The following is a 56674-nucleotide window of genomic DNA, read 5'->3' as shown; positions in this document are numbered from 1 at the left end:
ATAAAAAATTCATATTAAGCAACTGCCCCTTTTTTACCGCTTCTGTGAAATCCTATAATAAGCAGGACTTTTGGCAGAGGGATTGAGGATGGCTCTGACTCAAGGCGGACGGGCAAATAGGTCTGGGAATATTTTAGAAGCAAATGTAGAAGCAATCTTGCATGGACATAATTATTTCCAAGTAGGGAACTATGTCCAAAAAGAATTTATACTAAATGCGACTTTATTGCCAAAACGTTATGGGAAAGAAGTTTATATTGGAACTGGAATTTATCATACCTATCTGAAGGTTGATTTTTATGTTGTTGGCTCATCTATAATGCCATCTGGTTTAATTTTCGAGTGCAAATGGCAAGAAAGCCCCGGTTCGGTTGATGAAAAGTTTCCTTACTTGAACATGAACATCCAGAACTATTACCCTGCACCAACTATCGTGGTTTTAGGCGGTGAAGGTATGCGAGAAGGCGCAAGCAAATGGTTGAAAGCAAGAGTTAATGATAACCATAATTTATTAGCAGTTTATAGCTTAGATAGATTCATTGCTTGGGCAAATAACCATCTTTAAAAGATGTAATTAATAGTTCGTCAATCATACCTCTATTTTTTATATTCGAGTTAATTGAACGCGCTGCTTTAATTTTATAGGCTTCAAAATTGATATCAGTATAAATTTTTTTAATAAATTCACTATCAGAATTGCATACCATAACTTTGACACCACGACTTGCTAACTCTGCACAAGTATCTCTTAAAAGTTCTTGGCTTTTTTGACTAAAACAATTTTGACTATAACCAGTGAAATAGCTAGTATCACTGATAGGATGGTAGGGCGGATCAAAAAATACAAAGTCATCACTGCTAGTCGCATGATTTAGGACTTCTGTAAAATCTGCTTGTTTAATTTCTGCATGGAAAAGCGCTTCGGAGGCTGCTTTTAGTAAAACCTCAGCACAAATATTGGGATTGTCATATCTGCCTAATGGCACATTGAATTTTCCTTGTGAATTGACTCGATAAAGACCATTAAAACAAGTCTTATTAAGATAAATTAGACGAGCAGCTTTTTCTATATCAGTACCACTATAGTTGTTTCTGACACTATAGTAATAATCTTTATCATGTCGGATTTTATGCTCTTTTAATAGAGAAATTAATTCTTCAAGCCGATCTCTAACACAACAATAAGTGTTAATTAATTCGGCATTAATATCAGTTAAAATAGCTGCACTTGGTTGGAGATAGAAAAAAACAGCAGCACCACCTAAAAATGGCTCATAGTAATTTTTATAACTCTTGGGAAAATAAGGAATATATTGCTGTATCAACCGACTTTTACCCCCTGCCCACTTCAAAAATGGACGCGGGCTAGTTTCCTTCGAGACTTGAATTACCATTTATTTACAATTTAACTGAAAATAATTATGACTAAATAAAGCCAATATAACCGACGAACCAAATTTTAGATTAACTGGCTAATTTTCCAGCCGCATATATTACAATTGAGTAGATAAAGCATATCAAAACAAACGTAAGTATATAACAAGGCAGTTTACATTCAGATGTTTGACGGATTTTGGGATAACGTCTTTCGCTACCCCCGGTACTTAATTAGTATCGTCTTAGGCTTGTTTCTGAACACCTTTGCGCCATTAGTGCCATTGTTGAAACGCCCTATCACCTTGATCGCTATCTTGGGTTTATTTGTGAGCAGCCTAGTCTTCCTTACTTTCACCCTACGGGCAATGTTGGGCTTAAGTACAGTCTAGACTAGCGTTATATCAGGGCTATGCCCCACAGACGGCTGTTCTTGGCGTTGCTTTCGCTAAGTACTGTCTACACTGCATCTATTTTTGTCGTACAACCTCTGTGATGAGGCAAAATTTTTATGGCTACAAATCGTCGGGTTTCCCGCGTTGCTGAACTGATCAAACGGGAAGTTAGCCAAATGCTGCTTAACGGAATTAAGGATGACCGTGTGGGTACTGGAATGGTCAGTGTGACTGATGTTGATGTTTCCGGCGATCTCCAACACGCCAAAATCTACGTCAGCATCTATGGTACAGATGAAGCAAAAGTAGAAACAATGGCAGGCTTAAAGTCGGCCACAGGTTACGTCCGCAGCGAACTTGGGGCGCGGGTACGGCTACGTCGTACACCAGAGGTAATATTTCTGGAAGATCGCTCCATAGAACGCGGTAATAAGGTCTTGGCACTACTAAACCAACTTAACCACGATCGCCCGCCAGAAAATCTGGTAGCAGTAGAAGACAGTACTGTTCAAAATGATGAAGAATTCTCCGAATAAGTAACTAAAACAACAATGTAACTTCAGAACAATTAATCTCAGCAAATCCGCCAAACAGTTTACAGACGTGACTAGATCGCGTCTGTTTTAATGTAAACATAACCTAATTCAGCAAGACACTTCTTTTCTTGTGGGCGAAACAAGGTTTAAACATTAGACTTCTTGCATAAATTAAAAAAAGAACCCTACCCCGCCTTTGACTGACGTCAAATTCTCCCCTCTCCGCCTGCGGGGAGGGGTTGGGGGTGGGGTGTTAGGGGACTTTTGCAAGAGACTCCATGAGCGGTGGCGCTCACAAGGAACAATGAAAATACCTCTTTCCCAGTTCCCAGTCCCCATTACCCCTTATCCCCAGAGGGGGCCCCACCATCACCAGTCCCTATTTTTAAGGCAGGTCTATTCTTCCTTGCTAAAACTCCATTCCTTTATGGTTGAAATATTCACCAATTCTGAATTGTGACTCCTGTTTATGTGTGTCCTGATTCCCAATTAGTATTACTCCACCCTTTTACAGATATTTTTCAAAAGAAAACTGATAATGTTAGTGCTGAAATTAACTAATAAATTACGGTCTTACTTAAAAAAAGGTTAACAAATGCTATGGTTAAAACCTTCGTAGTATATTTTAGCCGTTGTGTTTTGCAACAGTTTATACCCTAGTAACTGACAAATATTATTGTGTTGTTTACCCTTAGATGAATACCAGCAGTTATAGACCCAGCTTTTAAGGTGATTATTTGATATGTAAGCCATCACGATATAAACTCTTCCCACCCACCAAATCTTGCCTAAAGACAGTAATGGCAGGACTTTTAGACTTGTGGCATCAAAGTCATACAGTTACATAAGCAGGTTAGGTTAACTACTTGGAATTTTTTTTGTAAAGCGGATTTTCGGTAAATGTCAGGATTATTTGACTTTCTTAACATTTCTTGAGATAATTTCAGGAGATGTAGCGTCAAAATAAAAATAGTTCCGTATAGCAAACTACCAAATTGTAGCCACAAGTCTAATTTCTGTAATGTTTGTTCCTAATTTTTAACGGGAACACTATCGTAAGTGTTAATTTGTGAGTAAAAAACATGAGTGTGAATACGGTGCCTTCTATCAATTACTACTCTCTAGATGTGATTCAAGACGAAGCACGCCGACTGGTGCAAAAGGGAATGGTTAGCCGACAACAGCCAATATATACCCTCTGCCAATACATTCCAGCGAGAGAGTGGGTTTGCGTTGAATGTGAATTAGAGAAATGTGACTTTTTGTTACGCGATCGCATTGGCGACCTAATTGGTCGTGAACAGTGGGACAACGACTAATCAATGTTTGAGATTGGAAGTTTGTTTTTGATGTGTGGATGTCACCATCAAAGATTCAACGCTCAATCTGGGGCATAATCTCTGGTTTTTGATGAGCATTGCCTTATACAGAATCTTGCGTTTTTGATTAATACAGAAGTATTTGAGTCTGAATTTATACAACTTTTCAAGTTAAAGAAGGCATCAAAACCATTTGTTCTGTACATCTGGTGTCAGGGCTTGAGTTTAGTATGTAAATTCTGCGAAGTTCCTACATCGATTCGACAGAAGTGTAGGAACTTCACTTTTGACTCGCAATTTATTACATGGCTTCCCTCAAGTAAGTGATAAACTGCTTGATGTTCAAAGCCAAAATCCATCTAGAAAAGTTTGCTAAGTCGGGCTAACCGACACCAGTTGCGACAACAAAGGGAACCTACGCCAGCAACTGGTTCAACCTCCACAAAATTCAAAATTTGTATAGTATTTTTTCAGAAAAAATCTCGGTAAGCATAAAAAAATCATCTTGATATTTTTGAAGGAAGGTTCAAGCCCCATTCCTTATAGGTGGCTCCCTCTCCTGCCTCCTGCCTCCTTCACTTGACTATTATCCTACTTGCTCTAAATATTGATTAATGTCTTCAATGATGCGAGTAAGTTCAGCTTCAGTAGTCAAGCGAATGTTGACATTGCGAACAGTCAACAAAACTTTGGCTGCGAAGGGCGTTGGCCAGATATTCGGATTACAAAAAACTTCTAAAAATATTTCACCCGTATAATGATATTCCAGGGGAGGCTGGGGAGTGACTCTACCACCGCCAGGAGTGGGTTTAGCGGCGATCGCTTTTAGGCGTTCCATCAGTTGATCCGTCGCTGTCTTTAATTCTCGTGCTGCTTGGGGTGAAAAACTGAAGGAGACTGAACCTTCAATTAAGTTCAATGTTAGAGGAATTGAAGACATATTTTTTTTATTAAAACTTCTTGATAAGTACTTATATTACCGGAAGAAGGGGTCTGAATCCCACTCTGATAGTTCCCGCGATAATTCGGTGAATTAATTTTGGATTTTGGATTTTAGATTGACGAGGATTGACTTACCTAGCTAAGTTAATTAAAATACTACTGAAATTAATGCTAAATATACGCGGTCATTTATAAAGCCATTACTAATACCTATCCAACTTGTAGCTGTTGTTAGTTAAAAATAATCTCAACAAATTGATCCAAAACATAGAGACTATAGAGAGACTTAACTCTTACTGTGTAAGACTTTGATACACTTTATTTGTGTTTATTTGGATTTTGAAGTCTACATTAGAAGTCATAGAACTTGATGTGATAAATTATCTATGACTTACGATAACCGCGCCGAAGTACGAAAGGTTTTAATTATTACCCTATTGCTCAACCTGTTTGTAATGGGATTGAAAGCACTTGTGGGCTACTGGACAGGTTCTTTGAGTTTGCTAGCTGATGCTTTGCATAGTGTGACAGATAGTGCCAACAACGTTTTAGGATTAATTGCGAGTAAATTTTCTTCTCCACAACCCGATCGCGAGCATCCCTATGGACACAGCAAGTTTGAAGCAGTAGGCGCTCTCGGAATTGCCTCATTTTTAGGAATAGCCTGTTTTGAAATTCTGCAAGGAGCAATCGAGCGAATTCTCAAAGGTGGTGGTGAATCGATAAAAATATCGCCACCTGAGTTGTGGTTATTACTAATTGTGCTAGGTGTGAATATTTTTGTGGCCTTTTATGAACGTGCTGTGGGTAAGCGGGTAGGTAGCTCAATTCTGATTGCTGATGCGACACATACCATGAGCGATATTTGGGTGACAATCTCTGTAATTGGTGGCTTGATAGGTGTTTGGCTAGGTTATCAATGGATGGATCTGGTGTTAGCTTTTCCTGTCGCGTTGTTAGTATTTTGGAGTGGCTGGTCAGTTTTAAAAGAGAATTTGCCTTGGCTTGTGGATCAAATGGCGATCGCACCAGAAGCAATTCATGCGATCGCTACTTCTGTTCCAGGTGTAATTAACTGTCATGCGATCGCTTCTCGCGGCGTTCTTGGTCGTCAAGTATTCATTGAAATGCATTTAATAGTGGATGCATCAGACGTAGAAATCGCCCACCACATCACCGAAGAAGTAGAAAGCCGATTAGAAGAACGATTTCGTCCAGTAAGAATTTTAATTCACGTCGAGCCACCAGCATATAAGTCTGAGCAAATTAGCTTTGAAACTGGAACAAAGTAGTCTCAGCAATTCTAAATCACGCCCGATACTATGCTGGTTCCCCTTAAAAAGGCTTGCTTGAATTTCTTCATTAAAAAGGCGAGTTAGGGGAGATCAAGCCTAAACCTAAGTATATTGTGTTATTGGCAACATTTTTTTCCAAGCCAATACCCTACCAAAAGTAATGTTCTATAACCTTAATTTCTTCGTTTAAAAAATATGATCGGGAAAATATAGCAAGGGACTGGGGAAGGTGGGGCCCCTGAAGGGGATAAGGGGTAATGGGGACTGGGTGAAAAGTCTTTTGGTGTCTAAGTTTTATCATCTCTTGATGTCCTAACCACCAAGGCTTGTGCTATTACAAATAACGACCGACAAATAACTGCATCTTTGTATTAATTCTTATAAGAAGCAACCAATTCTGCAACAATCGCAACTAGTTCTCCTGGATCAACTGGTTTAGGCACATGGGTCTGAAAACCCGCTTCCAGAGCACGGCTACGATACTCGCTATCGCCATAAGCAGTTAAGGCGATCGCGGGAAGTTTTCCATAAATATCAGGCTTTAGTGCCCGGATCTTGCGGATGAGAGTGTAGCCATCTTCACCAGGCATAGCAATATCACAAATCAAGATATCTGGTTGCAACTCAGGTAATACTTTCAATGCTACCGCTGCCGATGCAACTGCCATTATGGTGGCTCCATCAGCTTCCAACACAGTAGTAATGTAAAAGCGGCTATCATCATCATCATCAACTACGAGGATGTTTAAGCCAGCAAGGGGAAGGGCAGGTTCCATAACATCTCCATTAATGTTGATCGAATGAAATGTATTTCTAATGAGCTGCTTGTTTTTTTCTCTATCACCATACCATTGGTAATTTTACTGCGATCGCGCCGATTTTTCGATAAAATAACTCAATTTGTCTAGTCACCATCCAATTGATGCTTAATTATTCACTGGCATTTATAATTATTGACTGGATAAAATTATGTTAGTGTTTAAATTTCTTTACATTAAAAAATTAACTTCAACAAATAGTTTAAGTTCACCCAATAATCTTGCTAACTACTGACTGCTTTATTATTAACAGGTTTGGATTTTGATGGAGCTTGAAAAAAGTCAAAAAAATAGACAATGCCGAGTTTTAAAACGAGTCAGGTCGGCATTGTTATTTTTAAATCAATACAGTTCAGATAAGCTCAAAACCTAGATGTAGAGACGCGATTTATCGCGTCTTGAAAGACCAATTATTTACACCAAAGTAATCTGAACCTTAGTAAAGAGTAATGAGCTTTTAGTTAAGTCAACTCAAAACTTGATTACTCCCATTCAATGGTTCCAGGCGGCTTCGAGGTGATGTCATAAACCACCCGATTTACTCCTTTCACCTCATTCACAATTCGAGTAGAAATCACTTCCAGGACATCATAAGGCACTCTCGCCCAATCAGCAGTCATGCCATCTTCACTGGTAACAATCCGCAAAACAATCGGGTAGGCGTAAGTACGTTGATCTCCCATAACGCCAACACTACGAATCGGCAGCAATACAGCAAATGCTTGCCAGAAATCATGATACAGACCGCGTTGGTTAATTTCTTGCCGCACAATCAAATCGGCATCGCGCAAAATGTTTAACCGCTCAGATGTAACTTCCCCCAAAATGCGAATTGCTAAACCAGGCCCAGGAAAAGGTTGCCGTTGGACAATTTCTTCTGGTAAACCAATGGAACGCCCAACTTTGCGGACTTCATCTTTAAATAGTTTCCGTAGTGGTTCCACCAATTTAAATCTTAGGTCTTTGGGCAAACCGCCAACATTATGATGACTCTTAATTTTCACCGCTACCCGTTCACCAGTTTGAGGATCAACGTTGGTATCCGCAGATTCGATCACATCTGGATAAAGAGTGCCTTGAGCCAGATAATCAAAGTGACCGAGGCGCTTGGATGTTTCCTCAAATACACTGATAAATTCGTGTCCGATGCGGCGGCGTTTTTCTTCAGGATCTGTGATCCCAGCAACTTTAGCCAAAAAGCGATCGCGGGCTTTAACATACTCTACAGGAATGTGAAACTGCTCTTGGAATAGCTTTACCAATCGCTCTGGCTCATACTTTCGCATAAAGCCTTGATCGATAAACACACAAGTCAGTTGCTCGCCAATTGCTTTGTATAGCAAGAAAGCCAGGGTAGAAGAATCCACTCCCCCAGACAGTGCTAACAGCACCCGCTTCTCGCCAACTCTGGCGCGAATTTCTCGAATTGCCTCTTCAACAAAAGCTGCTGTTGTCCAAGTAGGTTCGCAATCGCAGATATGGTAGACAAAATTACGGATTAATGCTATGCCACCAAGAGAATGCACCACCTCTGGATGGAACTGAACGCCGTAAAGCTTCCTTTCGTGGTCAGCGATCGCAGCACAGGGAGTATTTTCTGTATGTGCCAGCAATTCAAACCCTGATGGCATTTGGATAACTGAGTCTCCATGACTCATCCACATCGTAGTACCATCTTCAACATTAGTAAGCAAATCTGTGGGATCATCAATATATAATGAGGCTTTGCCGTATTCACCTCGATCGGCCTTTGCCACTTCCCCACCAAGTTGGTTCACCATTAGCTGCATCCCATAGCAAACACCCAAAATGGGTATTCCCAAATTCCAGATTTCTGGGTCACAATGGGGAGCGTTATCACCATAAACCGAACTCGGCCCACCAGAAAGAATGATTCCTTTAGGATTGAGTTGGCGCAATTGTTCAGAAGTAGTGCGATAAGACAAAACTTCAGAGTATACTTGAGTCTCGCGGATGCGACGGGCAATCAGCTCAGAATATTGAGAGCCAAAGTCCAGAATTACAATCAATTGGCGATCAAGTCTCCCAAAATTTTCTAATGTTTGGGGCGCTTGTTCTGTTGGTAGAGTCACCGCTGTGTTCATGACGGGAGTGTTATGTCTGTTAAGGATAGATGCTTTGTGGTCTATGATGATGCTATTATCCAGCCTGGGCAGGTTGATAATGGTATAGAGAATCTTTACAAACGCAAGGTTATATGCGTTTGTCGAGTTTCTGATTTGGAGATGGTATTAAAACGATAAACTTACCCGAGAGTGGTTACTTAGAAGATTATTTATTTGAATTGTTTACGATTATTCATAATAAATTAACATAATTTTCCCATCAACAGACCAGCAGTTTTACTCTTCACGATAATTTTGCGATCGCGATCAAAGAGGATAGAGCCACAGATTGTTACTCTTGTGCTGCTTTCCCTATGGTTTTGGATGTATTCTTGAGAACGTACATCGATAGTTTCGGCGATCGCACTGTAAACTTGATTTACCCAATCACTACCAGTTGCAGTATCTATGGATTTTAGGTGTGTTAGTGCTGCTTCAGCAGTTGCACTGTTAAACACAGCTTGGATATCTGGTAATTTTAAACCTGCGATCGCACAGTGGGCTGCTAAAATTTCCCTGCGTCCATCAGCCAAGTAGTGATGGGTGTGAAAAATTCCTCCTGCCAGTTTCATCAGCTTACCGTGATAGCCAAATAATAAGATTTCTTTTACACCCAGCACATCAGCTTCTATTAACATTGGGCCAAGCCAGTTAGCAGTTTTAACCAATTGTTCAGGATTAATCCCTAGTTTACGCGCCAAATCTAGGCCATTCTCGCCGATACAAAATACTAAACTCTCAAAACGACTGGCTTTATTTTGTAATTCCGCTCGAAAAACTGCAAGCTGATCTGGTGTACTCAAAGGTTGAGAAATGCCAGTTGTGCCTAAAAGGGAAAGTCCTTCAACCACACCAAAGGCAGAATTGGAAGTTCTAACAGCAAGCGATCGCCCTTCAGGTAGAATAATCGTCACCGTGATTTTTTCCCCTGGCGCTAGCATCCGTTGCAAATTCTCTTGCAACAGCCTTTGAGCATAAGCATAAATAGCAGGCTTGTCATCAGCATTAACCTGTCTGCCAATCCCTTCCCCACCTTTAATAGTTATTGCCTCCCCCTCTCCCTTATCCCCCTCATCCCCGTCATCCCCTCTTCTCAACTCTACCAATGCCCAAATCGGTGTATTTTTGGTCAGGTCAAGATTATCACCAGGATCGCTACGAGTTATTGCTAAAGCTGTATTCTCAGATAATCCTGCTACCTGTTCAATGGGGATTTCGGCAATTTGAGCGGGTTCAATCAAATCTATAGATGCTAAAGTTAGAGGTTGGCGATCGTGTAACCAATGTAAAGCTGCAACAGCAGCAGCGCAGGCAAAGACGGGAAGTGTGTATCCAGAACGGGACATTTTTTAAATTCAAAAGTCAAAATAATTCTTCAAAAATAAAGACAGTTTCAGATAGCTTGCTTTCTTCAGGATAACGGCTAATACCAATTCTCCAAAATGAGGCAACAGATATTAATCACCAAAGTCTTACTCCATCTAGGTTTCTTAATTGCGTTAGCGCAGCGTTAGCGAGTCCGCGAGCGTCATTGCGAATTGCGAATTGCGAATTGGTATAAGATAATCAGCAGCAGATATTCTTTGCATCCACACCAACGGCTTTTGGTGTCCGCTTCATCGCTTTGTTAGACCGCTTTACCAGGGTAAATACTGAACTTGACCTTCTAATTCTCCCTCCTGGCTACACTTTACAAGTACAAGAATATCTTCAATGACCCGTCCGACCGATGCATCTAGGCTGATTTCGATAACTCCCGGCATGGTCTGACCTTGTCTAACTCGATCGTATGCATAGCGAGTAATTGTAGAAACGTCATGGGTAAGCAGGATACATCCTTCTTGGGCTGCCCAATCCAGGATAGTTGGATCATCTTTGCCTGATAACCCAACGTCTTGTACACGAACGATGTCGATTTCTGGGCTACGGCGGAATAATCCTCTAACAACGGTATTATCGAAATTTTCATCCGCAAGGAATTTTAACATGCTTCCTGTGCTGCTTTGCGGGCAAGCAAGCGATCGCGTAAGCCTTGTGGGTCAAAATTCCCTTGATTTATTGCCCGAATCTCTTGTGATTGCTGCTGTCGCTGTTGCAAGTAGGCTTCTACTTCCGATTGATGATTGAGGTAGAAGGCGATCGTAGCGTAAACGTCAGCCAAATTCAGCGATGGATAGCGATAAACAATTTCCTCTGCTGTTGCGCCTTGCTTAAAGACAGCAACCACAGTGTCCAATGTGACGCGGGTTTTACCGACGAGAACTACATCATCCTCATTCGATTTTAGAGGAGCAGCTTCAGCCATAATCGATAGTGTCATGAACGCCTTCCAATTCATTGCTTTGACAGGGTAAGCGCATCTCAAATTGGATTGACAAAACGTACATTTAATGTGTTAACGAGGGAATAGGGATTTATAGTTCGGTTGATTTCTACAGGCTAATAGCGATGTCTACGACGGGCTACGCCTACGCCTAATTTATTATCAATAATCGGGGCTTAATGCGATTGTTTAGGTCTTTATTGAGATTATGGTAATTCATCAAAAAGAAGATAACCTTTCTTTGGCTCTCACAGATCACTCTTGGTCAGTTGGCTCAAACCCAGTATTAGTTTGCTGACTACTGCTTCTTGCTGCTTCTAACTTTTGGCAAATCGCTGCTTGAACCTTCTCATCAAAATCGGGATCGTTGGGGCTTGCAACAATCCTACGCGGACGCTGATTAATCCTGTCCAAGTATGCTTGAAAAGCAGCTTGATCTCCACGATGCTTGAGAAAATACTGTTTCAATTCAATATCAGACATTGAATCGTAATTAATTCGGCTCATCAGACAACTCTCCGTTGAGTAAAATTTGGAATTCAATCTCTTCGTCATACCCAGCAAGGATGTATATATTACGAGTCCGATTATCAACGCAAATGAGGTATATGGGCTGAAGCATGATATACGTCAGTTGATAGCTAATACGATACAAACTTGCTACTTGAGCAGCAGTAGGCATTTTAGTTAATTACAGCAAAATTCCGAATTACGAATTAGTAATTAGTCAAACACCTACTTCTAATAATAGAGCTTCCATAGCTTCCCAAGAAATTCCTTGTTGAATATAACGAGGTGCTTCAGGATTGTAAGGACTGGCTACTCGGTCAATGTTGAGGATGTTTGCCTCATCTGGTAGAACTGGTACATCTGCATCAAATGCTGTAGGGCGCATTAAAGAACTGGAAAAGCCTTTGAAAATAGCAATTGTATCTTGCTCATCGGCAATTTCCACCGTTACAATTAGGACTTCTTGGGGGCGTTTAATGGTGTATTGTTCCAGTCGCTTACCAATGGAATTCATTTTTTTAAAAGTAGGGGTACGGTGGCGCAACTATGTTTACTGTGGTGTGGCTGAACGTCCCTGTTTGCCTAGCTTAATCAGAACAAAATAACTTAAGTAAAGCACATAAATTACTAAACTAGTTATGCCGAGAAAACCTAAAAACTCAGCCTTGCTATTAGCATGGAAATATTCTTTGAATAGTAACGGAGCCTCGAACCATACACGACAATAGGGAGTTTTCAGCATATTGGCAGAAAAAGCACAACCCAAAAAAGGGATAAAGGCTAGTGTACCCAAAAAACAATAAACAGTTGTCGCCCAGCGCCAAGAAGTAAAAATCAATTTCAAAGATCCACTGGTTTGATACTCAATTTCATCGTTGATATCCACCCAGAACCACAACGAAATCGGGATCAAAATTTGAGCCATCAACCCAGAGATAAAGCTAACTGGATACTGGGCAATCATTAAGTAAATTGTGATTGCCACCAAGCTTGACACTCGCCAGTATATAGCCAATAAGCGTTGTATGCTTTCCGCTTTTTGTACAAATGCCCAAATTAGAAGAATTAGCGGAATAATTACCAGGAATAATACTGCCAGTCGGTAATCAATCCAGACAAAAGGTCGAAACCAAATATTATAGTCCATATTTTTTCTCAAACAATAGATAAATAAGAAGTCAGGAGTCCGAATAAATCAAGTTGGATTTTATACCACTACCTGATTGTAGACTGCTAAATATTCTTCTTGATAATAGTTTATTGAACCTCGTATGACTAGAAGTCACGAGTATTACAAAAAATTTATAGGGGCGTACATCTGTACGCCCCTACTAACAATTAATTTGTTGTTTAATTTATGAAAATCGTAGCTTATCCCTTTGGAAGAAGCCTATTGATTCAAATAAGGAATTTATTTTTTGTTTCCACGACTAAAATCGGGGGCTTTAAATGAAACGCTTGCGAGTGGAGGACATCGGTGAGTTTCCACGTCCTCTACTCTGGGCGTCTTCTTTAGTCAATGCTGGTTGTTTGCCGATCAAACAACAGAAAATCTAGTTACCTCAATTTCTAGTCGTCGTAAACCCGGCATTCAATGGCATCTGGGTTGTCATCACAATACTGTTCTAAAGAATTTTTTGCCTTGCTTTGGCGTTTGTGCGAAGCTTCGGCTTGTAATTCTTCTACTGCATCCCAAGCAGCAGCACACTCTGGTGAGTTGCTACCGTTAATATCACAGACAGTACGCGCTTGTTCCACTTCTTCTTGGATTTGCTCTTGGATGTCTCTTTTTGCTGTTTCTTGGATGTTGGTCATTTCTTTAATCTCGTTGTGTGTTGTTAATACTAGTATAGAAAATGTTCAGAAATGGCAGTTTTTCGCTTGATTACTAACCATTCTAACCATTTAGCCGATGGTAAGTTAGTTTTTTAGCCTATTGGCCTATTGATTTATAACCAATACAGCAAGCTACCCTATCTATACAATGCATTTACCTTTATTTTTTAAGATTTTGTGGAATTAGTAGCATAGATAAATAATCATACAATATATTTAGATGCCTATATTAGGGAGTGACAACTCCAGCTTCTTGGGATGGAGGAGACAAAGGGCTGGCATCAATTCTTGTAAGATGCAATTCTTCCTAAAATAAAAAGTCAAAATCTACTAGCCTAAAAAGAGAAAGAAGCTCAAAACTCATGGCAGACCAAATGCAGTGGGCAAATGCCCTATCAACCCGTCATTCTCTGGAAGCCGCTGTTACAGATGTGGTAGAACGAGCTGTTTCGTCGTTAACAGCACCTGCGGATCTAGGACTGGTATTCATTTCGTCTGCTTTTACGAGTGAGTATTCCCGACTGTTACCCTTGTTAGCTGAAAAACTTTCTGTGCCCGTGCTAATTGGCTGTAGTGGTGGTGGTGTAATTGGGACGACAGTTAGCGGAGAAACCCAAGAATTGGAAGCTGAACCAGCTATTAGCTTGACTTTAGCACACCTTCCAGGAGTAAAGATTCAAGTTTTTCATATTGTTGCTGAAGAATTACCTGACTTAGACAGTTCGCCAGATGCTTGGCTTGATTTGATCGGTGTGCCACCATCACCGAAACCGCAGTTCATCTTACTGTCTAGTTCTTTCGCTTCTGGAATCAACAATTTGTTGCAAGGGCTGGATTTTGCTTATCCAGGATCGACGATCGTGGGGGGACAGGCTAGTGGTGGAGGTATGGGTGGTCGTGTTGCCCTTTTTTGTAACGATACTAACGGTGAGGAACAGCAAAACTTATATCGTGAGGGCACTGTTGGTATAGCTTTGACTGGCAATATTGTTTTGGAAACGATTGTAGCCCAAGGATGCCGACCGATTGGCAAGCCATTGCAAGTTACAAAAGCCGATCGCAATATCATCCTAGAGTTAGATGATAAAGTGCCTCTAGTGGTGTTGCGAGATTTGATTGCTAGTCTCAGCGAACAAGAACGGATTTTAGCACAGCATTCTCTGTTTGTTGGTGTGGCAATGGATGAATTTAAGCTGGCTTTGCAGCAAGGAGACTTTTTAATTCGTGGTATTCTTGGAGTCGATCCAAATGCTGGGGCGATCGCAATTGGCGATCGCGTCCGTCCCGGTCAAAGGCTGCAATTCCATCTCCGCGATGCCCAAGCCTCTGCTGAAGACCTCGAATTACTCCTCCAAAGTTATCAACACCAACGAGAATCTGAACCCTCGGCTGTAGCGGCTTTGATGTTTTCCTGTGTGGGACGAGGTGAAGGACTCTATGGTAAACCTAACTTCGATTCTGAACTATTTCAGCGCTATCTTAACGATATTCCTGTAGGTGGCTTTTTCTGTGGCGGTGAAATCGGCCCTGTTGGTGGCAGAACCTTTTTACACGCCTACACTTCAGCATTTGGAATTTGTCGCCAAAATCAGTAATGAGTGCTGAGTGCTGAGTGCTGAGTGCTGAGTGATGAGTGATGAGTGTTTAATCTTGTTCTAACTCCTAACTCTTATTCAGCAACAGTGTGCTGTTATTATCAATCATCGTCAAACTTCCAGCAGTGGCGATCACTGAGTTAGACTGTGATGCACTATATGTCTGAATGTAGCGCCGCACTTCTGGGGGAAAATGAGGGTAATCTAACACCGCATCCCCATCGGCAATAGTTGCCCAGAAGTCGCGCAAACTAGGAGCTAATTCTTTTGCTTGTGATAATGGTAAGTTTAATGGAGAGTGAGTTAATAGTTTGATTAAAAAAGGGAAAGAGCGATCGCCCATCCACTGCCTTGATGACTGTTGCAAGTCGGGGAACTCAGGCACTGACTCTACGCGATGGGATAAAATTTGCAACGATTCTTTACCTTGGTTATCTCGATGAAACTGTAGCACTCGGTAAGGATGAGGATAGCTAACTAAAGAGCCAGTGGTAATATCATATACTCCGTCTGAGTAAGCAATATCCTGAACGTGCAAATGCCCGGTAAATACTAGCTTGACTCCGTAGCGTCTCAGCAGCTGCAATAGTTCTGCTGAATTGGACAACATATAGCGATGTGCCAGTGGATGGTTCGATTGATTGGGCAAATGCTCTACCACATTATGATGCACCATCACCAAAACTAAGTCATCACCAGATGCCGCCAGCACCTCTTCTAACCACCGTAGCTGTTTGGCATCCAAACACCCCACTTGTTCTCCCTGGTCATTAAAGGAGTTAGAATTTAGTCCAATCAGCTTAACTCCAGGCAGTAATTGACGAATGTAGTAAATCTGTTGTGGATCTTCGTAGCCAAACTTCGTGTAATAGTAGGGAAAATCTGCAAAAGCAATTGATTGCCGATCGCCCAACAGCACAGGAACGTCATGATTACCAGGAATAACATAAACGGGAAAAGGTAGCTGGGCTAAACATTGTTGTAACCAGGCGTGGTTCTCTGGTTCGCCGTGCTGGGTTAAATCTCCTGGCAACAACAAGAAATCTAAATCAAGTTGTGTTAAATGTTCTAGTACACTTTTAAATGCTGAGATACTTACTTCCACCAGATGAAATCGGCTGGGATGATCCCAGATTGTGTGAGGAAGTGCCAGGTGTAAGTCGCTGACTACCGCAAAGCGAAAATTGAGAGTCATTGATTTATGAAAATGTTAAAAGCAGGGGTTAAAACAAGTCTTTTCCCAAAAGTATAACGCTTGCTTTGTTTCCCTGCGTAGGAGTGCGTCTACTTAACATTTGTATACATGAAGGATTGATTACACATTATGGTGACGATTAACTTCAGGGCTAATCATAACCATTTAATCTCCAAAAATTATCGTAAATTTGATTGCTAAAAATTATTAATTAACCCTCGAATAACTGGGCAATCGCTTCTATCTGCACCTAAACAAACAATTAATCGGTAATAATTCAATAGTGTTAGCGACACGAAATGCGATGTCTACGACGGGCTACGCCTACGCATAGTTCATTGTAGACATCGCTTTGTTTTCTGCTACTCCCCTTTTCGATAAAATAACTGAGCAGATCGGTAAAGAACAGGTTCAGAATCATGGCTCAAGCTAGTATTGGGATTATAGGTGGTAGCGGTCTTTACAAAATGGATGCGCTCAAAGATGTCGAAGAAGTGCGAGTCGAGACTCCTTTTGGTTCACCATCTGATGCTTTGATTCTGGGAACTTTGGATGGTACACGGGTAGCTTTTTTAGCGCGTCATGGCCGCAATCACACGCTTTTACCCTCGGAGTTACCGTTTCGCGCTAATATCTATGCAATGAAGCAATTGGGTGTGAAGTATTTAATTTCAGCTAGTGCTGTGGGTTCCTTGAAGGAAGAAGCGAAACCACTGGATATGGTAGTGCCAGATCAGTTTATCGACAGAACGAAAAATCGGATTTCAACGTTTTTTGGTGAGGGAATTGTGGCTCACATTGCCTTTGGCGATCCGATTTGTCAGAATTTGGCGACTGTGTTGGCAGATGCGATCGCATCTCTCAATTTACCAGAAGTTACTCTCCATCGCGGTGGCACTTATGTGTGCATGGAAGGGCCAGCTTTTTCCACGAAGGCAGAATCGCATCTTTACCGCAGTTGGGGTGCAACAATCATTGGCATGACGAATTTACCAGAGGCGAAGTTGGCAAGGGAAGCGGAAATTGCATACTCAACTTTAGCACTGGTGACAGATTACGATTGTTGGCATCCAGGTCATGACACTGTGACAGTGGAGATAGTAATTGGCAATTTGCTGCGGAATGCGGTGAATGCTCAAAGGGTGATTCAAGAAACTGTGCGGCGCTTGAGTGAAAATCCACCAACCAGTGAGGCGCATTCGGCGTTGCAACATGCGATTTTGACTCAGTTGGATAAAGCACCAGCCGCAACGAAGGAAAAGTTAGGGTTATTGTTGCAGAAGTATTTGTAGTGTTGGTGGTGAATGAGCGATGTTTATGACGAGCTGTTCGGTAACGCACTTTCTCAGATTACAGCAAAAGCGATGTCTACGACGGGCGTAGCTGCGGCACGTAAATATATAAGCTGTCGTCACCAAAATCATGATTTTCATTGACAAAATCGTGATTTTCATTAACAAACTCATGATTTTCATTGACAAACTCATGATTTTCATTGACAAAATCGTGATTTTCATTGACAAACTCATGATTTTCATTAACAAACTCATGATTTTCATTAACAAACTCATGATTTTTGTTATAAAGCTTTGCTTGTTCCTTGTGTCTAGCAAATGATAGTGCGTAGGCGTAACCCGTCGTAGACATCGCACCATTATCACAAATCATACAAGCGATCGCAGTTTCTGAGATGACAGCAAGAGCGATCGCTACGATGGGCTATTCGGTGACGCACCATTATCTGAAATTATAGAAGCGATCGCTTTATCTCAACTTCGGGCGTAGGCGTAGCCCGTCGTAGACATTGCTCATTACTAAAATCTCTTTGCATCAGAGCATCAATACCATATTATACCAATGTGAAAAGGAAATGGGGACAAGGGAACAAGGAGAATGACCAATGACAAATGACAAATGAGAGACAAAACCTCTCTGATATAATACCCATTTATGTTTGATAACGTCTGTCGCTTTTTAGCAGAGTCATTTTCAGCCGATTTCGCCACTTGGTTACTTGGCGAATCTATTGCACTTACCCAACTCAGTCCATCAGAATTATCCCTCGAACCGATTCGAGCAGATGCGTTAATTCTGTTACAGTCAGATGAAATTGTTCTGCATATCGAATTTCAAACCGAAGCAAAAGCCGAAATTCCCTTTCGGATGACTGATTATCGGTTAAGGGTGTATCGCAGATTTCCCCAAAAGCGGATGCATCAAGTTGTAATTTACCTGCAACCTACCACATCCGAATTAGTCCAGCAAACAGCTTTTGTCTTAGAAAATACCCGTCATGAATTCGGCGTTATTCGTCTTTGGGAACAACCCAGCGAGATATTTTTGAATACTCCTGGTTTGTTACCGTTCGCAACCCTCAGTCAAACTGAGGATAAAACGCGAACACTACAACAGGTTGCAGAAGCTATTGAGCAAATAAACGATACCCGAACACAAAGTAATATTGCTGCGTCAACAGCAGTATTAGCTGGGCTAGTATTAAACAAGGAACTGATTAAAAGGTTATTACGGAGTGATCCTATGCGCGAGTCTGTAATTTATCAGGATATTTTGCAGGAAGGAGCTTTATCGATTGTTATGCGACAACTTCGTCGTCAAGTCGGAACTGTTCCACCTGCACAGTTATTGAAAATACAAGCTTTAGACTCAACACAGTTGGATGATTTAGCTGAGGCTTTACTTGATTTTTCGGGTTTAACCGATTTAGAAGCTTGGTTAGCGCAAAATCAAGGTTAGTGATGCTATGCGCGAGTCTGTAATTTATCAGGATATTTTGCAGGAAGGAGCTTTATCGATTGTTATGCGACAACTTCGTCGTCAAGTCGGAACTGTTCCACCTGCACAGTTATTGAAAATACAAGCTTTAGACTCAACACAGTTGGATGATTTAGCTGAGGCTTTACTTGATTTTTCGGGTTTAACAGATTTAGAAGCTTGGTTAGCGCAAAATCAAGGTTAGTGATGCTATGCACGAGTCTGTAATTTATCAGGATATCCAGCAGGAAAAAGCTTTATCGATTGTTATACGACTACTTCGCCGTAAAGTTGGAACTGTTCCACCTGCACAGTTATTGGAAATTCAAGCTTTAGACTCAACACAGTTGGATGATTTAGCAGAGGCTTTACTTGATTTTTCGGGTTTAACCGATTTAGAAGCTTGGTTAGCGCAAAATCAAGGTTAGTAATGTAAGAGCGATCGCACTTCCTCAGATTACAGCAAAAGTGATCGCAGTTTCTGAAATTAAAGCAAGAGCAATCGCTACGACAGGCTATTCGGTGACGCACCATTATCATAAAATTATACAGGCTCACATTATCCCAAGTTGAGGTAATTAGTTATCATTGCGAGCGAAGCATGGCAATCGCAATGGCTGTAAATATTTTTGTTTATCTACTTAGCTATACCAATTTGAAAAATGATTGCGACAGATGGATTCACACCAAGCCAGACGCACCAAGGCAATTCCCAATCCAAAATCTAAAATCCAAAATCTAAAATGGTATCACCTGCGTGTGCCAATATCATCACATAGATGGCGATCGTTCTGGCTCACATTGAGGTTATTTTGCAGATAATCGCCCACCCAAGCACAACCTTTAACCATTAAATCATCCACATCCAAATTGAGATTCCACAGTTTCACCGTGTTATCACCACTGGCAGAGGCAATGGTTTGACCGTCGGGGCTAAATGCCACATCATTAACCGAATCGCTATGACCTTGGAGAGTTTGCAGGAGTTCCCCGTTGCGATTCCACAGCTTCACCGTGTTGTCACTACTGGCAGAGGCAATGGTTTGACCGTCGGGACTAAATGCCACGCCATTAACCGAATCGCTATGACCTTGGAGAGTATGTAACAGTTGTCCCTTGCGATTCCACAGCTTCACCGTGTTATCACCACTGGCAGAGGCAATGGTTTGACCGTCGGGGCTAAATGCCACGTCAAAAACCGAACTGCTATGACCTTGGAGAGTTTGCAGGAGTTGCCCGTTGCGATTCCACAACTTCACCGTCTTGTCACTACTGGCAGAGGCAATGGTTTGACCGTCGGGGCTAAATGCCACGCCATTAACCGAACTGCTATGACCTTGGAGAGTTTGCAGGAGTTGCCCGTTGCGATTCCACAACTTCACCGTCTTGTCACTACTGGCAGAGGCAATGGTTTGACCGTCGGGGCTAAATGCCACGCCCCAAACCGAATTGCTATGACCTTGGAGAGTTTGCAGGAGTTGTCTCTTGCGATTCCACAGCTTCACCGTCTTGTCACTACTGGCAGAGGCAATGGTTTGACCGTCGGGGCTAAATGCCACGCCCCAAACCGAATTGCTATGACCTTGGAGAGTTTGCAGGAGTTGTCTCTTGCGATTCCACAGCTTCACCGTCTTGTCACGACTGGCAGAGGCAATGGTTTGACCGTCGGGGCTAAATGCCACGCCCAAAACCGAACCGCTATGACCTTGGAGAGTTTGCAGGAGTTGCCCGTTGCGATTCCACAGCTTCACCGTGTTGTCATAACTTGCAGAGGCAATGGTTTGACCGTCGGGGCTAAATGCCACGCCCAAAACCGAACCGCTATGACCTTGGAGAGTTTGCAGGAGTTGCCCGTTGCGATTCCACAGCTTCACCGTCTTGTCACGACTGGCAGAGGCAATGGTTTGACCGTCGGGGCTAAATGCCACGCCCAAAACCGAACCGCTATGACCTTGGAGAGTTTGCAGGAGTTGCCCGTTGCGATTCCACAGCTTCACCGTGTTGTCATAACTTGCAGAGGCAATGGTTTGACCGTCGGGGCTAAATGCCACGTCAAAAACCGAATTGCTATGACCTTGGAGAGTTTGTAATAGTTGCCCGTTGCGATTCCACAGCTTCACCGTGTTGTCATCACTGACAGAGGCAATGGTTTGACCGTCGGGGCTAAATGCCACGCCATTAACCGAACTGCTATGACCTTGGAGAGTTTGCAGGAGTTGCCCGTTGCGATTCCACAGCTTCACCGTCTTGTCACGACTGGCAGAGGCAATGGTTTGACCGTCGGGACTAAATGCCACGCCCCAAACCGGATTGCTATGAGCTTGGAGAGTATGTAACAGTTGCCCGTTACGATTCCACAGCTTCACCGTCTTGTCACGACTGGCAGAGGCAATGGTTTGACTGTCGGGACTAAATGCCACACTATTAACCCAATCGCTATGACCTTGGAGAGTTTGCAGGAGTTGCCCGTTGCGATTCCACAACTTCACCGTCTTGTCACTACTGGCAGAGGCAATGGTTTGACCGTCGGGGCTAAATGCCACGCCATTAACCGAACTGCTATGACCTTCTAGCCGATTACGTTCCTTGATTCCATAAAGCACCTGCTGGAGTGTTGCTACTGCCAAAATGTGGGTCTCTGGTTCTACATTTTTATTTAGTGTTTTAAGTCGTTTTCCTACCTTCAAGCCTGCTACTAAAGCATCAAGTTCTAAATTTAATCCCATCAGTTTCTGTGACTTTAAGCTATCGGTAACAATTTCGGCATTTATTCGGCGTTTATCTGCATCTGCTTTGGCGATATTTGCTTGCTGTTGTTGATTTTGGGCAATGTTTCGCTGTCTTTCGGCTTCTGCTTGTCTGTCCTTGGCTAATTGTTCAGCTGCTTTGGTTTTATCAAGTGCATTTGCTAACTTTTTTCCCCTTTCTTCAGCTAATTGTTGTGCTGACTTTGCTTGCTCCTCTCCTTTTTTAGCTCTTTCACTCTCCTGATTAGCAATGCGCTTTTGCTTTTCTGCCTCCCGGCTTTGTTCCTCTGCTTTTTTCTGCTGTGTTCGCGCATTTTTAGCTTGACGCTTTGCTTCATTGCGTTGATTTTCTGCTTCTTGACGCTGTTGTTCTTCTCTATTGCGGGCATCTTGGGCAATCAAACGTTCGCTATTCACATACACAGCCACTCCCGTCATTAAAACCGAAAACACTATCAGTATCGCCACATAAGGCAGTGCAGGTTTAAGCTGTTCCCACCTATCCCGCAAGTTAAACGGCAAATGTTTATTAATCCATTTGTAATCAAAGACTTGCCGATAGATTTGATTCCGCACCCGCAAAACATTATTTTCCCGCCGCACCACCCCCGATAGCTTCAAATGAGATTTAGCTAGAGACTGCTCCTCATCCACAATCGCCCGCTTACCGTAGCGAATCTGGCGGTAAATAGTCAAAACCTCCGGGTCTGGTGAGCGTTTAGTCAACATATCCCGCACAAACTGCAAGTTATTATCTTGCTCACTCATCGCGCCAAAAAATGTGCTGCTAACTATCTTGTCTACATCGGCTGCGGATAAAACTTGATCCCCCCTAGCCCCCCTTAAAAAGGGGGGAACCCTCTTGCCCCCCTTTTTAAGGGGGGTTGGGGGGATCGAACCAACCAAAGCACCACAAAGACGCTGTGTTAAATAAGGATGTCCCCCCGTCCACTTCAACACCCAGCGTAATATCTGGTTGGCCTCATCGCTGGGTAATGCCAATCCCTCAGCCAAGGGTAAAGCTTCCTCAAAGGTAAAATCAGTTAAATCTACACGCTGTCCAATATTAAACGGTGTGCGCTTGGCATCGCTGATTAAATCGCCGGGAGTCGCTACCCCCATTAAGACAAAAGAAAGCCGCCCAAATTCAGGATTAGTCGCACGGGCAACATAGAGATAACGAATTGCAATAAAAAAATCATCGGTAAAATCTAGGCTGAGGGTAGAGTCAATTTCATCGACAAAAATCACAACTTGCCCCTCAACTTCAGCCAGCAAAACTCTCTCAAAAAACTGTGTTAGCCGTTGCGATACTCCTAGATGCTGGTGTTCTTGCCACCAACTCACCACATCTGTATTAAACGTAAGTTGGTCATCTAGCTTAACCAAAAAGCCAAAATACCACTGTTCGGCTGTGACATTTGCCCCCAATTCTTGAAGGTCAACAATTACCGAGCGAATTCCCTCGTCCGTTAGCGTTTGCGCCGTGCGTACCATCAAGCTAGATTTACCCATTTGGCGCGGCGTGAGGACATAAGCAAAAGTTGCTGACCGACATAAACGGAGCAATTCTTCATCAGCTTGACGGGGAATGTAAATGCCACCGCCAGCCTGTACCGTGCCGCCTACGGTGTAAATGCTTGGATTAGCCACGCAGATGCTCCCGGAAATAATCAGTGTAAAGTTGACAACGGGGAAACACTACACGCCCTTCCCGGCGTACTAAACCTGCACCCCGCAAGCGGAAGAAAATGCGCTCATCTTCACAGGTATTCTGGCGAATTACTTGGAACATACCCTGAACCAACTCCTGTTTGTTATGCAGCCGGAAGAGGTGGTTACGTAGATGATTGCCAAAGGGGCCATTATCAGCGATCGCATTAGCAAATAGTGCGGTAGGATGGAGGCGATCGCTAGCAACTAAATAAAGTGCAAGGCGTACTAAATAAGGATGTCCACCTAGCAACGCGATTAATTGCTTTTCTTCGCTAGCGTTGAGGGGTGAACCATGACGGCGGTTAAGGTCAGCAACCTGTGCTGCTGTAAAATCTTCTAAATCAATTACTAGCCCAACATTAAAGGGAGATTGGTTGAGATTATCAATTAGCTGGTAAGGTTCGGTGGAAGTAACCAACGCTAAATCCAGTTGCTTCCAGATAGGAGTAGTAGCGCGGCTGTTGTGCCAGCTTCGCAGCATTCCAAAGAAATCAGAGCGAAAATCAGTATCAAAGACCCTTTCAACTTCATCCATTGCTAAGACAATAGGGTTGCCAAACTCTTTGAGCAAATAGCGCCCAACATAGCGAGTGCAACGCTGACTATTGCCCAAAGGCATATTCCAATACTCATCAACTTTATCTGTCATTTCCAGTTCATCAGTTAACCAAGTACAGAACTGGCGAAAGAAAAGGTCAGCATTAGTTAAGGCGGCTTTATCAAACAATTGGAAATCCAGCAAAGCAACCCGCTTCAGAGCATTCACAGCAGTATGAATTGTGCGGATTAACAAGGAACTTTTGCCCATTTGCCGGGGGCCTTTAATTGTAATTGTCACACCCTGCCGCTCAATAGCTTGCAAAGTAAGGGCATCAGATGAGCGTTCCACGTAAAAAGTAGATTGCGATTCCATTGTCCCTTCCGGCATTTCCAGCGAGACGGGCTGTGCTGAAGGAAAGGGATGGGGTAGGAGTGACGGCTGACTTATCTGGAGTAAATCTGCTTTCGATTTTTCTTCACTAATAGCCAATGCACCGCCAGAAACAGCCTGTAACAACTCTGCAATCAGGCGTGGCGTATCTTCTGCATCTTTCCAGAACGCCCAATTAATCCCATTTAAGTAAGCACTCAAGGGATACACAAACGATTCTTGATAGGCCAGACGCACTGGGAGAATTATCGGGCGTCCTGACTGTGATTTTGCCAAGTGGTGTGCTGTCTCTATTTCTGCCACCACCATCTCGCTGCTGGTTGACAAAGCTGAAAGGAAAGTAATTAGAAAATCAGCTTGGCGGATTTCTGCTTCAATACGTTCAGCCCAGTGTGTGCCAACAGACATGGTTTGGTCGATAAAGACTTTGTGCTGCTGCGATAGCGCCTGGAAGACTTGCAGCACTACCGATTCATCGGGGCTAGCATTACGCTTGTAGCTGATGAAGATGCGTTTAGCCTGTGAGTTTAACATTACTATTAACCTTGTCTTCCTTCAGCTTTTTGAGTGGAAAAGCTTGTCTAGTTGCGAGTCAGTTTTGTACAAAACTTGGGTAATTCTGTGCTTCGTCATCCAAGGGCAGTTTTTCCCTATTTCGAGGATTAGCTGAACAAATTAGGATTTTATTCACAGCGCCATCAATTAGATACACTCTACTACAGCGCAGTTGTAGGCAATTACCGACAGCACAAAAAAATCGTTCACAGAGCTAAAAGACTCATTAATGGAGCTAAAAGGCTCATTAATGGAGCTAAAAGACTCATTAACGGAGTTCAAAGACTCATTAATGGAGCTAAAAGACTCATTAATGGAGTTCATATCATGTCCGGCTAATTAGTTATAATTTTCTTTCTCTATGCAGAAAGCCCAAAAACCCCTCCCCTCTGCACCTCTGCACCTCTGCCCCCCTGCGGTCTTAATGATAAGTCTTTAACTGGACATGATATCAAAGACTCATTAATGGAGTTTAAGTCTTCGTTTCCCATTTTCGACTATAGCGTTTCCTAATCACATGAGGTACATCATAGCCCCCTCCTTGCTTGCGGGGAGGGGGTTGGGGGTGGGGTTCTTCGAGTTTAATAAGCTATCAAGCGGACATAATATTAAGTCCTGCCCACATAAAACTAAAATAAAGCCTGCATAAGCAGGCTTTATTTTAGTAGTCCCAGACTTTAACAAAGTGTAGGGGTTTAAATCCCCGGCTTCTATCAAGCCGCAAGTGTTGGGCTGCTTGTCTTTATCCCCGTTACAACACGGAAAAAGCGAATTGCGAATTGCGAATTGGTTTAATCTGTGGGCGCTTTTAGATTTTTACAAGAGCTTCAATGACTAAGCTGTTACGCATTTAAGTTGTATATTAAAAGAGTAAGGGTTGTCATTAGTTATTTGTTTTCAAAGGACAGATGACCAATGACAAAGGACAGTCTCAACATCAAAATGTACAATCTAAACGCGCATCACCTTAATTTCAATCAACTGCCCTCTTCACTGCATTGCCTGCATCGTCGGCTGTACGCTTAACATTTTTACCAGCATCTTCAGCTCCACGCTGAACATTTTTCGTCACGTCTTCGGCAGCATTCTGGGTATTACCCTTGATATTTTCAATTCCTCGCTGAGTTCCCTTAACAACACCTTCGCGCAATTCATTAACTGAATTGCCGATATCATCACCCAGATTTTTCCCTCTTTGACCCAAGGGTGTACCTTCCTTGAAATTACGGATATATTCCCCTGGATTGCTCGCCGATTTGTTGTCAATATTCTTCTGAGCATTTTTCACTAATGCCTCAGCTTTGTCATTAACTGCCTTTTCATCTCCCGCTCTGGGATCTACATCACTAAAGTTATTTATTCCACCAGTAGGAGAATTCAGAGGATAATCTTTTGTGGCATCGTATCGTTCGGTATTAGGTGCTTGAGCACCAGGTTGTGGTGGCTGTGATGCTACTCCTGGAGCACCACAAGCCTGTGCCATAAATAGAAAAATTCCTGCTAAAAAAACAGTTAAAACTTTCAAGGGACGAATGTTTTTCAGCCAATTCATTGCTTTTTTCATATTTCTAACTCCTTGGATTTTTGTGACTAAGTTAAAGTTCAACCAAGATGGCATTTGGAATTAATTTTACATCCAAAGCATTCAGATAAAATAAGAGTTTTATCTGTCTACTGCTATATTTGGTTGTAATTAAGGTCTTGCTTGAGCTTCATCTGGCTTATTTTTCAAAAAGCCGGAAGCTTCTTCAACAGCTTCTTTTTAGAGCGTTCACATAGTCCTCCTTACTAAACTATTAATAAGCTGATAATTTTGCTGAAAAATTAGAACATTCAGCATATTTTTTCACTTGTTTTAGCCTGCTAATTTCTTAACAGATGACCTTTTTCATGATATGAATAGTGAAATAAGTTTTACATCTAGCGCAAGTCACATTTTAATTACTACAAAAATAATATTTTTATCTAACTCTAGGGAGATATAAACTAAGTTAATATGATTGTTGTCAAAAGAACTACATTAAGTTGTTTGATACCTCAAAATATTTCGATATATAGCTCATATTCCATAATATTTAAGGTATTCAGCCCTTGTTGCTCTCATCGTTAAATGACTAAATTCATGAAGCAATTTCTACGCTGGATAATTTTGGGGGGAACGCTGTTTTTTTTAGGGAAAGCTCTAAAGGATAATTGGATTGAGGTAACTGCTATCCGCATTGATGATGTAGGATGGGCAATTATGGCGATCGCTACAGGGGTAACTTTACTAGCTCATACTTGGGCAGGCTGGATCTGGACTTGGATTCTGCAAGAGTTAAATCAACCTGTATCATCTCCTCAATTCATCCAAGTTTACCTAAAAACGAACATCGCAAAGTATTTACCAGGTAATATCTGGCATCACTACGGGCGAATTGTCGCTGCTAAAAATGCCAATATTCCTACTGGTGCAGCCACCTTAAGCGTTTTGCTGGAACCGCTACTCATGCTAGCGGCTGCTTTAATCATCATTGTCTTATGCAGTAACCAATTTGCAGCAGCTAATACTACCGTTGTTATACAAATACTACAATTTCTGAGTTTAGCTGTAGTCCTTGGTGCGATTCATCCGTGGTGTTTGAACCCCGTTATTCGTTTTTTGTATAAATTAAAAGCAAAAAAGTCTGCTGCTACCACTCAATCAACTGTTCCCTTCAGTCTTATAAGCTACCCTTTACGTCCTTTGTTAGGAGAAGTGGGCTTTATGGGACTACGCGCCACTGGGTTTATATTAACTATGTTTGCCTTGGGTTCGTTGAATGCGAATCAAATTCCTTTGTTATTCGGGGCTTTTAGTTGCGCTTGGTTGTTGGGATTTGTTATACCGGGTGCGCCTGGTGGGTTAGGTGTGTTTGAAGCGACTGCATATGAACTTTTACGATACCACTTTCCAGCTGCCTTAGTATTTAGTGCGATCGCTCTATATCGCCTCATTAGTATTCTAGCTGAAACTGCGGGTGCTGCTCTCGCTTGCTTAGATGAACGCCTTGCAAAATCATGAATCAGGCAAAACTCATTTTTGTCTATCTACTTTCATCTGTGAAAACACCCGATAACTATCCAGATTTAATTGCTGATTACTGCTTTGTTGTTCTTCTTCTATCTTAATCAAGTTATATTCTACATTTTCTGCATAAATGGCGAACGTGATATTAAAAATCTCGATAAAATTTATGACTCCTTTGCATTCTTCTTCCGAATATTTTTCGTAAAAACGAATCAAATGAGCAATCCGGGTTTCTAAATGTCTCCGAGAATTTTTACAAATCAAAATAATCTTTAATAATATAATTACTAAGGTGAGAGCATGACCTTGGTTAATGAATAAGATAAATAATTGTGAAGGCTCTTTAGCATTTTCTGTTGTCAAGTAATCAATCACTCGATTACAAGTTCTTAAGAAAAATTCTTTAGTGATAATTTCTTGATTATAATCTGTCTTCCATAAGGATAAACTATGTGCAAACTGCTGCCGCCAAGTCTCGACTGATTGTTGATTTTCTACAGAAAAAAATAGATATTTTTCTAGGCTGATTTTAAATTCTTTCAGAGTTTGCTTTTCAGTTTGCTTGATAAATATATGGGCAATATTATCATGACTAAATACGCCTCTCTTTAAGACAATTGCTTTTATTAAGTGCAGAGCTTGGTCTCCCAAAATACTGGGATTTTTATAGCGTGTTGTGCTTGAGACAGCAGATTGAGAACGAGCAATATACATTGCTAGTTCAAACTTAAATTTGTCTCTTATCTGTTTAGAAAGCCTTCTAGCAGCCTCTTGTTGCTCTTTAGGGTTCTTATTATTAACAGATTGATCAATCAATAAATAGGAAGTGTAGCGGTTAGCCCAATGACCTTTAGATGATTCTTCATATTTAGTAGCAAATAATTTCAAATCCTTGTAATCTTTGCTGTTGACAAACTTCTCTAACCAGATTTTACAAGTTTTTACTACTGGAGGATTATTGTCTTTGATTTTCAGATTTTCATTAACAAATAAATTAACTAAGTCTTGGATATATTTGTCTTTTCGGTTAGTTTTCCAATTATTAACTATGATGTAGCAACACCGCTTAATTGTATTGTATAATTCCTCCTCGTTATCATCTAAAAAAACACTATATATTCCAGGTATATAATCGGAATCTTCAGAATCAAGACCGTCTATAAATAAACCTTTGAATTCTCGTAAGACATCCTCTGGTGGCAATTTATTGACAATTTCCACAAATAAGCTATAAACCTCCTCTTGGGCAGTTTGCACATTTAATTGTCTAGAGTTAGACGTAACACAATCGGGATTTTCCTGACTAATTGATAAACGATTAGCTGTCATTTCACTTATCAGGACAAAAAGGCTTCCTGTTCATATTATTATCAGCTTAACCTTGGTGAACAGGAGCATCAATCTATTCTTCAGAAATTCAGTCATCTTTTTACATAAATTTGATTAACTAGGACTATAAATAAAGTATTAAAGATAAATTGTTTAATTCTTCATCAAATAGTTCAGTGAAATTACTTATTTATAACTCGAAAAGACTATACATATCATATATGGATATGGGCGAGTTTATCTATAGATTAGATATAACCCGCCCATACCTTCTATCGAAGCCTTTCGGTATTTTGAAGAAGAATGCAGAATTCAGAATTCAGAATTCAGAACAAGAAAGTGGGGGATTCAGACCCGCCACTTTCTTGTTGACCACCAAATTTTCAATTTGGTGTGGTGTTTCACCATTTATTCATCCGCCCTTTGGGTGACGCTCTCTACGAGACGCTGCGCGTAGCTTGCTTCTCTGTAAGAGTACGCAGGCTCGCTCTAAGCGAAGCCATGCCGAAGGCTTTACGCTGCGCTAACGGCAGTTGCTCATGGGGGAAAGCCCCTTGGCGCTAGCCTCTCCCTTTGGGAGAAGACCACGCTGCCTCAACAGTCGCACAGAATTCAATTCTGAATTCTGGCTCCTGACTCCTGAATTCTGTTTTGTTAAATTTTTAGTGGGGGTGGAGGGACTTGAACCCACACGACCTTTTACGGTCAACGGATTTTCATTCTCCCGCAATTTTCACTGCTACTTGATGGCAACAGCCGCTTCAAGTTTTGAGAATTGGACTCTCCCTTTACCCTCGACTTTACGTTAGGGTAGCTCCCGTCGGGTCTCTGCACCTTCCGAATAGTTATGAGCTATGAGTTAGAAGTTATGAGTTTTTAGTTTACTCGTCACTCACTAATCAGCACTCAGGACTTTTTCGGCTTGGCTCAGGATTGCCATGTCTGTTACCAGATTTAGGTTTCCCTGAGTTTGAGAGCTTCCACTTGAGGGATTTCTCCTTCAAGGCTCAATTATTTAAGTCCGTAGCGTCTACCATTCCGCCACACCCCCAAAGGTGTTTGGCAACTAGTGTAACTAGTTATTTTTTAGAGGTAGCAATACCTTCTTATCTATTCCACCATCAATTGTGTCTTTTGTCCAACTAGATTGAAAAATATTTTTTCCAGATTGTGCGATCGCTTCAGAGAATTGCAAGTCTTCTTGGTTTTCTGGTAATTAATCTGGATGAGTTTTCGATTTTGTCTGACTAGAGCATTTGTTTGCTAGTGGATTCACATAATAGCATGATATTAGCTTTTGTCATGAAATCTGTTGAATCGCCCACAGTAAAAGTACTCCAGCCCGCCAAAGCTGCGCTTTTGCCTGCTTGTTAGCGGTTTCGAGGAATTCTGGCGCAGTTATCAAAACAGAATTCAGGAGTCAGTCGCCAGGATTCAGAATTGAATTCTGAACGAAAGAGCGGATAGCGCAGCGTAAAGCCTTCTCTTCTCTTTCAGAGACGCTAACGCGAACGAGAGGCAACGCCTTCGGCATAGCTTCGCTTAGAGCGAGTATTCGAGCGTCGTGTCTGAATAAACGGCGTTTAAGACCTCCACTAAATCTTCTCTACCAGGACTTACGCAAAAGATAACGAAAGTAGCGGTAATTCATGAACTATCGCTACGCAAGAATAAGGTTTTCGGTCACATCTTGCGTAAGTCCTGTCTACGAGACGCACTTGCGTTCGATAAGCGTGGTCAACTTTCGTAGTGGCGGGTCTGAATCCCCCACGACGAAAGTTCTGACCGGAGGCGGAGCGTCTCCGGCTTTGCTCCTGAATTCTCATTTCTGAATTCTTCAAGTTGAAAGCATTATGACTATACTTCTCTGAGTCTGTCTCTTCAGCCTATGATGGAAAACAGATGCTTAGACAAATAAAGTTATGATTGTCGCCCTGCTGTATCTGATTTTAGCTGGAGCTTACCTTCTAGTAATCCCCATTGCTGTCTTGCTGTACCTGAAGCAGCGTTGGTATGTAGCTAGCTCCATCGAGCGTTTGTTGATGTACTTTTTGGTGTTTTTCTTCTTTCCAGGTTTGTTGGTTCTATCGCCGTTTGCAAATTTTCGACCCCAACGGCGACAAATTCAAGTTTAACGAGATTGGTAGGTCATAACTCTCATGCGACGGATTGACGCTATTGGAATTGGCTTAGGTGTTTTTATTGCCGGCGGCTTGGCATACTTGGGATTGCAGCTAGTTGGTTTAGATAATCAGAAAGCTGGTATATGGAGCCAAGTTTTACTAGTCAGTGGGTTAGTTGGTTGGTTAGCCACCTATTTTTTCCGTGCGGTGGGACAAAAAATGACCTACCACCAACAGCGAGAACAGTACGAGCAAGACTTTCTGCAAAAGCGGCTAGACGAGCTTACTCCCGAAGAACTAGCACGAATTCAAACCGAAATAGAACAAGAAGAGCAATCTCAGGTGTAAAGTTATCATTGGTCAGTTGTTATTTGTCCTTTGTCATTAGTCATTTGTCCTTTACTAATGACTAATGACCAATGACTAATGACCAATGACCACTGACCACTGACTAAAATGAGTGCAATTTCTGATTGCTTTGAAACCCTTGGGCACAATGGTGAGTGCGCTCTGATTCCGTTTATCACTGCTGGCGATCCAGATTTAGAAACAACAGCAAAAGCCTTGCACGTTCTAGATCGTAGTGGAGCCGACATTATAGAAGTGGGTATACCCTATTCCGATCCTCTGGCTGATGGGCCAGTCATTCAAGCTGCTGCTACCCGCGCTTTGCAAAGGGGTACGAAGTTAGAGCAGGTGCTAGAAATGCTGCAAGGGATTACTCCCAAATTGCGATCGCCCCTTGTCCTGTTGATCTATTACAACTCAATTTTGCACCGGGGGATTGAAAAATTTCTTCAGCAAATTGCTGCTGCTGGGGTCGCAGGATTGGTAATACCTGATTTGCCCTTAGAGGAAGCAGCAGGCTTGCTCAAAGCAGCTAGTGAGATGGGAATTGACGTAATCTTGTTGGTAGCTCCCACCAGTTCTGCCCAACGGATAGAAGCGATCGCTCGTGATTCCCAAGGATTTATTTATTTAGTCAGCGTCACAGGGGTAACAGGGGTGCGATCGCAACTGGAAAACCGTGTGTCTGATTTACTTAAACAAATTCGTGGTGTTACTGAGAAACCCATCGGTGTAGGTTTTGGGATTTCTGAAGCCGCACAAGCCCGTCAGGTAAAGGAATGGGGCGCAGATGCGGCGATCGTGGGCAGTGCTTTTGTGAAACGGTTAGCCCAAGGTACACCAGAGCAGGGACTTTCGGCGATCGCCGAATTTTGCCAAAGTCTCAAGGCAGCCATCAAGACCACCAACACCAGCACAAATACTCCCCTTGATTAGACGGAGAAAGTAGATTAAAAAAGTATAACAGTGTAGTTTTTCTAGCCTTACTTGGTAGACAATTTGACCATTATGGTCTTGAATATTAACATCAGATATGATGATGTAAAAAAACTAGCTGATACAGTCGCTTATAGTTTGAGTATTATGTGAAATCAAGTAGGCATAATTTATGAGTGTGAGAGTGAGTCCGTCAAAAATGATTATAGTTACGTCGCGATCGAGGAGCAAAGGCGATGAGTGAGAGTATGGCATTTATCGGCGGGGTTGCCGTAGCTGGGCTGGCGGCTCTCGTATTGCTCAAAGGAACAAATACCCCTCTACAACCTAACTTCGCTGTTGCTCCGCAAATCCCAGGTGTAGTCGCACCCCAAGGAATGCAGCCACAAATGTATCCTTACGGGCCTTATGGGCAACCAATGTATCCCAATCAGGTTCAGCCACCGACTGCTACCAATCCTGACCAGCGCCTAGAGATGGAGAAGCTGAACACGCAGATGCAGCTGGAACGTTTAAAAAACGACAATGAACAGCTAAAGGTGCAAAATCAACAACTCCAGGGCCAAGTCCAAAATTTCAATACTCAGCAGCAGTGGCAATTAGCCCAGCAGAATAACCAACAAAAAACAGCAGCAACATTCCAACCGCAAAATACTTGGTGGTCTTCACCCGTGCTTTGGGCTGTGGGAGGCGCAACTCTCACTATTGGTGGTGGTGTTGTTGTCGCTGGGGTATTAGCTTTATTCTCACCACGGCAGCGTCCAGCCCGTACTGTACAAGTGATTCACCCTTACCAAGGAAATACTACGCCGCCCTTGGTTCCAGTTCGTCGTGCTGAGTTTCTGCCTGCTTCGCGGATGGAAGCAAGACGAGTTGAAGCCCCAGAATACGACGAAATGCAATAATAGGGAAATATTTGTTAGTAGAAGTAACAACTACTACAATTGTGGGTAAGTGTAAGTAAAAAATGTTGGACAAAAGCATTTAGGTGAAAAATATACAGGTAGCACTGTTAAATTATCACCTAGATGTTTTGCTTTTACGTAAATAATCATTAGACCTCTTGCAAAAGTCCCTAACACCCCACCCCCAACCCCTAAGAGCAAGCTCTTAGGAGAGCGTTTGCTTTACTCAAATGCGGGGTGGGGTTCTTTATTTTTGATTTATGCAAGAGGTCTATTCAAAAACAGTCGTTTGAAGTTCAGAGGGATAGGAAAATTGTCAATCTTAAAGCTGGGATGAATTTTTGGTAAATTTTTATGGTTTGCATGAAGACTAGATATAAATGTTGCAAAAGTTACTAATATATCGAAGGAAATCTATGTTAGTAACAACACTTAGTTTGTATGAAAAGGTTACATCTGGCTGCTACTATAACAGCAATTCTTGCTTTGTTAAGCGTTGACACGCAACAGGCAAAGGCGATTACAATTTTCACTTCACGTACTGATTGGAACACTGCTGTATCAGGAAGCAGCACATTTAATGAAGATTTTGAAAGTTTTACTTCTGATACAGAATTCCGAACCACCCCTGTTGACGTTGGAGAATTCACACTCCTGCAAGTCGGCAATAATCCTTTATTCCGCAACTTGATTGAGGTGTCGCCTTTCCAGTACAATGACAATAATGGTACAAATAATGCCTCAGTATTCACTGATTTTGGGGCTACCAAAGTAGACTTAACTTTAAATACTCCAGTTTTTGGATGGGGAGCAGATTTCTTTGCTGCAAATGATCGAGAAGGACTGAATTTAGACCTTGTGTTGGATATGGGTGGAGTTTTGGACACGATTCCAGTAACAGTCAACAATGGCTTTTTTGGGTTTGTCACTAATCCTGTAGAAGACATTCGCAAAGTTACTTTCGTGTCACGAATTGACGATTCAGGAGGAGAAGGTTTTGGATTGGACAACGTGACTGGGGCAATATCTCAGGGACGAACCATACCTGAACCTGCTTCTGGATTAGGTTTATTAGCGTTTGGCGCTTTAGGTGTTAGTTCACTACTGAAGTCCAAACAGCAGTATAAAGTCAGAGCGAAAGTGTAAACTAACAACGTTAGTATAGCTTCCACAGTTTCCTTGTTTTCGTGTCTATTGGTAATAAATAAAGCTAATAAAATTATTTATTATTCATTATTAATAGATGCTTAAACAGGATGGTTAATCAACCTTGATATTATAAACTGCCTTTTGGAGTTTCTGTAGCATTAGGACTCTCTGTAGTGACAGGTTGGTTAATATGAGGAAGTTTCTGTTGGGTACTCTTCTGATTACCTTGACTTTCTAGTTGAGGTAATGCCTGTTTTGCCAGATTTTCGGCTGCTTGTTTAAATAATGGTTCGATTCTATTTCGCCAATATTGAGTATTAGGCAACTTTTCTGGATGGTTTCTATAATCTAAAACTTTATCCCATTTACCATCATCTATTGCTTTGTTGATCTCATTAGATAACGCCTCCGCCTTAGCCCAATCTTCCTGCCACTGGGCAATCATTTTGCCCGTCTCTTGAATACCAGAAGCAGCATTTGCCGGAACTGATCTCAAAAGTGCGATCGCTCCGACTATATCTCCTGAATCATACTTCTGTCTAGCTTGTTCGATAATATTGGCACTGTTATCATTAGGCTGCGATCGTTCTGATTTACCAGCATTGTCAGTTGACCCCTTCGGCTTTTCTGGTAATGGACTTACTACATCCCTAGATTTTGGTTTTTGTGGTGGAATTGTTCGAGTCGCAATCAAGCTACTATCATCTACAACCTTAGTTGCAATACCCTTTTCGCGTAGGCAAGAAGCCCATTCATCTTTATTGTCTATCACAGCCGGGTGTGCCCAAGCCAAACTACCAGATTTCAGCTTAACTTCTATCCAACCTCGTTTTGTCCGCTTGCCAGTCACCTCGAAATTGGTGTTATTAGCAACAGTTTGCACAATATTATTAGAATTTATCGAACTAGGTTCAGAACGGATATTAGAATTTCCGACAACAACAGCCGAGCATTTGTTTGCTAAAGCGGTATCCTTACCTGTAAGATTTAAAGCTAAATTTTTCACATTTGGATATACATTTGCTACCAAGGCAGCCGCACCACCTGCCAGTAATATACCAATTAATATCGGCCAGGGGTCGGATTTACCAGAGTTTTTACGCGCAGGTTTAGCAGGGACAGGATTTGCTGGTGCAACTGCAATAGTTTGCAGCCGAGATACTTGAGGCTGGGATTTGGCTGCTTGGTAACTGGAATTTTTGGCAGCTTCTTGAGGTGTGGAAAGTGCAGGTACTGGATTAATCGCGTCTTTACATGCTTGCAGTGCTTCCGTAGCATTTTGGTAGCGGTCTTTGAAGTGATAACGCACCATCTTGGACAACACTGCCGCTAGTCGATGGTTCACGGTTACTGAATGCCGCCAGATAATTTCCCCCGTTTCTGGGTCTTCTTGCAATTCTGTTGGCTGTAATCCTGTTAATGCTTGAATAGCGATGATCCCAAGGGAATAGATATCGCTGTTAGGACGAGGTTTACCTTGCCCTTGTTCTGTGGGCATATAGCCAGGAGTGCCGATAACCACTGTGGCAGAGGGTTGTCCGCCCACTGTTATCAGTTGTGTACGCAGTTGTTTCACCGCTCCAAAATCAACTAAAACTAACTTATTATCTGAGGCACGGCGGATAATATTATCCGGTTTGATGTCGCGGTGAATCACGCCTTGGCGATGAACAAATTCGAGAATCTCTAGAATTTCCTGCAACAGTTGAACTACCTGGCTTTCACTCCAGCGCTTACCAGGTATAAGTTCCTCAGCTAGGGTATGTCCTTCAATATATTCTTGTACTAGATAGAATTCTTGGTTTTCGTCAAAGTACGCTAGCAGCCTGGGTATTTGGTCATGGTTGCCCAATTTTTCTAAGGTTTCGGCTTCGCTGTTGAACAGGCGTTTAGCAGTATCAAAAACTCTGGGGTCAGTTCCAGGTTTGAGGTGCTTGACAACGCAGATGGGGTTGCCTGGCCGCCTCGTATCTTGGGCAATGTAGGTTTGACCAAATCCTCCCATCGCGAGGACTTGAATTACTTGGTAACGATGGTCTAGTAGCTTGCCTATCATATTCCCTCCCCAGAGTTATTACCTAATTTTCCAGCTGGTAATAAATATCTCCAAATTTTCTTCAATGAAATCCGCTATCTTGAGAAAAGATTTAGATTAAAAACGCAGCTTTTTAATATACGCAGACTGTTTATTTTTCTTTTAGTGCCCCTGTTTATTACCAATGCCACCTAAAATAACAAATCCAGTTGCATGGCAGCAGGCTGAAATCCTCATGCAACCTGCTTTCATTCGCGTTATCGACAATATCCGCAAGCAGCTTGATGAATCTTCCTGGACAGGAACTTACCATGATGTCCTGATTTGGCCGCCTAGCACCACTGATGAAATCAAAGCATTGGTGACTGAACTGTTGCAAGCAATGGAAACTGCAACACCCCAAGAAGCAGATGAAATCAGAGGAACTCTGGCTCGTCTGCCGATGCCCCATCCAGGATATCATCTACGTTTGCAGCGTCAACAGCAAGAAGCGAGTATCGATTTGTGGGAACTGTGTTATCAGGTGTGTTTTCTTGAATACATCCCAGAGAACGAAGCTGCTGATATTGATACTAGTTTAATCGATGAATTCGGTGAAGTGGATTGGCTGCGTTTGGATGCTAAGTCAAAGGAGTTAGTTGAGGAGGCGTTTGCTAAATTGCCAGAGAGTTGAAACCCTGAAAACAGGATACACGAACAAAACCCACTTGCGTGGGCTTATGAGGTAAGGCGATGCCTACGGCGGGCTGCGCCTGCTTTTTCTTCAAGCAGCAAAATCTTCAATCATGCGGCTGTAGTCAATTGAGTTGTTAGATTCTGACTGTGTTTTCAATTTAGCAATAAATTCTTCCATCCCTGGTATTTCTAATTGATCGAATGTGATTTGATTATTTATAGGACTTACGCAAAATATCTCTTAAACTCTGATTTCTCCGTGTCCTCTGCGCCTCTGCGGTTCGTTATTCCGTAACTCGTGCGTAAGTCCTAATCTAGACTCTTATAGATTCGAGAGAAATTTGCAAGATTTTATTATGTACTTTGAGGAAATTTTACTCAATATGAAATTATACGATATATCAGATGATATTGATATACCTTTTTAACAAGGTTAATAAATATAATCTTGATAAAATATTACGGGGAGCGCTTAATCTAAAAGCAAAATTGATAGATGGATATTGTTTATCGTCTACAAGGTGTTGAATTTGAATGGGATGAAAATAAAGCACAAATCAACCTCAAAAAACATGGTGTTAAATTTGAAGAAGCTACAGAGGTATTCTTTGACCCCTTTTATCAAGTGGGTGATGCTACTGCTAATAATCAACAGCGTGATTTCATCTTAGGCTATTCTCTTTCTCAACGCTTATTGCTCGTAGTTTATCTAGAACGCAGTAGGTGAACACGCATAATTTCCGCCCGTCCAGCTACTACCACAGAAAGAAAGTTATATGAACAAGCATGATGAAGAACTCGAACTACACTTAAAACCCCGTACTACAGAAACAGTATCAATAAAAATACCAACAGAGGCATTAGAATCGCTCAAAAAAGTTGCAGCTAATCGAGATATGACACTTGAAGCATTACTCAAGTTTTACATTGGGCAGAGTTTACGGCAAGATTTAGCTAAATTATTTTCTGAGCGGGTACTTGAATCAACTGCTCAAGTTCTAGCAAGGCACATCGAATCGAAAGAAGAAATTTTAAGCATCATTCAAGAAATTCAAGCTGAAGCAACTCTTTAGTTAATAGCCAGCAAAAATTAACAGATAAATTAAGGAACAAAAAATGTCTAATAAAACAAACTACACCGAAGCTTGCAATAATTTTGAAAAAATTTACGAAGAGGCAATTAGCACTCGTGAACCTGTAGTTATTAATCGTGAAGGTGCAGAAAGTGTATCCGTTATACCTACTGCGGAACTTAATAGCATCATAGAGACAGCATATTTATTCCAATCACCTGAGAATGCAGCACGTCTTTTTGATGCTTTACAACGTGTTAAGGCTAAGACTAATATGCCCCAAACTATAGACGAGTTGCGTAAAGAGTTCTCGCTCTACGAAGAAGAGTAAATAAATTCAATGTCGGATAATTTAGAACCAGAAGCACTTCCCCAATCTGAAGTTTCTCAAGGTGATAATTTAGAACGCAACCTCGTTTTTGACCGGAGATTTCTGGAAGACCTTACCTACTGGGTAGAGACAAATAGAAAAACTGCACTCCGCGTCTTATCTTTAGTTGAAGAGATTAGGCGGAATCCCTTTGAAGGTACAGGCAATCCTGAAAGATTGAGATACTATGATGCAAATGATGGTCGCGCCGAATCACTCAAACTGACCGGATTGTTTACGTAGTAAGTGATAACCGAATCGAGTTTATTCAGGCACGATACCATTATAGCGATCGCTAATTTCATAATTAAATAATGTAATTTTGAAAAAGAGCGATAACCTCACCCTTTTCACCCCTAAGCGCCCTTACAAAACCTCAAACTCTTCTATACTTATCCCAGCTTGTCGTAAAATACTGCCCAGCGTACCAATAGTAATTTCTCGATGACGAGGCGCGATCGCAGTACGGGTTCCTTCTTCGGTAGATTTGACAAACTTTACGTGACTACCCTTTTGGCTAACTTCCTCAAAGCCTGCTGCCTCTAATCTACGCTTAACCTCACGATAAGGTAATGGTTTAAGAAAGTTTTTTTGGGGTTTAATTCCCCTGCCTCTACAGGCAGCACGTTTTGTGTCGGGGTAAAATCCCCGTCACAAAACGTAATTGCGAATTGCGTTAGCGAGTCCGCGTTCGCGCAGCGTCTCGTAGAGAGCGTCATTGCGAATTGCGAATTGGTTTAAGCGGCATCTATTTCTACTTGAAGTGTCTTAATTTGAGGAAGAACAGTAGCTACTGGTGGTTCAAAATGTAGTGACAAAGCTTCTTCAAGATTAGCCAATGCCTCAGTTTCAGTCTCGCCCTGGCTAGCAATATCAATCTGCAAGCACTGTGCCACAAACCAGTTACCTTCCTGCCATACACTTGCAGTAAAAGTTCGTTTCATAAGTTTTTATTGTTCGGCACTTTCTTTTGATTTGATTATACGCTAGAAGAAAACCAAAGGTGCATTGAAGCCGCAAACGCTTATTTGCTAAGATTTCCAGTGCGACAACATTCAAACAAGGCAACTTCTGATCGCTATGCCAACATCTACACTTGACGATAAAGACGCAGCAGCTATCCAAGCCGCCAGAGTTGGGGTTGCGATATGCGATCGCACCGCCTGGGGAAGGATCAAAGTAGCTGGCGACGATCGCCTCAACTTCTTACACAACCAAAGTACTAACAATTTCCAAATACTCAAGCCAGGACAAGGTTGTGATACGGTTTTTGTCACTTCCACAGCCAGAACAATTGATTTAGTAACCGCTTACGTTAGAGAAGATGCGGTAATCCTGTTGGTTTCACCTAACCGTCGCCAGTTTTTGATGGAATGGCTGGATAAATATATTTTCTATGCAGATAAGGTGGAATTATCTGATATTACCCAATACACCAACACCTTCAGCCTGATTGGCCCAGGAAGCGACGCTGTTTTAGAAAAGTTAGGTATTGGCGAACTGATCGGCCAACCTTATGGTAGTCACCAAGTATACACGATCGCTCCAGCTGAAGGAGTGCGGATTGCTGTAGGTAGCGGGTTAGCTGCGCCCGGATACACCTTCACTTTCCCCTATACTGACAAAGAAACAGTGTGGAACAAACTGTTAGAAGCTGGGGCGGTAGAGATGAGCGATCGCGCCTGGAATGCATTACGAATCTTACAAGGTCGCCCCGCCCCAGATGCAGAACTCACAGATGATTACAATCCTCTAGAAGTTGGCTTGTGGCAAACAATTTCTTTTACTAAAGGTTGCTATATTGGGCAAGAAACTATTGCTCGGTTAAATACATATAAAGGTGTAAAACAACACCTGCTTGGTGTTCGCCTCAGTGCCCCTGTGGAAGTTGGAAGTGCGATCGCAGTTGGAGATGAAAAGGTCGGCAAACTTACTAGTTATACCCAAACTGCTGATGGTTACTTTGGACTAGGTTACATTCGCACCAAAGCTGGTGGTGTAGGATTAAAAGTCAAAGTGGGAGAAACTGAGGGTGAAATAGTAGAAATTCCCTTTGTTTCTCACGAATACCCGTAATTAAACCAATTCGCAATTACGTTTTGTAACGGGGATTTAACCCCGACACAAAACAAAAGTGTCTATAGAGACAGGGGACTTAAACCCCCAAACTTTGTTAAAATCAAAATCTCTTTCTCTTTCTCACTAAATGTAATACATTTGATATACCAAAAACCCAGATGTATAGACACGATTTATCGCGTCTTGAAAAACCAATCATCTATACCTCTGACTCCTGAATTCTGTTAGCGCAGCGAGGCATAGCCCATTCTGAATTATGCTGTATAACTATTGCCAATCTGAGCATTAGCGGATAAATTGTACTTTTTTGAAGTCATTAATACCGCATTTTAATCTATGTTTGTTAAACCCAAAATATTTTTATCATTGCTTGCATTATTACTCAGTTTTGCAAGTCTATTTCTTAGTGCTTGGATTATTCTTCCGGCTCCAAATATGTTTTTACTCACGCTAGCAGTAGGAGCGCCAGAAATCAGTCCTTGGTTATTATTATTAAATTTGCTCTTTTTATTGCTGTCTTTATTCTATATCCGTCGCGGTCAGCTACAACGTTTAGTTTACATTTTCAGTTTCATCGGATTGCTAATTTGTGGATGGGTGCTAGTGAATATCCCACCAACTCAAATGCAGATGGCTAAAGCGATGAAACAAGGGTTGGGAGCAAATTATCTAGAGCAAATTCCAGTCCAAGTAAAGGCTAAGATGCAAATCTATCCCTTTGACTTAGTTAACTTCTTTCGGGGTATTGCATTAGGTAAAACACGTCATCAAAAAGATATTCTCTTTGCTTCTCCTGGAGGAGTGCCTTTAAAAATGGAAGTTTACCAACCCCCAGAGGTAGGGAAATATCCAACAGTGGTAGTAATTTATGGTGGAGCTTGGCAATATGGGAATACTAATGCCAATTCTGAGTTTAATCAATATATTGCTAATCATGGATATACGGTATTTGCGATCGACTATCGACACGCACCTCAATATCGGTTTCCATCTCAGTTAGATGATGTACGTACAGCCTTGAATTTTATTCGCAAACATGCAGCTGAATATGAAGCCGATTCAGAACGTATGGTACTTTTAGGACGTTCTGCGGGGGCACATCTAGCAATGCTAGCGGCTTATCAACCCGATGAACCACCCATTCGCGCTGTGGTGAACTATTACGGGCCTGTTAACTTAACTGAAGGATACAAAACACCACCAAATCCTGATCCTATAAATTCTCGCGCTGTTTTAAAAGCATTTCTTGGTGGTTCTTTAGAAGAATTGCCTTATCGGTATCAAATTGCTTCACCGATAAATTACCTAACGCACCCTTTACCCTCAACTTTATTAATTTACGGCAGTCGTGACCATTTGGTGGAAGCCCGATTTGGCAGACAGATGTATGAACGTTTACATAACTCTGGCAACACTGCGGTTTTTCTCGAAATTCCTTGGGCAGAACACGCTTTTGATGCTGTTTTCAACGGTGTGAGCAATCAATTAGCGTTGTATTATACTGAGAGGTTTTTGGCTTGGGCGTTGTTCAGGCAATGATTTTATTAACAGACTCATTCACAAGTATTAAAAACTCACATCCCCTACTACTTTTGAGGCCAGCGCCAATTATAGCGATTCCATTCATACATTCCTTGAATCTCATACTCAGCACCGTTAAAGAAGCGGACGACGCAATTAGTAGAGGAATCATCGTGTAGGCGTAGCCCGTCGTAGACATCGCTAATTTCCTCAACCTTAATCACCATACAGGGAAACCATTCCCGTTTACAAGGCCCATCCTCCTGCACCCATTCCCAGAGTGCATTGGAAACTTCAATGCGATCGCCTACTCTTAACTTCAGTGCATCTTCAAAATAAGAATACTTATCAAAATGATATGACTCAACACGATTCAACCACTGTAAACCATAGCGTTGGCGAATAAACTGTACCGTTCCAGAGTCCTTTTCCAGCAACCAGTCGTTGAGTAATTGCACTTTCCAAGTGCGGTTGCGTTGTTCTTCATCCTTAACAAATTGTAAAAATGCTTCTAACTCCTCTGGGGTAAGTTCGTCTAAAGGATTAGCAATATTTGACATCCCAGAGGTAGAATTTCCCTGAATTTGCTCGACCATTTGCAGTAATATCTGTTTCTGCGTGTCAGTGAGAGGACAGCTTGCGGCATCACAACTATTAAAGGCTGCGAACATAGCTACTTCAATCTCATCTGGAGTCATAAGTTCATAGCAATTGAGGGGTTATTCCCCTAATTATTACAAATGTTAAACTCAAGTCTCCAATCACCCTGTAGTTAAATATAGACATTCTGATTACCAGCGATATGCCCCCGCCTGCGCTGGTGGTTGAAGTCGTCAGTCCCTAAACTGAGAACCGCAGCCGCGATTACCGTTACAAGCGCACGGAATACGCAGCTAGGGGACTTCCAATAAAAAAATAATCAATCGTTGTGTAGGCAGGGGAGCAGGGGGAAAAGAAAAATATCATCTGAATAAATTAGGTAATTTATTCTCTGGAAGTCTCTAGAGGCATTACTGAATACTGGATTGTTGATCCTGAGTTAAAACAAATCACCGTTTGCAAGTGGGTCGAGGGACAATATGAAGATACGGTCTTGAAGGGTGCGGCGACCATTGCATCAGATATAGTACCTGATTGGGAATTGATAGTCAGTAGACCGAAAAGTTTTGCGAACACCAAAAAATAGTAGTATATATACCGCTTTTGGGGAAATTTACAAAACCTGATTGCCTGGGATGAATGATAAGATTCACTTATTGACAAGTCCGAAGAATCAACCAAAATCAGCCAGATGGTAAACAAACTTCGCAGACTACCCCATAGTTGCGGTCTACTGCTCTCTATTTGGAGACTGTAAATGCGTATAGCTTATTATTAGACACGCCTTTGCCGTAGCGGCTGTAGCCGGAACCCCAATACACCGTACCATTAACCACTGCAGCACCTGCAACCACTGACCCCCCGCTATTAAAATCCCAGAGAATCTTACCAGTCTTTGCGTCCAATGTATACATATTATTCGCGCCTTGCGCTGATGCCATTGAGCCAGCATACACCACTCCATTCGCTACCGTCACTGGAGCTTCATCCTTCGCACCTGCTGGGTCCGCAGTCTGCCAGATAATCTTGCCTGTTGCTGCATTAAGCGCACTCCATGACCCACTTGTGATAGTCTTACCCGACGGTTGTAGCTTGTACTCCTGGGATTGGGTGTTTACGATCGCGACATAAATTTGTTGACCATCCGTGGCCGAACCCCACTGGATTCCACCCGTTGTGCCACCAGGGCCAACGATTTGGCTCCAGACGACTTGGCCGCTATCCGGGTCAAGCGCCCAAAAGACACCACTTTTCTGCCCAGCGCCGACTAAGTCGCGCCGTATTCCAGCCTTCGTAACAGTAAATAGCATTGGTGCCTGGGCGAAATCATAATCCTCTCCTTTAGGGTCAGGGCAATTCCGCGCAATGCCAAACTGGCAGGAAACAGTCCACGTATCGTAACCCTCCAGCTTATTCGACCACTTAATCGCGCCGGTATCGAGATCGAGTGCCATGATCGCGTCAACATGATTGTTGGGATCGAGGCATTGCGACTCATCGCTGGGCGTTGGTGCTCTTAGATTGGCGATGCAATCTTTTGCCGTCTGGGGCACATCGTTGTTATTGCCTGTTGCAATATATACCGAATTTCGCTTGGGGTCGATTGCTGGTGTACTGCCCCACACTGATGCGCCTGAGTAGCCACCCAGTTGGCCACCGTTGTCTGGTACGGTGTAGGTCTTCCACAATATCTTTCCGGTGGTCAAATCAACTGATGTCATGCTGCCACGGAAGGTGCAGCATTGGTAATTTGGATTTACGAAAGCCTCTCCCTCCTCCAGTGAGGCAACCCCGACGTATACACGGTTGCCATAAATCGTTGGCGATTGAGTGATAATGGCGGTTGGATGAGAGTCAAGTTTTGTCTTCCAGATTAGCTTGCCCGTATCTTTGTTAATTGCCATCAGGTAAGCACCTCCCTGGCTGCCGATAATCACTTTGTTCCCTTTGACTGCCGGACTTGTGCGCGACATCGCTATTGGGATAGTTGAGTAGGGTGTCCCCGAGCTCGCTGGTGGGATACTTGGGTCACTAATGTAGTTGGCGATAGTATCTGACCAAATCTGGGCACCCGTCTGTGCATCGATCTTGAACAAGTTTCCAGCCCAGTCAGGCAAGTATACAGCTCCATTTACGACTGCGGGCGTCGCTGAAATGTCGCCACCTGTAGTGAAAACCCATTTGGGGGACAAATTCGCTACGTTCTCTGGTTTGAGGTATCTCTCAGTCGCTTGATTGCGGGTATTGTTTAAGTTCTGGCCACCCAATCTCCACTCACTGTTTATATTGGTACCATTACCAATCGTCGGTACGATCAGGAGTGCTGCCACGGTAACGATTACGATCGCCCATTTCCAAAATGAATACTTTCTAATCACTGTCATTACCTCTTTTATGATTGCCGAACGGGCATTAATTGCGAATTGCGAATTGCGAATTGCGAATTGTACTGACTGACTTCTGCTTTTTCAATTTGTGTTTCAGCATATAACTTGTACCTAAAACACCAAAGGTTAATGTGCCCAACACAGAAGAAGGTTCGGGAACCGGAGTGAAGGAAAGATCATCATAGACAAAGTAGTTATCGTCTCTTGAGGTAAGGACAATCCGACTGATGTTGCCAGAAGCCGAGGAGACACTCAACTGACTATAAGTTGAAGGTTGCGTTGTAATAGTGTTGCTCCCTACCAGTAAATTATTCCTGTCAAATGCCTCTAGTGTAAAAGTGGCAGTGTCGTTTGCACTAGCGGCGAAAATAGAGACACTATTGAGTAGTGTGTTGAAAGTAATCGTTTCGGGGTCTGTCGGAACACCACCGTCTGACAGTCTGGCATCTCGATTGAATACCAAAAAGTTCAAGCCGCTTCGTGCGTCTATGTCAAAGTTACCAGATTGATTTAGAATCACTCCACCGTCGTTCCCACCTGAACCGCTAAAGTCTACTCCTAAGGGAGCATACAAGTCAGCAAGGCGAGTTGTGTTTACAAACAAATCCAGCGCATTTATTGGGTTATCACTGGCATCAGTGTCAAAATTGATTGTAGCCGCCTCCGCACTTGCAATCCCAAGCCCTGCGACCAGAATCATGTTCATGCCTATGATGTTCGCTTTGCATAAAAACATATAAGTATTCACAGAATTCCTTTTTCTTTTATCGGTGCTGATAGCATACTAGGACTTATATTACGCATTGATACAACACTTAACCCTCTTCTAAAAAACAGAAATGTTTCTTTACATCCATTGGGAATGCGTAGATGCTTGCGGCTTGTCGTCAGACATCGCTTCCTCGGAGGCTTTTGTCACTCTGGCAGAAGTATAATTAAGGACAAACGCTAGAACTGTTATCTGTGCTATGGTAGAGCCTCGTCAACCAATACCCACAGTCAAATTTATTGACGAGTACTGTCAAATTTCTCAAAACCTGTTTCCAGAGGTTAGAAGTTTTGAAGCTTTTAAACACCTACATCTGGAATGTGTTTCTAATATAAAAGGTAAAACTCTATCGGAAATAGCGAAAATTGTAGGGCTAGATAATCATCAACCATTACACTTTTCGGTCTACTGATAGTAGAACAGGTATTTGCAGTGGCGAATTAATCAAGGAAGTAGAGAATAGAGAGTAGGGGTATGTTGTAAGCTGAGGTTATCAGTTAATAATTATTGAACTAAATCACGGGGTCTTTTATGCGGTTGCGTTCACTCACGGTCGTTTTTGTTTCATATCTCATTACCTTTTTATCGTGGGTGATTATTCCCCCAGCTGTAGCCCTGACACAGATTAAACTATTTGATGTCTCTTATAAAGATTGTCCACCAGAACTAGCACAAGGCGCTGTTATCAGTAGTGGTAGCGCAGCTGCCAATTGTTTTCTTGTCGTTGGCAAAGCAGAAAATGGCACTAATAAAACAGTCTACGACGCAGATATTTTTGGACGTATCTATGATGCCAATAATGACTCGGTGATGCAAAACCGCACTCGCTTAGGCTCTATTACCGAGGTACCACCAGGTATTAGCGATTTTGAATTGAGAATTTCCGTACCTGCGAATCAGCCTACTCCGTTGAAGCTAAAACAGTTCAAGGCTGCCGGGTTTAGTGGTCAAGTGCGTAAGTAATTCGTAATTCGTAAAAAATTGTAGAGACGCTTGTATACTTAACGTCTCTACACAATTCTTTACCAAGGTAGTAATTAAAATCTTTCTATAAGGGCAGGTTAGATGGAATGGCACTCAGAAGCCCACTAACTACATTGAGTGCTAAAAAAGCTAAGATCGGCGAAAAATCCATACCGCCCAATGGGGGAATAATTGAGCGGAATAGATTCAGATAAGGATCGGTTATCTGGGCTAAAGCGGCAAATGGCTGGTTATACCAGTTGATTGTCGGGAACCAGGTTAGCAAAACCCGGATAATTAGCAAATAGCTATAAAAGGTGACAAAGGTAATTAGTGTCGTAATCAGTAAACTCATGGATAGCTTTGTTTCCTACTAGGTGTCAAACGCGGTCTCATCTTTTAATTTTAATTTAGTCCAAAGTCAAAAGTTTTTGCGGATTTCACGTTTACCACACTTGACACTTTCACCACGCCTGAACAAACTTCAGGAGTCTTTAGTGAGGGAGCGGTCATTGGTTGCTTGGGGTGAACCGCCATTAACATTTCCCAGTTGCTTTCGCACTTCATCAATTGTGGCATTTAACTGGGCAATTTTATCTTCTAGCGATCGCCTCGCCGTTTCTATGCCGATGCTTTCACTTTCTGAGGCTTTCATCTGACGCCGCTTTGCTGCTATTTTCTTAGCTTCGGCTTGGCTATCTGTCAGTTCTGTCTCCTCTTCTACTAGCAATTCTGGCTCGCGCCGAGAAGCAATCAGTGCCCCGATAACACCGCCAAATACACCACCAACAAATGCCCCTGCTACAAAACCACTGCCAAAACTATCTCGCTGACTCATATCTTTACCGCCTTCAACAAACCTTGCAACTTTTACAGTAGTTATGCTATTTTCCTACCCTAGCTGCATACTAACTTAAGTCCCAAAGATGCGATCGCCTGCATCTCCTAATCCCGGTACAATATATCCCTTGTTGTCTAGTTTTTCGTCAATAGTAGCGGTGTAAATTATTAAACCTGGATAAGCTTCACTCAGTTTTTGCAAAGCTGGTGGAGCCGCTACTACACAAACAATCCGCGTCAGGGCTGGGTCAGCACCCCGTTGTGTCAATTCTGCCATTGCCGCCATAATTGACCCTCCGGTTGCCAACATTGGATCGGTAACTAACACTCGTGTTTGGGGGTCAAATTTTTCTGGTAACTTGTTCAGATAACAATGAGGTTGCAGTGTCTCTTCATCTCGCGCCAAGCCAAGGTGATAAATCGATGCTAAAGGCAGTAAAGTCTGCGCTCCCTCTAGTAATCCTAGCCCAGCCCGCAGAATCGGCACTACTGCCATAGGCACTTGCGGATCAATCACCGTTGCCAGACAGGTATCTAAGGGACTCTGTACTGCTGTTTCTTGAGTCGGCAACCAGTCTCGTGCAGCTTCATAAGTCAGCCATCTTCCCAACTCAGTCATGGCACTGCGAAACAATACTGAAGGCGTGCCTGCATCACGGGCAACTGCTAGCCAGTGCTTGATCAGGGGATGGGGTGGAACATAAACGCGCAATTGTAGCGTCATAGCCAGAAATAGGCGCCTTTTTATTGTATAAGAACTGAAACACCATAATACTCTTTCCTGCATCCGGCTGACAGCTTAAAATTAACAATCTCAATTTTATTGATAAAATCTTTCATTAGTAGTTGACATTAATTCTCAATCAAGGCTATATTCTTATAAAGTGTTCTCCTCTCTTTTAAGGATCGGCAGACGGGATTAGCCAGCAGTAGCAGGCTCGTCCCTCTTTTTTTTGATTAGTCATTGGTCATTGGTCATTGGTCATTAGTGGGACTTAGACAAAAAGTAGCCAGAAACAAACCTCAAATTTATATATAGAGAGACTTTGACATCGTTTTTTCTAGTTTCTTGATATATCTGGGTTTCAAGCATTTTTGAGCATTTGGTGTATTTTTCTTGCCCTGTATGGGTTTGAGGATTGTTTGTGCCTTAAAAATGTTTAAGTCCCCTTGGTAAATATTGATTGACTCTAGACAAATAACAAAGGACAAATGACAAATGACAAATAACAAAGGACAAATGACAAATGACGCAATCGTAATTGGGTCTGGGATTGGCGGATTAGTAACAGCGACCCAGTTAGCGGCGAAGGGAGCGAAAGTGCTGGTACTGGAACGTTATTTGATTCCCGGTGGTAGTGCTGGTTATTTTGAACGCCAAGGCTATCGATTTGATGTTGGCGCATCAATGATTTTTGGACTGGGACAGAACGGTACTACCAACTTACTCACCCGTGCATTATCAAGTGTAAATGTCAGTCAAGAAGCGATCGCAGATCCGGTACAGATTCACTATCATCTACCCCAAGGTTTAGACTTGAAGGTTGACCGGGTTTATGAAAAATTTTTGCAAAATCTTACTGCTCATTTTCGCCATGAAGAACAAGGGATTCGTCGCTTTTATGACGAATGCCAAAAAGTATTCAAGTGTCTCAACAGCATGGATTTGCTGTCGTTGGAAGAACCTCGGTATTTACTTCGGGTATTTTTCCAGCATCCTTTGGCGTGTCTCGGTTTAGCTAAGTATCTACCCCAAAATGCCGGGGATGTGGCGCGGCGTTACATCAAAGACCCGCAATTATTGAAATTTATCGATATGGAATGTTATTGCTGGTCGGTGGTTCCATCAGACATGACACCAATGATTAATGCTGGAATGGTCTTTTCTGACAGGCATTATGGCGGAGTTAACTATCCCAAAGGCGGAGTCGGACAAATTGCCCAAAAACTGGTGGAAGGTCTAGAGAAGGCTGGAGGTAAGATTCAGTACCAAGCTAGAGTCACGAAAATTCTTACAGAACAGGGAAAAGCGGTAGGTGTGCAACTGGCGAATGGTAAAGTATATCGGGGTAAACGCATAGTTTCTAATGCTACACGCTGGGATACATTTACACAATTACTACCAGCAGAAGAAATGCCAGATAATGAGAAAAAATGGCAACAAACCTACCAAAAATCTCCAAGCTTCTTGAGTTTGCACATCGGGGTAAAGGAGTCAGTTTTACCTGTGGGGACAGAGTGTCACCATATTTTGCTGGAAGACTGGGAAAAGATGACAGCAGCAGAAGGCACGGTGTTTGTTTCGATTCCTACATTGCTTGACCCAGATTTAGCACCAAATGGATATCACATCATTCATGCCTTCACGCCTCACTGGATTGATGATTGGCAAGAACTTTCTCCGAGTGAGTATGAAGCTAAGAAAGAAGAGGTTGCTTGGCGAATTATTGACCGCCTAGAGAAGCTTTTTCCTGGTTTAGATGCCGGATTGGATTATTTAGAAGTGGGGACACCGCGCACCCATCGCCGCTTTTTGGGTCGTGAGGATGGCACTTATGGGCCAATTCCCCGGCGTAAGTTGTGGGGGTTATTGAATATGCCCTTTAATCGCACAGCTATTTCAGGACTTTATTGTGTAGGGGATAGTACCTTTCCGGGTCAAGGGTTGAATGCAGTCGCTTTTTCTGGGTTTGCTTGCGCCCACCGCATTGCCGTAGATTTAGGATTTTAATTACAGGAACAGATTACGCAAAAAACCTAGTAAACGAATAGCCAAATCTATATTTACCTGAGTTTGACGTGCAGTCTCAATTTCCTCTAATATTTTCTGCATTTGTGCCAGATTTTTTTGATTGACGCCGATGATACTAACATTTATAATTGCTGCTCTTACCTGATCGAGAGTAAGTTTGCATTCGCTAACCGCTAACTTAGACTTGTTGACTTTTTCCCAATTTTTTTGACGTTGGGCGTTAATAAGTTCAAAATTAAGCTGAAAAAGAATATCTTGTAATTTTTCTTCTGTATTATTGAGTTGTTCTAAGTCGATTTGATTGCTATTAATTTCTTTAAGCTGAGAAATTATTTCTGCAAAAGTATCTAAAATATTATTGGTGGACATTATTTATATAGGAATCCGGTTTGATTTTTGAACAAAGTTAGGTATTTGTAGGGTGCGTTAGCGTTTTGCGTAACGCACCATTCTTAAGGATTCGGTGCCGTACTTTCTGCGCTAACGCAACGCCAGTTGCTACAACGGAGGGAACCTCCGCAACTGGCTCCCCTACGTATCTTTTCAAAAATCAAATAGTAGTTTTATATATTCAGTTAAGTTTTTAACATGATTCATGACTAGTTGTATCCTAAAAATTATTGGCATAATTGAGAGTTTAATGGTTGCAAATGTCTGTTTCTAAAAGATATTTCTTTCATGAATTCCTTTAAAACTTCATCTTTCTTAACTTCTCTTTCAAGAGTGCTAATCTTTGTGAGTCTTAAACTGTAGTCGTTACCAGTGAAACTGGTAGCTACCCCAACAATCTGAGTAACTCTAGCAGCAATAACTTCAAAATTAAGATTAGGATAGTCGTCAATAAGTTCTGAAAGTTTTCGCCCAGTGTCAGCTGCTGCCAAAAGTTTCGAGACAGATTCATTCAAACTTTGTTGTTCAGCAGCATTAACCTTTCGCCAATCATCTATCTTTTCAATAACTTGACGCTTAATTTCTTCTGCTTCTGGTTGTGAAGATATACTTAACTTTCTATATCGTTCACCGAGATCCTTTAGCTTGGAACTAATGATTACCCGTTCCCAATCCATTGGTCTTGGTGGTCTTTCCTGAATTCTTTTGGCTAAAAGTAGCATTTTTACTGTTAGACATCTTGCTGGCTGGGCAGTTTGAGCAACTATCCTTTTACTTTCATAATCAATTGTTTCCAGATTGTTAAATACATCAACGGCTATATCATATTCTGCTTTCAAAGCGTCAAGTGTTTGCTCGACATCTGATGACTGGAGATTTTGCTGACTTTCTCCGGTGATAATGCTGTTTACTTCTGTAGGAATTCCGAATTCAATACTGGTATCAGTTAGTAATTGATCGACAACTAAATTATCATCTATAGGTAAATTATTCAGTTGGTAAATTTTCTTCACCGATGTAATAGCATCAGCTGTTCGATTGCGAAAAGTCTCGGCAGTTACTCGCAGCATCGCTCGTTTTTCAGGCGTACAACCGCTGATGGTGAAACTGATAGTACAGGCTACTATACAAAATTTCCATAAGCTGAATTTCTGGATATGGGAAACCCTCATAGACATACTTAGCTGTGTCCAGATAAAGTTATTACTTATTTACACCATGAAATAATTCAGTATAAAAATGAAAAAAAAGCTAATTGCGTCTGAATTAAATTTTTGATTACGGAATACTTATATACTGATTAAATTAAATACTTGTTGTAACAGATGCTTTTGCGTGTAAACGCATAATTTACAAAACTTTTTATAATGTGCTTTAATGGTGGGCGGCTTTTGTTCGTTCCAGAGTCTTCCTCACACACAAAGCGATCGCTGATGCTACTCACACACAAAGAAAACATTGTAAAATTTAGCTGGCTTCTACCCAGTTTCTTAAGCTTGATCCTGTTTGGCTCCACTGTTAAAGCTAATGGTGCGATGCCTGCGGCGGGCGTAGCCATCGCAAATTGGCATTTTGATAGCAATCGTAATCATCTGGACTTCACCACAGATGAGAACGTTCAACCGAAGGTACAACTACTTACCAACCCGACTCGTCTGGTAATTGATTTGTCTGGAGTTACATTAGGATATCCACAGACTAGTCAAAGAGTCGGGCCAGTAATTAAAGACATTCGCATCGAGCAGTTTAATGCAGAGACTACCCGCATGGTAGTTACTTTAGCACCCGGTTACACCTTTGATTTAGCACAGGTACAACTGCAAGAAGAATCTCCCAATCATTGGTCTGTGCAGTTACCCAAGCCAATACGATTGACTGCAACCCAGCCGCAATATTTAGAGATAACTCCGAGTATTTCTCCAAGAGTGAATGATAATAGCACTCTCTTTGCTGGCGTGATTCCGATGCATTCACCGATGAAAGTGCTGGAACCTCAAATTAAAGCCTTGATGAGTCGCTACAGTTTTCTGAAAACAGGAATGTTTTTTCTGGATTTGGATACTGGGGATTATTTGGATATTGGAGGCGATCGCGTTTTCCCAGCTGCTAGTACAATCAAACTACCAATACTCATCGCCTTTTTCCAGGATTTAGATGCTGGTAAAGTCACGCTTCAGGAAAACCTGACGATGCGGCGTGACTTAGTTACCAATGGTTCTGGAAGTATGCAATATGAGCGAGTTGGGAAGAAGTACACAGCTTTGGAAACCATTACTAAGATGATTACCATTAGCGATAATACCGCCACCAACATGATTATTGATCGCTTAGGTGGAGCGGCGAAACTAAATCAGCGCTTCCGTAGTTGGGGACTGAAAGACACAGTAATTCGCCATCTTTTAGCTGACTTGAGAGGAACCAATACCACAAGTTCTCAAGATATGGCGCGAGTGCTGGCTTTAGTTGTAAATAACAAGCTAATTTCTTTACAAAGTCGGGAGCAAGCTTTAGATATTCTGCGTCACACCACAATTCATACACTGCTTCCCGCCGGTTTGGGGAAAGGTGCAGTTATCGCCAACAAAACCGGAGATATCGGCTTTCTCATCGGTGATGCGGGATTTATTACTATGCCCAATGGTAAGCGCTATTTGGCCGCTATTTTCGTCACCCGTCCCTATAAAGACACTAGGGGGAGAGACTTTATTCGTCAAGTTTCCCAACTTGTTTACAATTACCTAAATCAGCCGAATCCAGTTGCTGCGCTTAATTCGCCTGAGAGTGCTACAAGATAAGAGATGCGATCGTCAGACTTGGTTATTTATACAAATACCAAGTCTGCAATTCCAGATAAATACAAATGCTTTTTTATTAGTATTTATCTGGGATTTATTTGTTATTAGAGAAATATTAGGTACTTTGCACGTCCGAAAATCATCGTAAAGTTTTAAAAATCATTAATAAAACTTCTTAAATATATTTATTCTCAAAAAAAATCGTAGTGTAGAATACTAAAAGCCAGCAAAGATACATCTATTTGAATAGGGGGTTTTGCCAGAAACCTCTTATTCAAATAGATCAGGCTGTGTTTCTTTTGATGGCTTTGTTGCGAAAAATCAGAGCCACATATAAGTATAACATATGTGGCTTGAAGTTGTACTTAATCAAAGGAGTATAAACAAATGGGTAGCAGTTATCAATTGACTTGCAAAAACATCTCTATTGATGGAGATAGACTTTCAGCCACTTGTCAAAGGCGCGATGGTTCTTCTTGGAATGAAACCTCAATAGCCTTGAAGGGGATTGAAAACATTGATGGCAACTTAGAAGTTACTAACCCTGACCAAGCTAGTAGTTATCAATTGAGTTCTAATGACATTTCTATTGATGGAGATAGACTCTCAGCCAATTGCCGTAGACGCGATGGTTCTTGGAACAAAAGCTCAATAGTCTTAAATGGAATTGAAAACATTGATGGTAACCTAGAGTACACAGGTAGCCCTTAATTAGTTTTATTTCCATTAGCTTACGAGGATCGAACATTTTATCAAAGGATGCAAAAAACTATAACCTCAGTTTGTAGATAACAGTATCCTTGCAAAATTTAAAATACACCCTTTCAAGAGCAAATCAAAAGTGGTGACTTGTACAATCTATTGCTGAGAGTTATTCCTCAATTCTAGATAGCAGGTCACTACTTTCTAGTACAAAAAATTAGATCAATTTAATTTTATTGGCTGCTTTTGTAGCCTTTTCCCTAGCCTCTTGGACATTAACACCTTTCGCTAAAGCTACGCCCATTCGCCGATATGGATGAGCATTAGGTTTACCAAATAATTTAATATCTACATCTTTTTCCGACAAAGCATCGGCTACACCACTAAAAGCAATAGAATCAGATTTTTCTGAAGCTAAAATTACCGCACTAGCTGATGCTGCTAGCTGTTCTATATAAGGAATTGGCAAGTCTAAAATAGCTCGTAGATGTAGTTCAAATTCATTGATATTTTGGGAGATTAATGTCACCATTCCCGTATCGTGAGGTCTAGGAGAAAGTTCCGAAAAAATTACTTCATCTTTGGTAATGAAAAATTCAACACCAAAAATTCCGGCTCCTCCTAAAGCATCAGTGATTTTTATAGCTATTTCTTGGGATTTTAATATTTTATCTTCAGAAATTTCTGCGGGTTGCCACGATTCTTGATAATCGCCTCTTTCTTGGCGATGACCAATGGGAGAGCAGAAAATTGTCGGTGCATTCCACTGTTTAATTGTCAGTAAAGTTATCTCAATTTCAAAGTTAATAAATTCTTCTACAATCAGCTTTTGACTGTCTCCTCTAGAATTAGCGATCGCATAATTCCAAGCCCTCTCAACCTCACTTTTATTTTGCACTACAGATTGACCTTTACCAGAGGATGACATCACAGGTTTAACAACATTAGGAAAGCCAATTTCATCCGAAACTGCAATTAATTCTTCTAGAGTTGTTGCATAACCATATTTAGCTGTTCTGATGCCCAATTGTTGATGTGCCAGTTCCCGAATTCTATCGCGGTTCATTGTATAGTTAGTAGCAGCCGCAGTCGGTATAACTGTAATCCCTCGCTGTTCAAATTCCAAAAGTTTTTCTGTTCTGATTGCTTCAATTTCTGGTATAATAATATCTGGCTGATGTTTTGTCACTACCGCTTCTAAATCATCAGCACTGAGCATAGAAATAACTTCATAAGCATCAGCAACCTGCATCGCCGGAGCATTGGTGTAGCGGTCAACGGCAATCACATAATTACCAAGACGTTGAGCCGCGATCACGAATTCTTTGCCTAGTTCTCCTGAACCCAGCAGCATCAATTTTTGGGGCAACTTAATACTCATTAACTTATCCAGGTCAATATCAATTCAATCATTTTATAATTTTTTGTATTTTCATTACTAACTTCTCAAGAATTAAATATAGCTTTGCGTAGTTGTAAATCTTGACGTTGTAGATTATTTAAACCAATACCTACGCCAAGCTGACATTTATCGACTAGAGTCTCTAACCAAATAGTCTCGTTCAGAGTTGCACCTCGTAAATCTGCATTTCTCAAATCGGCTTTCGTAAAATTTGCAAATAAAAGGTCTGCATTTACTAAACTACTACCATGTAGATTTGCTTCTGACAAATTTCCTCGGATGAAGTTAGTACCATCTAAAATTAAATCAGATAAATCTGCTCCCATAAGATTAGGAAACTTTAGCTGACTGGGATATTTAAAAAATCGCATCATACAGATGATATTTGCTTCATTTAGTTGTATTTTTGTTAAAAAATCATAACGAGCTATACCCAGTTGCTTAACGGGACTTAAACAAAACAAAAGGCGAAAATAGATTATAATGCTTTACCAGCA

General features: G+C 41.8%; 59 protein-coding genes and 3 pseudogenes. 31 read left to right on the top strand and 31 right to left on the bottom strand.

The window, feature by feature from the left end:
- The first annotated feature begins 88 nt into the window (after nt 1-88).
- Nucleotides 89-565, top strand: coding sequence for a PD-(D/E)XK nuclease superfamily protein (locus RMY63_RS25235; protein ID WP_322731338.1), 477 nt, complete (start codon nt 89-91; stop codon nt 563-565).
- Here RMY63_RS25235 and RMY63_RS25230 read toward each other — a convergent pair.
- Nucleotides 537-1394 (bottom strand): DNA adenine methylase, encoded by an 858-nt coding sequence (locus RMY63_RS25230; protein ID WP_322731337.1) that lies wholly within the window; start codon nt 1392-1394, stop codon nt 537-539. The genes RMY63_RS25235 and RMY63_RS25230 overlap by 29 nt on opposite strands.
- Nucleotides 1395-1559: 165 nt before the next feature.
- Here RMY63_RS25230 and RMY63_RS25225 point away from each other — a divergent pair, with 165 nt between their 5' ends.
- From RMY63_RS25225 to RMY63_RS25215, 3 genes are all read left to right on the top strand, one after another.
- Nucleotides 1560-1766 (top strand): DUF751 family protein, encoded by a 207-nt coding sequence (locus RMY63_RS25225; RefSeq protein WP_322731336.1) that lies wholly within the window; start codon nt 1560-1562, stop codon nt 1764-1766.
- Between the two features lie 119 nt (nt 1767-1885).
- Nucleotides 1886-2305: a 30S ribosome-binding factor RbfA gene (gene rbfA / locus RMY63_RS25220; RefSeq protein WP_099099512.1), complete on the top strand. Its 420-nt coding sequence runs from the start codon at nt 1886-1888 to the stop codon at nt 2303-2305.
- Nucleotides 2306-3387: 1082 nt separating this feature from the next.
- Entirely contained in the window at nt 3388-3624 is a 237-nt protein-coding gene (locus RMY63_RS25215; RefSeq protein WP_062297131.1) for a DUF4327 family protein, read from the top strand.
- 586 nt (nt 3625-4210) lie between these two features.
- On the opposite strand, the gene RMY63_RS25210 is transcribed toward RMY63_RS25215, so the two are convergent.
- Nucleotides 4211-4564, bottom strand: coding sequence for a hypothetical protein (locus tag RMY63_RS25210; protein ID WP_322731335.1), 354 nt, complete (start codon nt 4562-4564; stop codon nt 4211-4213).
- Between the two features lie 388 nt (nt 4565-4952).
- Here RMY63_RS25210 and RMY63_RS25205 point away from each other — a divergent pair, with 388 nt between their 5' ends.
- Nucleotides 4953-5858, top strand: a complete 906-nt coding sequence (locus RMY63_RS25205) for a cation diffusion facilitator family transporter (RefSeq protein ID WP_322731334.1) — start codon at nt 4953-4955, stop codon at nt 5856-5858.
- 374 nt (nt 5859-6232) lie between these two features.
- On the opposite strand, the gene RMY63_RS25200 is transcribed toward RMY63_RS25205, so the two are convergent.
- The 10 genes from RMY63_RS25200 to RMY63_RS25155 form a co-directional block, all read right to left on the bottom strand.
- On the bottom strand, nt 6233-6637 hold the full coding sequence (locus RMY63_RS25200; protein ID WP_322731333.1) for a response regulator: 405 nt from the start codon (nt 6635-6637) through the stop codon (nt 6233-6235).
- 524 nt (nt 6638-7161) lie between these two features.
- Complete coding sequence (gene guaA / locus RMY63_RS25195) at nt 7162-8784, bottom strand: glutamine-hydrolyzing GMP synthase (RefSeq protein WP_322731332.1); 1623 nt, start codon at nt 8782-8784, stop codon at nt 7162-7164.
- Between the two features lie 224 nt (nt 8785-9008).
- A complete protein-coding gene (gene cbiD / locus RMY63_RS25190; protein WP_322731331.1) occupies nt 9009-10151 on the bottom strand; it encodes a cobalt-precorrin-5B (C(1))-methyltransferase CbiD in 1143 nt (380 codons plus the stop codon).
- 291 nt (nt 10152-10442) lie between these two features.
- Nucleotides 10443-10793, bottom strand: coding sequence for a DUF5615 family PIN-like protein (locus RMY63_RS25185; RefSeq protein ID WP_322731330.1), 351 nt, complete (start codon nt 10791-10793; stop codon nt 10443-10445).
- Nucleotides 10787-11125 carry a DUF433 domain-containing protein gene (locus RMY63_RS25180; protein ID WP_322731329.1) on the bottom strand — a complete coding sequence of 113 codons (339 nt, stop codon included), beginning with the start codon at nt 11123-11125 and terminating at the stop codon, nt 10787-10789. Before RMY63_RS25180 ends, RMY63_RS25185 begins: the two co-directional genes overlap by 7 nt.
- Nucleotides 11126-11383: 258 nt before the next feature.
- On the bottom strand, nt 11384-11635 hold the full coding sequence (locus tag RMY63_RS25175; protein WP_322731328.1) for a DUF6887 family protein: 252 nt from the start codon (nt 11633-11635) through the stop codon (nt 11384-11386).
- The gene (locus RMY63_RS25170) at nt 11622-11810 is read right to left on the bottom strand and encodes a DUF6888 family protein (RefSeq protein ID WP_322731327.1); all 189 of its coding nucleotides are present in this window, start codon (nt 11808-11810) and stop codon (nt 11622-11624) included. Before RMY63_RS25170 ends, RMY63_RS25175 begins: the two co-directional genes overlap by 14 nt.
- Nucleotides 11811-11855: 45 nt before the next feature.
- Nucleotides 11856-12152, bottom strand: a complete 297-nt coding sequence (locus RMY63_RS25165) for a hypothetical protein (RefSeq protein WP_322731326.1) — start codon at nt 12150-12152, stop codon at nt 11856-11858.
- A gap of 36 nt (nt 12153-12188) precedes the next feature.
- Nucleotides 12189-12785 (bottom strand): DUF3177 family protein, encoded by a 597-nt coding sequence (locus RMY63_RS25160; RefSeq protein WP_322731325.1) that lies wholly within the window; start codon nt 12783-12785, stop codon nt 12189-12191.
- Between the two features lie 422 nt (nt 12786-13207).
- Nucleotides 13208-13453, bottom strand: coding sequence for a Calvin cycle protein CP12 (locus tag RMY63_RS25155; protein WP_322731324.1), 246 nt, complete (start codon nt 13451-13453; stop codon nt 13208-13210).
- 383 nt (nt 13454-13836) lie between these two features.
- Between RMY63_RS25155 and RMY63_RS25150 the strand changes: the two genes are divergently transcribed.
- Nucleotides 13837-15069, top strand: a complete 1233-nt coding sequence (locus RMY63_RS25150) for an FIST signal transduction protein (protein WP_322731323.1) — start codon at nt 13837-13839, stop codon at nt 15067-15069.
- Between the two features lie 67 nt (nt 15070-15136).
- Here RMY63_RS25150 and RMY63_RS25145 read toward each other — a convergent pair whose 3' ends face one another.
- Nucleotides 15137-16264, bottom strand: coding sequence for a metallophosphoesterase family protein (locus RMY63_RS25145; protein ID WP_322731322.1), 1128 nt, complete (start codon nt 16262-16264; stop codon nt 15137-15139).
- A gap of 419 nt (nt 16265-16683) precedes the next feature.
- Here RMY63_RS25145 and RMY63_RS25140 point away from each other — a divergent pair, with 419 nt between their 5' ends.
- Nucleotides 16684-17556, top strand: coding sequence for an S-methyl-5'-thioadenosine phosphorylase (locus tag RMY63_RS25140; RefSeq protein ID WP_322731321.1), 873 nt, complete (start codon nt 16684-16686; stop codon nt 17554-17556).
- A gap of 76 nt (nt 17557-17632) precedes the next feature.
- Here RMY63_RS25140 and RMY63_RS25135 read toward each other — a convergent pair whose 3' ends face one another.
- Nucleotides 17633-17911 carry a hypothetical protein gene (locus tag RMY63_RS25135; RefSeq protein ID WP_322731320.1) on the bottom strand — a complete coding sequence of 93 codons (279 nt, stop codon included), beginning with the start codon at nt 17909-17911 and terminating at the stop codon, nt 17633-17635.
- A 303-nt stretch (nt 17912-18214) separates the two neighbouring features.
- Here RMY63_RS25135 and RMY63_RS25130 point away from each other — a divergent pair, with 303 nt between their 5' ends.
- The 3 genes from RMY63_RS25130 to RMY63_RS25120 are packed head-to-tail and all read left to right on the top strand — an operon-like array spanning nt 18215 to nt 19464.
- Nucleotides 18215-19018 carry an Rpn family recombination-promoting nuclease/putative transposase gene (locus tag RMY63_RS25130; RefSeq protein WP_322731319.1) on the top strand — a complete coding sequence of 268 codons (804 nt, stop codon included), beginning with the start codon at nt 18215-18217 and terminating at the stop codon, nt 19016-19018.
- Between the two features lie 7 nt (nt 19019-19025).
- The gene (locus RMY63_RS25125; protein WP_292778767.1) at nt 19026-19241 is read left to right on the top strand and encodes a DUF4351 domain-containing protein; all 216 of its coding nucleotides are present in this window, start codon (nt 19026-19028) and stop codon (nt 19239-19241) included.
- A 7-nt stretch (nt 19242-19248) separates the two neighbouring features.
- Nucleotides 19249-19464, top strand: a complete 216-nt coding sequence (locus RMY63_RS25120) for a DUF4351 domain-containing protein (protein WP_322731318.1) — start codon at nt 19249-19251, stop codon at nt 19462-19464.
- Between the two features lie 321 nt (nt 19465-19785).
- On the opposite strand, the gene RMY63_RS25115 is transcribed toward RMY63_RS25120, so the two are convergent.
- The 3 genes from RMY63_RS25115 to RMY63_RS25105 all read right to left on the bottom strand — a co-directional run bounded on the left by RMY63_RS25115 (nt 19786) and on the right by RMY63_RS25105 (nt 26549).
- Nucleotides 19786-23436, bottom strand: coding sequence for an AAA-like domain-containing protein (locus tag RMY63_RS25115; RefSeq protein ID WP_322731317.1), 3651 nt, complete (start codon nt 23434-23436; stop codon nt 19786-19788).
- On the bottom strand, nt 23429-24964 hold the full coding sequence (locus tag RMY63_RS25110; protein ID WP_322731316.1) for an AAA-like domain-containing protein: 1536 nt from the start codon (nt 24962-24964) through the stop codon (nt 23429-23431). The genes RMY63_RS25115 and RMY63_RS25110 overlap by 8 nt, the downstream gene beginning before the upstream one ends.
- 994 nt (nt 24965-25958) lie before the next feature.
- Nucleotides 25959-26549 (bottom strand): hypothetical protein, encoded by a 591-nt coding sequence (locus RMY63_RS25105; RefSeq protein ID WP_322731315.1) that lies wholly within the window; start codon nt 26547-26549, stop codon nt 25959-25961.
- Between the two features lie 558 nt (nt 26550-27107).
- On the opposite strand from RMY63_RS25105, the gene RMY63_RS25100 reads away from it, so the two are divergent.
- Nucleotides 27108-28028 carry a lysylphosphatidylglycerol synthase domain-containing protein gene (locus RMY63_RS25100; RefSeq protein WP_322731314.1) on the top strand — a complete coding sequence of 307 codons (921 nt, stop codon included), beginning with the start codon at nt 27108-27110 and terminating at the stop codon, nt 28026-28028.
- Between the two features lie 12 nt (nt 28029-28040).
- On the opposite strand, the gene RMY63_RS25095 is transcribed toward RMY63_RS25100, so the two are convergent.
- A complete protein-coding gene (locus RMY63_RS25095) occupies nt 28041-29363 on the bottom strand; it encodes a hypothetical protein (protein WP_322731313.1) in 1323 nt (440 codons plus the stop codon).
- A gap of 1922 nt (nt 29364-31285) precedes the next feature.
- Here RMY63_RS25095 and ndhL point away from each other — a divergent pair.
- The 5 genes from ndhL to RMY63_RS25070 all read left to right on the top strand — a co-directional run bounded on the left by ndhL (nt 31286) and on the right by RMY63_RS25070 (nt 34821).
- On the top strand, nt 31286-31498 hold the full coding sequence (ndhL, locus tag RMY63_RS25090; RefSeq protein WP_322731312.1) for an NAD(P)H-quinone oxidoreductase subunit L: 213 nt from the start codon (nt 31286-31288) through the stop codon (nt 31496-31498).
- Between the two features lie 24 nt (nt 31499-31522).
- Nucleotides 31523-31834 (top strand): DUF3007 family protein, encoded by a 312-nt coding sequence (locus tag RMY63_RS25085; protein WP_292742943.1) that lies wholly within the window; start codon nt 31523-31525, stop codon nt 31832-31834.
- A 108-nt stretch (nt 31835-31942) separates the two neighbouring features.
- Nucleotides 31943-32770 (top strand): tryptophan synthase subunit alpha, encoded by an 828-nt coding sequence (gene trpA, locus RMY63_RS25080; RefSeq protein ID WP_322731311.1) that lies wholly within the window; start codon nt 31943-31945, stop codon nt 32768-32770.
- A 236-nt stretch (nt 32771-33006) separates the two neighbouring features.
- Nucleotides 33007-33675, top strand: coding sequence for a heterocyst differentiation related protein (locus tag RMY63_RS25075; protein ID WP_322731310.1), 669 nt, complete (start codon nt 33007-33009; stop codon nt 33673-33675).
- A gap of 441 nt (nt 33676-34116) precedes the next feature.
- Nucleotides 34117-34821 (top strand): hypothetical protein, encoded by a 705-nt coding sequence (locus RMY63_RS25070; RefSeq protein ID WP_322731309.1) that lies wholly within the window; start codon nt 34117-34119, stop codon nt 34819-34821.
- 130 nt (nt 34822-34951) lie between these two features.
- On the opposite strand, the gene RMY63_RS25065 is transcribed toward RMY63_RS25070, so the two are convergent.
- Entirely contained in the window at nt 34952-36880 is a 1929-nt protein-coding gene (locus RMY63_RS25065; protein WP_322731308.1) for a serine/threonine protein kinase, read from the bottom strand.
- 163 nt (nt 36881-37043) lie between these two features.
- On the opposite strand from RMY63_RS25065, the gene RMY63_RS25060 reads away from it, so the two are divergent.
- The 6 genes from RMY63_RS25060 to RMY63_RS41900 all read left to right on the top strand — a co-directional run bounded on the left by RMY63_RS25060 (nt 37044) and on the right by RMY63_RS41900 (nt 39276).
- Complete coding sequence (locus tag RMY63_RS25060; protein ID WP_322731307.1) at nt 37044-37532, top strand: hypothetical protein; 489 nt, start codon at nt 37044-37046, stop codon at nt 37530-37532.
- Between the two features lie 498 nt (nt 37533-38030).
- Complete coding sequence (locus RMY63_RS25055; RefSeq protein WP_322731306.1) at nt 38031-38261, top strand: BrnT family toxin; 231 nt, start codon at nt 38031-38033, stop codon at nt 38259-38261.
- Nucleotides 38262-38310: 49 nt separating this feature from the next.
- A complete protein-coding gene (locus tag RMY63_RS25050; protein ID WP_322731305.1) occupies nt 38311-38607 on the top strand; it encodes a hypothetical protein in 297 nt (98 codons plus the stop codon).
- Nucleotides 38608-38650: 43 nt separating this feature from the next.
- Nucleotides 38651-38938, top strand: coding sequence for a type II toxin-antitoxin system Phd/YefM family antitoxin (locus tag RMY63_RS25045; protein ID WP_322731304.1), 288 nt, complete (start codon nt 38651-38653; stop codon nt 38936-38938).
- 9 nt (nt 38939-38947) lie between these two features.
- Nucleotides 38948-39220 carry a type II toxin-antitoxin system YoeB family toxin gene (locus tag RMY63_RS25040; protein ID WP_322731303.1) on the top strand — a complete coding sequence of 91 codons (273 nt, stop codon included), beginning with the start codon at nt 38948-38950 and terminating at the stop codon, nt 39218-39220.
- Nucleotides 39190-39276, top strand: coding sequence for a type II toxin-antitoxin system YoeB family toxin (locus tag RMY63_RS41900; RefSeq protein WP_335052085.1), 87 nt, complete (start codon nt 39190-39192; stop codon nt 39274-39276). Before RMY63_RS25040 ends, RMY63_RS41900 begins: the two co-directional genes overlap by 31 nt.
- A gap of 67 nt (nt 39277-39343) precedes the next feature.
- On the opposite strand, the gene RMY63_RS25035 is transcribed toward RMY63_RS41900, so the two are convergent.
- Together RMY63_RS25035 and RMY63_RS25030 are read right to left on the bottom strand one after the other, a co-directional pair.
- Entirely contained in the window at nt 39344-39580 is a 237-nt protein-coding gene (locus RMY63_RS25035; RefSeq protein WP_322731354.1) for a type II toxin-antitoxin system HicA family toxin, read from the bottom strand.
- A gap of 134 nt (nt 39581-39714) precedes the next feature.
- A complete protein-coding gene (locus tag RMY63_RS25030) occupies nt 39715-39921 on the bottom strand; it encodes a type II toxin-antitoxin system HicB family antitoxin (protein ID WP_322731302.1) in 207 nt (68 codons plus the stop codon).
- Between the two features lie 136 nt (nt 39922-40057).
- On the opposite strand from RMY63_RS25030, the gene RMY63_RS25025 reads away from it, so the two are divergent.
- Entirely contained in the window at nt 40058-41053 is a 996-nt protein-coding gene (locus RMY63_RS25025; RefSeq protein WP_322731301.1) for a folate-binding protein, read from the top strand.
- 339 nt (nt 41054-41392) lie between these two features.
- The gene (locus RMY63_RS25020) at nt 41393-42595 is read left to right on the top strand and encodes an alpha/beta hydrolase (protein ID WP_322731300.1); all 1203 of its coding nucleotides are present in this window, start codon (nt 41393-41395) and stop codon (nt 42593-42595) included.
- Nucleotides 42596-42642: 47 nt separating this feature from the next.
- On the opposite strand, the gene RMY63_RS25015 is transcribed toward RMY63_RS25020, so the two are convergent.
- Nucleotides 42643-43275, bottom strand: a complete 633-nt coding sequence (locus RMY63_RS25015) for a hypothetical protein (protein WP_322731299.1) — start codon at nt 43273-43275, stop codon at nt 42643-42645.
- A gap of 92 nt (nt 43276-43367) precedes the next feature.
- On the opposite strand from RMY63_RS25015, the pseudogene RMY63_RS25010 reads away from it, so the two are divergent.
- A pseudogene (locus RMY63_RS25010) lies at nt 43368-43472 on the top strand (Uma2 family endonuclease); the annotation flags it as partial.
- 87 nt (nt 43473-43559) lie between these two features.
- On the top strand, nt 43560-43763 hold the full coding sequence (locus RMY63_RS25005; RefSeq protein WP_322731353.1) for a Uma2 family endonuclease: 204 nt from the start codon (nt 43560-43562) through the stop codon (nt 43761-43763).
- A 154-nt stretch (nt 43764-43917) separates the two neighbouring features.
- Here the strand turns inward: RMY63_RS25005 and RMY63_RS25000 are convergent, their stop codons facing one another.
- Nucleotides 43918-45555, bottom strand: a complete 1638-nt coding sequence (locus tag RMY63_RS25000; RefSeq protein WP_322731298.1) for a PQQ-binding-like beta-propeller repeat protein — start codon at nt 45553-45555, stop codon at nt 43918-43920.
- 34 nt (nt 45556-45589) lie between these two features.
- Complete coding sequence (locus tag RMY63_RS24995) at nt 45590-46264, bottom strand: hypothetical protein (RefSeq protein ID WP_322731297.1); 675 nt, start codon at nt 46262-46264, stop codon at nt 45590-45592.
- A 268-nt stretch (nt 46265-46532) separates the two neighbouring features.
- Here RMY63_RS24995 and RMY63_RS24990 point away from each other — a divergent pair.
- Together RMY63_RS24990 and RMY63_RS24985 are read left to right on the top strand one after the other, a co-directional pair.
- Nucleotides 46533-46730 (top strand): annotated as a pseudogene (locus RMY63_RS24990) (IS701 family transposase); the annotation flags it as partial.
- 134 nt (nt 46731-46864) lie between these two features.
- Nucleotides 46865-47296 (top strand): biotin carboxylase, encoded by a 432-nt coding sequence (locus RMY63_RS24985; protein WP_322731296.1) that lies wholly within the window; start codon nt 46865-46867, stop codon nt 47294-47296.
- Between the two features lie 85 nt (nt 47297-47381).
- Here the strand turns inward: RMY63_RS24985 and RMY63_RS24980 are convergent, their stop codons facing one another.
- The 3 genes from RMY63_RS24980 to upp form a co-directional block, all read right to left on the bottom strand.
- The gene (locus RMY63_RS24980) at nt 47382-47651 is read right to left on the bottom strand and encodes a YggT family protein (RefSeq protein WP_322731295.1); all 270 of its coding nucleotides are present in this window, start codon (nt 47649-47651) and stop codon (nt 47382-47384) included.
- 129 nt (nt 47652-47780) lie between these two features.
- Nucleotides 47781-48134: a hypothetical protein gene (locus RMY63_RS24975; protein ID WP_322731294.1), complete on the bottom strand. Its 354-nt coding sequence runs from the start codon at nt 48132-48134 to the stop codon at nt 47781-47783.
- Nucleotides 48135-48209: 75 nt separating this feature from the next.
- Nucleotides 48210-48860: a uracil phosphoribosyltransferase gene (gene upp, locus RMY63_RS24970; protein ID WP_322731293.1), complete on the bottom strand. Its 651-nt coding sequence runs from the start codon at nt 48858-48860 to the stop codon at nt 48210-48212.
- Between the two features lie 495 nt (nt 48861-49355).
- Between upp and crtH the strand changes: the two genes are divergently transcribed.
- A complete protein-coding gene (crtH, locus tag RMY63_RS24965) occupies nt 49356-50867 on the top strand; it encodes a carotenoid isomerase (RefSeq protein ID WP_322731292.1) in 1512 nt (503 codons plus the stop codon).
- Here the strand turns inward: crtH and RMY63_RS24960 are convergent, their stop codons facing one another.
- Nucleotides 50868-51257, bottom strand: a complete 390-nt coding sequence (locus RMY63_RS24960; protein WP_322731291.1) for a hypothetical protein — start codon at nt 51255-51257, stop codon at nt 50868-50870.
- 248 nt (nt 51258-51505) lie between these two features.
- Nucleotides 51506-52456 (bottom strand): hypothetical protein, encoded by a 951-nt coding sequence (locus tag RMY63_RS24955; protein WP_322731290.1) that lies wholly within the window; start codon nt 52454-52456, stop codon nt 51506-51508.
- 255 nt (nt 52457-52711) lie between these two features.
- Here RMY63_RS24955 and RMY63_RS24950 point away from each other — a divergent pair, with 255 nt between their 5' ends.
- Both RMY63_RS24950 and RMY63_RS24945 read left to right on the top strand, forming a co-directional pair.
- On the top strand, nt 52712-54073 hold the full coding sequence (locus RMY63_RS24950) for a serine hydrolase (protein WP_416212548.1): 1362 nt from the start codon (nt 52712-52714) through the stop codon (nt 54071-54073).
- Nucleotides 54074-54460: 387 nt separating this feature from the next.
- Nucleotides 54461-54784, top strand: coding sequence for a CVNH domain-containing protein (locus tag RMY63_RS24945; protein WP_322731288.1), 324 nt, complete (start codon nt 54461-54463; stop codon nt 54782-54784).
- Nucleotides 54785-54992: 208 nt separating this feature from the next.
- Here the strand turns inward: RMY63_RS24945 and purT are convergent, their stop codons facing one another.
- Together purT and RMY63_RS24935 are read right to left on the bottom strand one after the other, a co-directional pair.
- On the bottom strand, nt 54993-56156 hold the full coding sequence (gene purT, locus RMY63_RS24940) for a formate-dependent phosphoribosylglycinamide formyltransferase (protein ID WP_322731287.1): 1164 nt from the start codon (nt 56154-56156) through the stop codon (nt 54993-54995).
- A 65-nt stretch (nt 56157-56221) separates the two neighbouring features.
- A pseudogene (locus tag RMY63_RS24935) lies at nt 56222-56632 on the bottom strand (pentapeptide repeat-containing protein); the annotation flags it as partial.
- Nucleotides 56633-56674 lie beyond the last annotated feature (42 nt).

It is taken from the genome of Nostoc sp. ChiQUE01b, assembly GCF_034531255.1.
In the GTDB taxonomy this organism is placed as follows: domain Bacteria; phylum Cyanobacteriota; class Cyanobacteriia; order Cyanobacteriales; family Nostocaceae; genus Nostoc.
This window is presented reverse-complemented; position numbering and strand designations above follow the sequence as displayed.

Coding starts and splice junctions, on each gene's coding strand:
- RMY63_RS25235 (WP_322731338.1), top strand. CDS start 89: ATGGCTCTGACTCAAGGCGGACGGGCAAATAGGTCTGGGAATATTTTA.
- RMY63_RS25230 (WP_322731337.1), bottom strand. CDS start 1,394: ATGGTAATTCAAGTCTCGAAGGAAACTAGCCCGCGTCCATTTTTGAAG.
- RMY63_RS25225 (WP_322731336.1), top strand. CDS start 1,560: ATGTTTGACGGATTTTGGGATAACGTCTTTCGCTACCCCCGGTACTTA.
- rbfA (WP_099099512.1), top strand. CDS start 1,886: ATGGCTACAAATCGTCGGGTTTCCCGCGTTGCTGAACTGATCAAACGG.
- RMY63_RS25215 (WP_062297131.1), top strand. CDS start 3,388: ATGAGTGTGAATACGGTGCCTTCTATCAATTACTACTCTCTAGATGTG.
- RMY63_RS25210 (WP_322731335.1), bottom strand. CDS start 4,564: ATGTCTTCAATTCCTCTAACATTGAACTTAATTGAAGGTTCAGTCTCC.
- RMY63_RS25205 (WP_322731334.1), top strand. CDS start 4,953: ATGACTTACGATAACCGCGCCGAAGTACGAAAGGTTTTAATTATTACC.
- RMY63_RS25200 (WP_322731333.1), bottom strand. CDS start 6,637: ATGGAACCTGCCCTTCCCCTTGCTGGCTTAAACATCCTCGTAGTTGAT.
- guaA (WP_322731332.1), bottom strand. CDS start 8,784: ATGAACACAGCGGTGACTCTACCAACAGAACAAGCGCCCCAAACATTA.
- cbiD (WP_322731331.1), bottom strand. CDS start 10,151: ATGTCCCGTTCTGGATACACACTTCCCGTCTTTGCCTGCGCTGCTGCT.
- RMY63_RS25185 (WP_322731330.1), bottom strand. CDS start 10,793: ATGTTAAAATTCCTTGCGGATGAAAATTTCGATAATACCGTTGTTAGA.
- RMY63_RS25180 (WP_322731329.1), bottom strand. CDS start 11,125: ATGACACTATCGATTATGGCTGAAGCTGCTCCTCTAAAATCGAATGAG.
- RMY63_RS25175 (WP_322731328.1), bottom strand. CDS start 11,635: ATGAGCCGAATTAATTACGATTCAATGTCTGATATTGAATTGAAACAG.
- RMY63_RS25170 (WP_322731327.1), bottom strand. CDS start 11,810: ATGCCTACTGCTGCTCAAGTAGCAAGTTTGTATCGTATTAGCTATCAA.
- RMY63_RS25165 (WP_322731326.1), bottom strand. CDS start 12,152: ATGAATTCCATTGGTAAGCGACTGGAACAATACACCATTAAACGCCCC.
- RMY63_RS25160 (WP_322731325.1), bottom strand. CDS start 12,785: ATGGACTATAATATTTGGTTTCGACCTTTTGTCTGGATTGATTACCGA.
- RMY63_RS25155 (WP_322731324.1), bottom strand. CDS start 13,453: ATGACCAACATCCAAGAAACAGCAAAAAGAGACATCCAAGAGCAAATC.
- RMY63_RS25150 (WP_322731323.1), top strand. CDS start 13,837: ATGGCAGACCAAATGCAGTGGGCAAATGCCCTATCAACCCGTCATTCT.
- RMY63_RS25145 (WP_322731322.1), bottom strand. CDS start 16,264: ATGACTCTCAATTTTCGCTTTGCGGTAGTCAGCGACTTACACCTGGCA.
- RMY63_RS25140 (WP_322731321.1), top strand. CDS start 16,684: ATGGCTCAAGCTAGTATTGGGATTATAGGTGGTAGCGGTCTTTACAAA.
- RMY63_RS25135 (WP_322731320.1), bottom strand. CDS start 17,911: ATGTCTACGACGGGTTACGCCTACGCACTATCATTTGCTAGACACAAG.
- RMY63_RS25130 (WP_322731319.1), top strand. CDS start 18,215: ATGTTTGATAACGTCTGTCGCTTTTTAGCAGAGTCATTTTCAGCCGAT.
- RMY63_RS25125 (WP_292778767.1), top strand. CDS start 19,026: ATGCGCGAGTCTGTAATTTATCAGGATATTTTGCAGGAAGGAGCTTTA.
- RMY63_RS25120 (WP_322731318.1), top strand. CDS start 19,249: ATGCACGAGTCTGTAATTTATCAGGATATCCAGCAGGAAAAAGCTTTA.
- RMY63_RS25110 (WP_322731316.1), bottom strand. CDS start 24,964: ATGTTAAACTCACAGGCTAAACGCATCTTCATCAGCTACAAGCGTAAT.
- RMY63_RS25105 (WP_322731315.1), bottom strand. CDS start 26,549: ATGAAAAAAGCAATGAATTGGCTGAAAAACATTCGTCCCTTGAAAGTT.
- RMY63_RS25100 (WP_322731314.1), top strand. CDS start 27,108: ATGAAGCAATTTCTACGCTGGATAATTTTGGGGGGAACGCTGTTTTTT.
- RMY63_RS25095 (WP_322731313.1), bottom strand. CDS start 29,363: ATGACAGCTAATCGTTTATCAATTAGTCAGGAAAATCCCGATTGTGTT.
- ndhL (WP_322731312.1), top strand. CDS start 31,286: ATGATTGTCGCCCTGCTGTATCTGATTTTAGCTGGAGCTTACCTTCTA.
- RMY63_RS25085 (WP_292742943.1), top strand. CDS start 31,523: ATGCGACGGATTGACGCTATTGGAATTGGCTTAGGTGTTTTTATTGCC.
- trpA (WP_322731311.1), top strand. CDS start 31,943: ATGAGTGCAATTTCTGATTGCTTTGAAACCCTTGGGCACAATGGTGAG.
- RMY63_RS25075 (WP_322731310.1), top strand. CDS start 33,007: ATGAGTGAGAGTATGGCATTTATCGGCGGGGTTGCCGTAGCTGGGCTG.
- RMY63_RS25070 (WP_322731309.1), top strand. CDS start 34,117: ATGAAAAGGTTACATCTGGCTGCTACTATAACAGCAATTCTTGCTTTG.
- RMY63_RS25065 (WP_322731308.1), bottom strand. CDS start 36,880: ATGATAGGCAAGCTACTAGACCATCGTTACCAAGTAATTCAAGTCCTC.
- RMY63_RS25060 (WP_322731307.1), top strand. CDS start 37,044: ATGCCACCTAAAATAACAAATCCAGTTGCATGGCAGCAGGCTGAAATC.
- RMY63_RS25055 (WP_322731306.1), top strand. CDS start 38,031: ATGGATATTGTTTATCGTCTACAAGGTGTTGAATTTGAATGGGATGAA.
- RMY63_RS25050 (WP_322731305.1), top strand. CDS start 38,311: ATGAACAAGCATGATGAAGAACTCGAACTACACTTAAAACCCCGTACT.
- RMY63_RS25045 (WP_322731304.1), top strand. CDS start 38,651: ATGTCTAATAAAACAAACTACACCGAAGCTTGCAATAATTTTGAAAAA.
- RMY63_RS25040 (WP_322731303.1), top strand. CDS start 38,948: ATGTCGGATAATTTAGAACCAGAAGCACTTCCCCAATCTGAAGTTTCT.
- RMY63_RS25030 (WP_322731302.1), bottom strand. CDS start 39,921: ATGAAACGAACTTTTACTGCAAGTGTATGGCAGGAAGGTAACTGGTTT.
- RMY63_RS25025 (WP_322731301.1), top strand. CDS start 40,058: ATGCCAACATCTACACTTGACGATAAAGACGCAGCAGCTATCCAAGCC.
- RMY63_RS25020 (WP_322731300.1), top strand. CDS start 41,393: ATGTTTGTTAAACCCAAAATATTTTTATCATTGCTTGCATTATTACTC.
- RMY63_RS25015 (WP_322731299.1), bottom strand. CDS start 43,275: ATGACTCCAGATGAGATTGAAGTAGCTATGTTCGCAGCCTTTAATAGT.
- RMY63_RS24995 (WP_322731297.1), bottom strand. CDS start 46,264: ATGATTCTGGTCGCAGGGCTTGGGATTGCAAGTGCGGAGGCGGCTACA.
- RMY63_RS24985 (WP_322731296.1), top strand. CDS start 46,865: ATGCGGTTGCGTTCACTCACGGTCGTTTTTGTTTCATATCTCATTACC.
- RMY63_RS24980 (WP_322731295.1), bottom strand. CDS start 47,651: ATGAGTTTACTGATTACGACACTAATTACCTTTGTCACCTTTTATAGC.
- RMY63_RS24975 (WP_322731294.1), bottom strand. CDS start 48,134: ATGAGTCAGCGAGATAGTTTTGGCAGTGGTTTTGTAGCAGGGGCATTT.
- upp (WP_322731293.1), bottom strand. CDS start 48,860: ATGACGCTACAATTGCGCGTTTATGTTCCACCCCATCCCCTGATCAAG.
- crtH (WP_322731292.1), top strand. CDS start 49,356: ATGACAAATAACAAAGGACAAATGACAAATGACGCAATCGTAATTGGG.
- RMY63_RS24960 (WP_322731291.1), bottom strand. CDS start 51,257: ATGTCCACCAATAATATTTTAGATACTTTTGCAGAAATAATTTCTCAG.
- RMY63_RS24955 (WP_322731290.1), bottom strand. CDS start 52,456: ATGTCTATGAGGGTTTCCCATATCCAGAAATTCAGCTTATGGAAATTT.
- RMY63_RS24950 (WP_416212548.1), top strand. CDS start 52,712: ATGCTACTCACACACAAAGAAAACATTGTAAAATTTAGCTGGCTTCTA.
- RMY63_RS24945 (WP_322731288.1), top strand. CDS start 54,461: ATGGGTAGCAGTTATCAATTGACTTGCAAAAACATCTCTATTGATGGA.
- purT (WP_322731287.1), bottom strand. CDS start 56,156: ATGAGTATTAAGTTGCCCCAAAAATTGATGCTGCTGGGTTCAGGAGAA.